General features: G+C 68.0%; 58 protein-coding genes and 3 tRNA genes (2 of these 61 cut by a window edge). 31 read left to right on the top strand and 30 right to left on the bottom strand.

From position 1 onward, the window contains the following. The 6 genes in view from ABD708_RS03005 to ABD708_RS02980 are tightly spaced (at most 32 nt apart) and all read left to right on the top strand, a layout consistent with a single transcriptional unit that may run on beyond the window. Positions 1–443, top strand: the 3' portion of a protein-coding gene (locus ABD708_RS03005) for a transketolase (protein ID WP_344751796.1). Its footprint begins 460 nt before the window's first position; only the last 443 of its 903 coding nucleotides appear in the window; its start codon lies beyond the left edge, outside the window; its stop codon occupies positions 441–443. Then, entirely contained in the window at positions 440–1,399 is a 960-nt protein-coding gene (locus ABD708_RS03000; protein WP_344751795.1) for a transketolase family protein, read from the top strand. Before ABD708_RS03005 ends, ABD708_RS03000 begins: the two co-directional genes overlap by 4 nt. Beyond that, entirely contained in the window at positions 1,396–2,892 is a 1,497-nt protein-coding gene (locus ABD708_RS02995; RefSeq protein ID WP_344751794.1) for an FGGY family carbohydrate kinase, read from the top strand. The genes ABD708_RS03000 and ABD708_RS02995 overlap by 4 nt, the downstream gene beginning before the upstream one ends. Then, entirely contained in the window at positions 2,889–3,869 is a 981-nt protein-coding gene (locus ABD708_RS02990) for a sugar phosphate isomerase/epimerase family protein (protein WP_344751793.1), read from the top strand. The genes ABD708_RS02995 and ABD708_RS02990 overlap by 4 nt, the downstream gene beginning before the upstream one ends. A gap of 32 nt (positions 3,870–3,901) precedes the next feature. Beyond that, on the top strand, positions 3,902–4,939 hold the full coding sequence (locus ABD708_RS02985) for a sugar-binding transcriptional regulator (protein WP_344751792.1): 1,038 nt from the start codon (positions 3,902–3,904) through the stop codon (positions 4,937–4,939). Beyond that, positions 4,936–5,397: a 6,7-dimethyl-8-ribityllumazine synthase gene (locus ABD708_RS02980; RefSeq protein WP_344751791.1), complete on the top strand. Its 462-nt coding sequence runs from the start codon at positions 4,936–4,938 to the stop codon at positions 5,395–5,397. The genes ABD708_RS02985 and ABD708_RS02980 overlap by 4 nt, the downstream gene beginning before the upstream one ends. A 55-nt stretch (positions 5,398–5,452) precedes the next feature. Here the strand turns inward: ABD708_RS02980 and ABD708_RS02975 are convergent, their stop codons facing one another. Together ABD708_RS02975 and ABD708_RS02970 are read right to left on the bottom strand one after the other, a co-directional pair. Beyond that, complete coding sequence (locus ABD708_RS02975; protein ID WP_344751790.1) at positions 5,453–6,583, bottom strand: serine hydrolase domain-containing protein; 1,131 nt, start codon at positions 6,581–6,583, stop codon at positions 5,453–5,455. A 162-nt stretch (positions 6,584–6,745) separates the two neighbouring features. Then, positions 6,746–6,829: transfer RNA gene (locus ABD708_RS02970), tRNA-Leu, on the bottom strand. A 157-nt stretch (positions 6,830–6,986) separates the two neighbouring features. Here ABD708_RS02970 and ABD708_RS02965 point away from each other — a divergent pair. The 7 genes from ABD708_RS02965 to pknB are packed head-to-tail and all read left to right on the top strand — an operon-like array spanning position 6,987 to position 16,034. Next, a complete protein-coding gene (locus ABD708_RS02965; RefSeq protein ID WP_344751789.1) occupies positions 6,987–7,679 on the top strand; it encodes an FHA domain-containing protein in 693 nt (230 codons plus the stop codon). Further along, positions 7,676–8,356 (top strand): FHA domain-containing protein FhaB/FipA, encoded by a 681-nt coding sequence (locus ABD708_RS02960; protein ID WP_344751788.1) that lies wholly within the window; start codon positions 7,676–7,678, stop codon positions 8,354–8,356. Before ABD708_RS02965 ends, ABD708_RS02960 begins: the two co-directional genes overlap by 4 nt. 5 nt (positions 8,357–8,361) lie before the next feature. Then, positions 8,362–9,603 carry a PP2C family protein-serine/threonine phosphatase gene (locus ABD708_RS02955; RefSeq protein WP_344751787.1) on the top strand — a complete coding sequence of 414 codons (1,242 nt, stop codon included), beginning with the start codon at positions 8,362–8,364 and terminating at the stop codon, positions 9,601–9,603. Beyond that, positions 9,593–11,029, top strand: coding sequence for an FtsW/RodA/SpoVE family cell cycle protein (locus ABD708_RS02950; protein WP_425553235.1), 1,437 nt, complete (start codon positions 9,593–9,595; stop codon positions 11,027–11,029). Before ABD708_RS02955 ends, ABD708_RS02950 begins: the two co-directional genes overlap by 11 nt. Further along, complete coding sequence (locus ABD708_RS02945; protein WP_344751786.1) at positions 11,026–12,483, top strand: peptidoglycan D,D-transpeptidase FtsI family protein; 1,458 nt, start codon at positions 11,026–11,028, stop codon at positions 12,481–12,483. Before ABD708_RS02950 ends, ABD708_RS02945 begins: the two co-directional genes overlap by 4 nt. Beyond that, entirely contained in the window at positions 12,480–14,264 is a 1,785-nt protein-coding gene (locus ABD708_RS02940) for a protein kinase domain-containing protein (protein WP_344751785.1), read from the top strand. Before ABD708_RS02945 ends, ABD708_RS02940 begins: the two co-directional genes overlap by 4 nt. Positions 14,265–14,306: 42 nt before the next feature. Next, positions 14,307–16,034, top strand: a complete 1,728-nt coding sequence (gene pknB, locus ABD708_RS02935) for a Stk1 family PASTA domain-containing Ser/Thr kinase (RefSeq protein WP_344751784.1) — start codon at positions 14,307–14,309, stop codon at positions 16,032–16,034. A 34-nt stretch (positions 16,035–16,068) separates the two neighbouring features. Here pknB and ABD708_RS02930 read toward each other — a convergent pair whose 3' ends face one another. From ABD708_RS02930 to ABD708_RS02920, 3 genes are all read right to left on the bottom strand, one after another. Then, the gene (locus ABD708_RS02930; RefSeq protein WP_344751783.1) at positions 16,069–16,725 is read right to left on the bottom strand and encodes an anthranilate synthase component II; all 657 of its coding nucleotides are present in this window, start codon (positions 16,723–16,725) and stop codon (positions 16,069–16,071) included. Next, complete coding sequence (locus tag ABD708_RS02925; RefSeq protein WP_344751782.1) at positions 16,722–16,883, bottom strand: hypothetical protein; 162 nt, start codon at positions 16,881–16,883, stop codon at positions 16,722–16,724. Before ABD708_RS02925 ends, ABD708_RS02930 begins: the two co-directional genes overlap by 4 nt. Positions 16,884–16,950: 67 nt before the next feature. Continuing rightward, the gene (locus ABD708_RS02920; protein WP_344751781.1) at positions 16,951–17,736 is read right to left on the bottom strand and encodes a class E sortase; all 786 of its coding nucleotides are present in this window, start codon (positions 17,734–17,736) and stop codon (positions 16,951–16,953) included. A 41-nt stretch (positions 17,737–17,777) separates the two neighbouring features. Between ABD708_RS02920 and ABD708_RS02915 the strand changes: the two genes are divergently transcribed. Further along, entirely contained in the window at positions 17,778–18,020 is a 243-nt protein-coding gene (locus ABD708_RS02915) for a cell division protein CrgA (RefSeq protein WP_344751780.1), read from the top strand. 122 nt (positions 18,021–18,142) lie between these two features. On the opposite strand, the gene ABD708_RS02910 is transcribed toward ABD708_RS02915, so the two are convergent. Together ABD708_RS02910 and ABD708_RS02905 are read right to left on the bottom strand one after the other, a co-directional pair. Beyond that, the gene (locus tag ABD708_RS02910) at positions 18,143–19,018 is read right to left on the bottom strand and encodes a rhomboid family intramembrane serine protease (protein ID WP_344751779.1); all 876 of its coding nucleotides are present in this window, start codon (positions 19,016–19,018) and stop codon (positions 18,143–18,145) included. Positions 19,019–19,043: 25 nt separating this feature from the next. Further along, entirely contained in the window at positions 19,044–19,583 is a 540-nt protein-coding gene (locus tag ABD708_RS02905; RefSeq protein WP_344751778.1) for a peptidylprolyl isomerase, read from the bottom strand. Positions 19,584–19,698: 115 nt separating this feature from the next. On the opposite strand from ABD708_RS02905, the gene ABD708_RS02900 reads away from it, so the two are divergent. After that, a complete protein-coding gene (locus ABD708_RS02900; RefSeq protein WP_344751777.1) occupies positions 19,699–20,226 on the top strand; it encodes a hypothetical protein in 528 nt (175 codons plus the stop codon). A 59-nt stretch (positions 20,227–20,285) separates the two neighbouring features. Here ABD708_RS02900 and ABD708_RS02895 read toward each other — a convergent pair whose 3' ends face one another. Then, the gene (locus tag ABD708_RS02895) at positions 20,286–20,708 is read right to left on the bottom strand and encodes an NUDIX hydrolase (RefSeq protein WP_344751776.1); all 423 of its coding nucleotides are present in this window, start codon (positions 20,706–20,708) and stop codon (positions 20,286–20,288) included. Positions 20,709–20,740: 32 nt separating this feature from the next. Between ABD708_RS02895 and ABD708_RS02890 the strand changes: the two genes are divergently transcribed. Next, positions 20,741–21,667, top strand: a complete 927-nt coding sequence (locus ABD708_RS02890; protein ID WP_344751775.1) for an alpha/beta hydrolase fold domain-containing protein — start codon at positions 20,741–20,743, stop codon at positions 21,665–21,667. A 21-nt stretch (positions 21,668–21,688) separates the two neighbouring features. Here ABD708_RS02890 and ABD708_RS02885 read toward each other — a convergent pair whose 3' ends face one another. The 13 genes from ABD708_RS02885 to dnaA form a co-directional block, all read right to left on the bottom strand. Beyond that, positions 21,689–22,087: a PPOX class F420-dependent oxidoreductase gene (locus ABD708_RS02885; protein WP_344751774.1), complete on the bottom strand. Its 399-nt coding sequence runs from the start codon at positions 22,085–22,087 to the stop codon at positions 21,689–21,691. Positions 22,088–22,211: 124 nt separating this feature from the next. Beyond that, on the bottom strand, positions 22,212–22,676 hold the full coding sequence (locus ABD708_RS02880; protein ID WP_344751773.1) for a ferric reductase-like transmembrane domain-containing protein: 465 nt from the start codon (positions 22,674–22,676) through the stop codon (positions 22,212–22,214). Between the two features lie 8 nt (positions 22,677–22,684). Beyond that, on the bottom strand, positions 22,685–23,536 hold the full coding sequence (locus ABD708_RS02875; protein ID WP_344751772.1) for a ferric reductase-like transmembrane domain-containing protein: 852 nt from the start codon (positions 23,534–23,536) through the stop codon (positions 22,685–22,687). 239 nt (positions 23,537–23,775) lie between these two features. Further along, positions 23,776–23,848, bottom strand: a tRNA-Ala gene (locus tag ABD708_RS02870). 21 nt (positions 23,849–23,869) lie between these two features. Then, positions 23,870–23,943 (bottom strand) — tRNA-Ile (locus ABD708_RS02865). Between the two features lie 93 nt (positions 23,944–24,036). Beyond that, positions 24,037–24,447, bottom strand: coding sequence for a DUF3566 domain-containing protein (locus ABD708_RS02860; protein WP_344751771.1), 411 nt, complete (start codon positions 24,445–24,447; stop codon positions 24,037–24,039). After that, positions 24,437–27,028, bottom strand: a complete 2,592-nt coding sequence (gene gyrA, locus ABD708_RS02855; protein WP_344751770.1) for a DNA gyrase subunit A — start codon at positions 27,026–27,028, stop codon at positions 24,437–24,439. The genes ABD708_RS02860 and gyrA overlap by 11 nt, the downstream gene beginning before the upstream one ends. A gap of 31 nt (positions 27,029–27,059) precedes the next feature. Continuing rightward, positions 27,060–29,063, bottom strand: coding sequence for a DNA topoisomerase (ATP-hydrolyzing) subunit B (gyrB, locus tag ABD708_RS02850; RefSeq protein WP_344751769.1), 2,004 nt, complete (start codon positions 29,061–29,063; stop codon positions 27,060–27,062). A 122-nt stretch (positions 29,064–29,185) separates the two neighbouring features. Then, the gene (locus ABD708_RS02845) at positions 29,186–29,512 is read right to left on the bottom strand and encodes a DciA family protein (RefSeq protein WP_344751768.1); all 327 of its coding nucleotides are present in this window, start codon (positions 29,510–29,512) and stop codon (positions 29,186–29,188) included. Between the two features lie 161 nt (positions 29,513–29,673). Then, a complete protein-coding gene (recF, locus tag ABD708_RS02840; protein ID WP_344751767.1) occupies positions 29,674–30,858 on the bottom strand; it encodes a DNA replication/repair protein RecF in 1,185 nt (394 codons plus the stop codon). Between the two features lie 114 nt (positions 30,859–30,972). Next, positions 30,973–31,860 (bottom strand): phosphogluconate dehydrogenase (NAD(+)-dependent, decarboxylating), encoded by an 888-nt coding sequence (gene gnd / locus ABD708_RS02835; protein ID WP_344751766.1) that lies wholly within the window; start codon positions 31,858–31,860, stop codon positions 30,973–30,975. 22 nt (positions 31,861–31,882) lie between these two features. Beyond that, complete coding sequence (dnaN, locus tag ABD708_RS02830; protein WP_344751765.1) at positions 31,883–33,028, bottom strand: DNA polymerase III subunit beta; 1,146 nt, start codon at positions 33,026–33,028, stop codon at positions 31,883–31,885. Positions 33,029–33,474: 446 nt separating this feature from the next. Then, positions 33,475–34,917 (bottom strand): chromosomal replication initiator protein DnaA, encoded by a 1,443-nt coding sequence (dnaA, locus tag ABD708_RS02825; protein ID WP_344751764.1) that lies wholly within the window; start codon positions 34,915–34,917, stop codon positions 33,475–33,477. 379 nt (positions 34,918–35,296) lie between these two features. Here dnaA and rpmH point away from each other — a divergent pair, with 379 nt between their 5' ends. From rpmH to ABD708_RS02780, 9 genes are all read left to right on the top strand, one after another. Next, a complete protein-coding gene (rpmH, locus tag ABD708_RS02820; protein ID WP_120789077.1) occupies positions 35,297–35,434 on the top strand; it encodes a 50S ribosomal protein L34 in 138 nt (45 codons plus the stop codon). A 13-nt stretch (positions 35,435–35,447) separates the two neighbouring features. Then, positions 35,448–35,786 carry a ribonuclease P protein component gene (gene rnpA / locus ABD708_RS02815; protein WP_344751763.1) on the top strand — a complete coding sequence of 113 codons (339 nt, stop codon included), beginning with the start codon at positions 35,448–35,450 and terminating at the stop codon, positions 35,784–35,786. Further along, positions 35,783–36,154 carry a membrane protein insertion efficiency factor YidD gene (gene yidD / locus ABD708_RS02810; RefSeq protein ID WP_344751762.1) on the top strand — a complete coding sequence of 124 codons (372 nt, stop codon included), beginning with the start codon at positions 35,783–35,785 and terminating at the stop codon, positions 36,152–36,154. The genes rnpA and yidD overlap by 4 nt, the downstream gene beginning before the upstream one ends. A 10-nt stretch (positions 36,155–36,164) precedes the next feature. Continuing rightward, entirely contained in the window at positions 36,165–37,154 is a 990-nt protein-coding gene (yidC, locus tag ABD708_RS02805; RefSeq protein ID WP_344751761.1) for a membrane protein insertase YidC, read from the top strand. Between the two features lie 25 nt (positions 37,155–37,179). Further along, the gene (locus tag ABD708_RS02800; RefSeq protein ID WP_344751760.1) at positions 37,180–37,659 is read left to right on the top strand and encodes a Jag family protein; all 480 of its coding nucleotides are present in this window, start codon (positions 37,180–37,182) and stop codon (positions 37,657–37,659) included. 121 nt (positions 37,660–37,780) lie between these two features. After that, complete coding sequence (gene rsmG / locus ABD708_RS02795) at positions 37,781–38,404, top strand: 16S rRNA (guanine(527)-N(7))-methyltransferase RsmG (protein ID WP_344751759.1); 624 nt, start codon at positions 37,781–37,783, stop codon at positions 38,402–38,404. Between the two features lie 46 nt (positions 38,405–38,450). Next, on the top strand, positions 38,451–39,347 hold the full coding sequence (locus ABD708_RS02790) for a ParA family protein (protein ID WP_425553234.1): 897 nt from the start codon (positions 38,451–38,453) through the stop codon (positions 39,345–39,347). Next, a complete protein-coding gene (locus tag ABD708_RS02785; RefSeq protein ID WP_344751758.1) occupies positions 39,347–40,306 on the top strand; it encodes a ParB/RepB/Spo0J family partition protein in 960 nt (319 codons plus the stop codon). Before ABD708_RS02790 ends, ABD708_RS02785 begins: the two co-directional genes overlap by 1 nt. Positions 40,307–40,325: 19 nt before the next feature. Continuing rightward, on the top strand, positions 40,326–40,652 hold the full coding sequence (locus tag ABD708_RS02780) for a DUF952 domain-containing protein (protein ID WP_344751757.1): 327 nt from the start codon (positions 40,326–40,328) through the stop codon (positions 40,650–40,652). On the opposite strand, the gene ABD708_RS02775 is transcribed toward ABD708_RS02780, so the two are convergent. The 6 genes from ABD708_RS02775 to ABD708_RS02750 form a co-directional block, all read right to left on the bottom strand. After that, positions 40,642–41,619, bottom strand: coding sequence for a D-alanine--D-alanine ligase family protein (locus ABD708_RS02775; RefSeq protein WP_344751756.1), 978 nt, complete (start codon positions 41,617–41,619; stop codon positions 40,642–40,644). The genes ABD708_RS02780 and ABD708_RS02775 overlap by 11 nt on opposite strands. Positions 41,620–41,634: 15 nt before the next feature. Further along, a complete protein-coding gene (locus ABD708_RS02770) occupies positions 41,635–42,948 on the bottom strand; it encodes an aminotransferase-like domain-containing protein (protein WP_344751755.1) in 1,314 nt (437 codons plus the stop codon). A gap of 155 nt (positions 42,949–43,103) precedes the next feature. Next, on the bottom strand, positions 43,104–43,430 hold the full coding sequence (gene trxA, locus ABD708_RS02765) for a thioredoxin (RefSeq protein ID WP_344751754.1): 327 nt from the start codon (positions 43,428–43,430) through the stop codon (positions 43,104–43,106). Positions 43,431–43,452: 22 nt separating this feature from the next. Further along, the gene (trxB, locus tag ABD708_RS02760) at positions 43,453–44,442 is read right to left on the bottom strand and encodes a thioredoxin-disulfide reductase (RefSeq protein ID WP_344751753.1); all 990 of its coding nucleotides are present in this window, start codon (positions 44,440–44,442) and stop codon (positions 43,453–43,455) included. A 76-nt stretch (positions 44,443–44,518) separates the two neighbouring features. Beyond that, positions 44,519–46,129 (bottom strand): murein biosynthesis integral membrane protein MurJ, encoded by a 1,611-nt coding sequence (murJ, locus tag ABD708_RS02755; RefSeq protein WP_344751752.1) that lies wholly within the window; start codon positions 46,127–46,129, stop codon positions 44,519–44,521. Next, entirely contained in the window at positions 46,122–48,302 is a 2,181-nt protein-coding gene (locus ABD708_RS02750; protein ID WP_344751751.1) for a DUF6049 family protein, read from the bottom strand. The genes murJ and ABD708_RS02750 overlap by 8 nt, the downstream gene beginning before the upstream one ends. A 146-nt stretch (positions 48,303–48,448) precedes the next feature. On the opposite strand from ABD708_RS02750, the gene ABD708_RS02745 reads away from it, so the two are divergent. After that, complete coding sequence (locus ABD708_RS02745; RefSeq protein ID WP_344751750.1) at positions 48,449–49,876, top strand: CCA tRNA nucleotidyltransferase; 1,428 nt, start codon at positions 48,449–48,451, stop codon at positions 49,874–49,876. Here ABD708_RS02745 and ABD708_RS02740 read toward each other — a convergent pair. From ABD708_RS02740 to ABD708_RS02730, 3 genes are read right to left on the bottom strand one after another with little or no spacing between them, the layout of a single operon-like run. Continuing rightward, on the bottom strand, positions 49,848–50,618 hold the full coding sequence (locus tag ABD708_RS02740; RefSeq protein ID WP_344751749.1) for a PIG-L family deacetylase: 771 nt from the start codon (positions 50,616–50,618) through the stop codon (positions 49,848–49,850). The two genes, ABD708_RS02745 and ABD708_RS02740, sit on opposite strands and share 29 nt — an antisense overlap. Continuing rightward, positions 50,618–51,445, bottom strand: a complete 828-nt coding sequence (locus ABD708_RS02735) for an aldo/keto reductase (RefSeq protein ID WP_344751748.1) — start codon at positions 51,443–51,445, stop codon at positions 50,618–50,620. The genes ABD708_RS02740 and ABD708_RS02735 overlap by 1 nt, the downstream gene beginning before the upstream one ends. 9 nt (positions 51,446–51,454) lie before the next feature. Beyond that, positions 51,455–52,627, bottom strand: a complete 1,173-nt coding sequence (locus tag ABD708_RS02730; protein WP_344751747.1) for a glycosyltransferase — start codon at positions 52,625–52,627, stop codon at positions 51,455–51,457. Positions 52,628–52,753: 126 nt separating this feature from the next. On the opposite strand from ABD708_RS02730, the gene rpsF reads away from it, so the two are divergent. From rpsF to dnaB, 5 genes are all read left to right on the top strand, one after another. Next, positions 52,754–53,134 carry a 30S ribosomal protein S6 gene (gene rpsF, locus ABD708_RS02725; protein WP_344751746.1) on the top strand — a complete coding sequence of 127 codons (381 nt, stop codon included), beginning with the start codon at positions 52,754–52,756 and terminating at the stop codon, positions 53,132–53,134. Between the two features lie 4 nt (positions 53,135–53,138). Further along, positions 53,139–53,657, top strand: a complete 519-nt coding sequence (locus tag ABD708_RS02720) for a single-stranded DNA-binding protein (protein WP_344751745.1) — start codon at positions 53,139–53,141, stop codon at positions 53,655–53,657. Positions 53,658–53,686: 29 nt separating this feature from the next. After that, positions 53,687–53,950 (top strand): 30S ribosomal protein S18, encoded by a 264-nt coding sequence (gene rpsR / locus ABD708_RS02715; protein WP_120789059.1) that lies wholly within the window; start codon positions 53,687–53,689, stop codon positions 53,948–53,950. 11 nt (positions 53,951–53,961) lie between these two features. Then, positions 53,962–54,414 (top strand): 50S ribosomal protein L9, encoded by a 453-nt coding sequence (rplI, locus tag ABD708_RS02710; protein WP_344751744.1) that lies wholly within the window; start codon positions 53,962–53,964, stop codon positions 54,412–54,414. Positions 54,415–54,867: 453 nt separating this feature from the next. Beyond that, on the top strand, positions 54,868–55,956 hold the 5' portion of the coding sequence (gene dnaB, locus ABD708_RS02705; RefSeq protein ID WP_425553233.1) for a replicative DNA helicase. The gene runs 300 nt beyond the window's last position; only the first 1,089 of its 1,389 coding nucleotides appear in the window; it begins with the start codon at positions 54,868–54,870; the stop codon falls past the right edge of the window.

Raw genomic sequence — 55,956 nt, 5'->3', positions numbered from 1 at the left:
CCGTCGCCGTCGGCGCCGCGATCGGAGCGAAGCTGAAGGGCGAGAGCGGGCGCGTCATCGTGGTGACGGGCGACGGCGAACTGCAAGAGGGCTCGAACTGGGAGGCGTTCATGACGGCCGCGCAGTACGGCCTCGACAACCTCACGGTGGTCGTCGACCGCAACCGCCTGCAGCAGGGCGCCCGCACCGAGGAGACCAACCACCTCGACCCCCTCGATGACAAGTTCGCCGCCTTCGGGTGGAACGTCGAACAGATCGACGGCCACCACTACGGCCAGCTCGCCGATGCGCTCACGCGCCCGTCCGGCGGCGGCCGCCCGCATGCGGTCATCGCGAACACCGTCAAGGGCAAAGGCGTGTCCTTCATCGAGGACCGCGTCGAGTGGCACCACAAGGTGCCGAGCGCCGAGCAAGTGAAACAGGCACTGGAGGAGCTGGTATGACGACCGAAGCCGTGGCCGTGTCGAGCGAGGTCTACGACAACCGCGTCGCCTTCGCCGACGAGCTCATCGAGCTCGCCGAGCACGACGATCGCGTCGTCGCCGTCTGCAACGATTCCGTCGGCTCGAGCAACCTCGTCGGATTCCGCGACCGGTTCCCCGATCGGCTCATCAACGTCGGCATCGCCGAGCAGGACATGGTGGGCGTCGGCGCGGGTCTCGCGAACGCGGGGATGATCCCGTTCGTGTGCGGCGCCGCGCCGTTCCTGACGGGCCGCTCGCTCGAGCAGATCAAAGCGGACGTGGCGTACAGCCAGCTGCCGGTGATCCTGTGCGGCATGAGCCCGGGGGTCGCATATGGCGAGCTGGGCCCCACGCACCACTCGATCGAGGACCTGTCGTGGCTACGGGCTCTGCCCGGTCTCGACATCGTGATCCCGGCCGACCGCGCACAGACGCGGCAGGCGGTACGCCAGGCGGTCGAGCACCCCCGCCCGACCTTCATCCGCGTCGGCCGCTTCAAAGTGCCGGATCTGCCGCAACAGGTGCTCGAGCGCGGCCGCTTCCAGACGATGCGCGACGGTGTGGACGTCACCATCATCGCCGCCGGCACCGCCGTCTCCCGCGCCCTCGCGGCAGCCGAGCGGCTGGAGGGCGACGGGTTCAGCGCCCGCGTGCTGAACGCCGCCTACCTGAACCCGCTCGACGAGGCCGCGATCGCGGCGGCGGCGAACGAGACCCGCGCGATCGTCACCGCCGAAGAGGCGAATGTCTCCGGCGGCCTCGGCGCGGCCGTCGCCCGCATCGTTCTCGAGCAGCCGGCCCCGGCCCGCGTGCCGGTGGAGATGCTGGGATTCCGCGACTTCGCTCCCACCGGATCCGCCGGCTTCCTCCTGGAGCTCGCCGAGCTGACCGAGGCCGGCATCGCCCGCGCCGCACTGAACGCACTCCAGCGATGACCGCACGCGGCGCCGTGGTCGCCATCGACCAGGGAACGAGCTCGAGCAAGGGCGTCGCCGTGGCCGAGAACGGCACGGTGCTCGCTCGAGCGCGCGCGGATCTCGGGCAGCGCACCCCCCGGCCCGGGTGGGTTGAGCAGGACCCCGAGGCCATCCTCGACGGCGTGCGGCAGGTTCTCGCCGAGGTGAGCGCGCAGGCCGGCGTCGCGATCGCGGCGGTCGGGCTGAGCACTCAGCGGGAGTCCGCGATGGCCTGGGATACCACGACGGGCGCGCCGCTGTCTGCGGTGATCGGCTGGCAGGACCGCCGCACCGCGGAGGCCGCCGTCCGGCTCGGCGAGGATGCGGAACGCCTCGTGCGCGGCCGATCCGGCCTGCCGCTTGACCCGATGTTCTCCGCGCTCAAGTTCGCGTGGATCCTCGACGACATCGACCCGGACCGCACGCAGGCGCGAGCCGGCCGGGTGACACTCGGGACCGTGGACGCCTGGCTCGCCTTCCGCCTCGCCGGCGTGCGCCGCATCGAGCGCGGCAATGCGAGTCGCACCCAGCTCGCCGATGTGCGCAGCGGCGAGTGGAGCGACGAGCTGCTCGAGCTGTTCGATGTGCCCCGTGCGGCGCTTCCCGACATCGTCGCGTCCGACGCGCCGGGTGCGACCATCCCGGCCGACGGCGCCGCCACGCTGCCGCTGGCCGGCGTGCTCGGCGACTCGCATGCCGCACTCTTCGGCCATGGCTGTCGCGCACCGGGCGCGGTCAAGGCGACGTACGGCACCGGCTCCAGTGTGATGGGACTGTCGGATGCCGCGATCTCGGGTGTCGCCGAGACGATCGCCTGGGACATCCGCGGCTCCATCGCGCACGCGTTCGAGGGGAACATCCTCGCCACGGGCGCTGCCGTGGTGTGGCTCGCCGAGCTGCTCGGCCTCCGGCCCGAGGAGCTCGCCGATCTCGCTCGCGACGCCGACGACGGGGCTGTCGACCTCGTGCCCGCATTCGCGGGGCTCGCCGCACCGTGGTGGGATCCCGGCGCGGTCGGCACGATCAGCGGCCTCACCCTCGGCACCACTCGGGCTCAGCTGGCGCGTGCCGCGCTGGAATCCGTCGCCCTGCAGATCGAGGATGTGCTGTCCGCCGTCGAGGCGGCCGGGGCGGCGCGAATCAGCAAGATCCACGTCGACGGCGGCCCGAGCGACAACGACTGGCTGATGCAGCGCCAGGCCGAGCTGAGCGGCCGCACCGTCGTTCGCCCGGCCGACAGCGCCCGCTCGGTGCTCGGCGCCGCCTGGCTCGCCGGCGCCGCCCGGGGCGTCTGGGACTACGACACCGCACCCTGGCAGGAGAGCGCGACCGAGTTCGGCCCGCAAGACGACGACGGGCGGCGCGCGGCGCGGCGGCGGCGGTGGCACGACGCGGTCGCGCGGGCACGGCTTCGTCCGGGCGCAAGCGCGCCCTCGGCATCCACCCAGACAGAAAGGACCATCGAACGATGAGCACCCAGCGATACGGCGCCGGCATCTGGCACTTCGCGACCTATGTCGACCGCTATGCGACCGACGGCTACGGCGACCCGCGCACGATCCTCGACGCGATCGAGTTGGCCGGCCAGGTGGGCGACATCTCCGTCGTGGACCTCAACTACCCCTTCTTCGGCGGCGACTTCAGCAACGAGCAAGTGGGCGACGCGCTCGCGAAGCAGGGCCTCGGCGTCATCGGGATCACCCCCGAGATCTACACCCGCACCTTCGCGAAGGGCTCCTTCACCAATCCGGACCCCGGCGTGCGCCGGCTGGCGCACGAACTCGTGACCGAGGCGGCGAGAGTCGTCCGGCACTTCGGGGCGGACTACGTGAAGCTGTGGCCGGGGCAGGACGGCTGGGACTACCCGTTCCAGGTCGATCACGGGGCCCTGTGGAAGCTCTCCCTCGACGGAGTGGGGCAGCTCGCGGAGGAGAACCCGGATCTCAAGTTCGTCATCGAGTACAAGCCGCGCGAGCCCCGCGTCCACATGAGTTTCGACTCGGTGGCGCGGACGCTGCTCGGCATCGAGCGAATCGGGCTCCCCAATGTGGGAATCCTGCTCGACTTCGGGCACGCGCTTTTCGGCGGTGAGAGCCCGGCCGACTCTGCCCAGCTGGCCATCGACTACGGGCGGCTGTTCGGCATGGACGTCAACGACAACCTCCGATCGTGGGACGACGACATGGTCGCGGGCACCGTCCACCCCATCGAGCTCTTCGAGTTCTTCGTGACCCTGCGCCGCAACGGGTGGGAGGGCGTCTGGCAGCTCGACCAGTTCCCGTTCCGCGAGGACAGCGTCGTGGCCGCGCGATCCGCCATCGACTTCCTCAAGCGCGTCGAGCGCGGGCTCGATCGCCTCGATCTGTCGGCCCTGGCCGCGGCGCAGGACCGGCAGGATGCCATGGCGGCGCTCGCCCTGGCGCAGCGGGCGCTGTTCGGCGGAGAGTGAAAGGGGCCGTCAGACGTCGCTATGGTTTCAGCATGAGTCGCGCCGAGTCCGCTAGGAAGCCGGCCGCGTTCGCCGACGATCGCCTGTCTCTCGTGACCAAGGTCGCCAAGCTCTACCACGAGTCGCACCTGCGCCAGCCGGAGATCTCCGAACGGCTCAACCTCTCGCAATCACGCGTCTCGCGACTCCTGAAGCAGGCCGTCGACGAGGGCATCGTGCGCACCGTCGTCGTCTCGCCGGAGGGGCTCTACAGCGACCTCGAGCAGGCGCTGGCCGATCGTTATGGCCTGATCGACGTCGCCGTCGCGGACGTGCTGGTGCAGGATGAGCCGTCGTTGCTGGCCGCTCTCGGGGCGACTGCGGCCGCCTATCTGCAGGACACGCTGAACGAGCACGAGCGTCTCGGGATCTCCTCGTGGTCAGCGAGTCTTCTCGCAACCGTGAACTCGATGTCCCCGCCGGCGACCGTGAGGCTCGCGAGCGAGGTGGTCCAGGTCCTCGGAGGGGTCGGTCGGCCCGACGTACAGGTGCAGGCCACCCATCTCACCGATCAGCTCGCCCGGGTCACCGGCGGCGTGCCCAAGTTCTTCCCCGCGCCGGGCATCGTGGGCTCCTCCGCGGCGCGGAGCGTGCTGATGGACGACCGTTACCTGGGCTCCCTCTCCACGGAGTGGGTGAATCTGACGACGGTGCTCGCGGGTATCGGCGCACTGTTGCCATCGCCCCTGCTCGCCTCGTCGGGCAACGCCGTCGACTCGAGCGAGACGGCCTTCCTCGAAGGGGCCGGAGCCGTCGGCGACGTCTGCCTGCGCTTCTTCGATGAGCGCGGCGATCCGGTGGCCACAGAATTGGACGACCGCATCCTCGGCATCAGCCGAGAGGCACTGCTGGGCGTTCCCCGGCGCATCGGAGTGGCTGGCGGCGAACGGAAGTACGCCGCCATCCGAGGAGCGGTCCTCGGCGGCTGGGTCAACATCCTGGTCACCGATAAGGACACGGCGGTGAAGCTCTTGGAAGAACCAGCTGACGAGCAGGACCCTGAGGCCCGCGCAGAGGGGAGCACGACATGACCACAGTTTTGACCCGGGTCGCGATCGTCGCGGCACAGTGGCATCACGAGATCGTCGACGAGGCGGTCGCCGAGTTCGTCGATCGGCTGACCGGCTCAGGCGAGTTCACCGTCGATGTGTACCGCGTACCCGGTGCGTTCGAGATCCCGTTCCACGTGAAGCGCCTCGCCGCACGCGGCGGCTACGCGGCCATCGCGGCATCCGCCCTCGTCGTCGACGGTGGCATCTACCGGCACGAATACGTGGCAGGAGCCGTGATCGACGCGCTGATGCGCGTGCAGCTCGAGAGCGACGTTCCCGTCTTCTCAGGCGTCCTCACGCCGCACCAGTTCCACGAGCATGCCGAGCACCTCGCGTACTTCCGACGCCACCTGCGCGTCAAAGGCGGGGAGCTGGCGGATGCCGTGACAGCCACGCTCGCGAGCCTGAACACCATCTCGCAGGAGCCCCCCGCGTGATGCCGACGCAGGCCTGACGGGTGAGCGCGCTCTGATACGTGCCGATCGCCGCGGACTACCAGACGATCTCACCGATGCGGCGCGCGATCTCGATCGCGCGCGGATCGCCACCGCCCGGCCAGGGGCCGCGGGCGACGGTGTAGCCGAAGGCGACGCCGGTGTCAGGGTCCACACACGCCACGGCGCCGAACGCGCCGTCGTGCCCGAAGCTGTGAGGTCCGCCCCAGCTGAACTGCTTGCTCGGCTTCTGGAAGACGATGGCGTGCGCGCGATCGCGCTGATCGAGCACCTCGTCATAGCCCCGGACCTGCTGCTGCCCCACCGTCGCGACCATCTCGGGACTGAGCAGCGGCGCTCGCCCGTCAAGTCCTGTGACGCTTGCCGCCAGAACGGCGGCCACACCGCGCGCCGAGGCGATGGCAGAACCGGCAGCGTGACCGAAGCGCCATAGTCGCGCGTCGTTCATGTTCAGGTCCCCGCCAGGCTTGGGCGCGAACAGCCACGACTGCGTCGCATGGAAGGGCCGCGCCCCGCTTTGACCCACAGGAGGGATGAGCGGCAGATGGTCCACGCGCCGGTGTTCGAGCTCCGCCGGCAGGCCGAGGTAGAAGTCGGCGCCGAGCGGCCTGCGGATCTCGCTCTCGTAGAACTCCTGAAGCGTTTTCCCGGTGACGCGGAAGATCAGCTCAGAGGCGAGGTTCGCGATCGTGATCGCGTGATAGCCGAAGGCAGAGCCCGGGCGCCAGAGCGGAACGGTCGCTGCCAGCCGCTCCGCGGCGCGATGATCATCGAGCAGCTCGTCCCAACTCAACCGAGGCACGGCCTCGGGAAGCCCGGCTTGATGTGACAGGAGCTGCCGCACCGTGACGTCGGCCTTTCCCGCCTGGGCGAACTCCGGCCAATACGACGCCACGGTGGCATTCAGATCAAGCTGCCCGCGCTCCACCAGCAGCGCGATGGAGACCCCGATGGTGTTCTTGGACACCGACATCGGCACGATCAGCGACTCGGAGCCCAGGTGCGGGCCACCCCACGCGTCGAGGACGAGGTTCCCCCCGACATACGCCGCGATCTGGAACGAGAAGTCCGGATCGGCCGCAAGATAGCCGTCCAACTTCTCGACAATGTCGGCCAGGCGATCATCGGCCCGCCCGCGGGCCACCCCGGTCAGCTCTGAAATGGTCACAATCCTCCTCGACTGATTGTGAATAACCAATCATTGCTGAAAATAAATGTCAAACCTTGCATGCGCCCACCCACGCCCGGCACCAAGCCTCGTACACGAAAAAGGCCGGGCCTCCGATATCGGAGGCCCGGCCTTCAACGATGTCCTGGGACATCACACTCGTGCGCGAGGGGGGAGTTGAACCCCCACGCCCTCACGGGCACACGGACCTGAACCGTGCGCGTCTGCCTATTCCGCCACTCGCGCAGTGTTGCCGCTCTTGTGGAACGTCAACCTCACGAAGATAACACGGGGCCGCTGGGAGTTCCTATTCGGGCGCCCCGTCAGAGACGAAGGGCGAACCTCGCCCTCTAGGATGCAACGAAGACCGGACAGACAGCACTGACCCGACCGGAGAGAGAACGTGGGCTTCCTGGACAACATCGAGAAGGGGCTGGAGCGCGCCGTCAACGGCGCCTTCGCACGCACCTTCCGGTCCGGCCTGCAACCGGTCGAGCTCACGAGCGCGCTGCGCCGCGAGATGGACACCAAGGCGGCGGTGGTCGCCCGCGACCGCATCCTCACCCCGAACTCGTTCACGCTGCGGCTCTCGCCCGCCGACTACAAGCGCATGCGCGGCATGGGCGACACGCTCACCGACGAGCTGACGAGCTTCGTGACGAAGCACGCGAAGTCGCAGCGCTATCAGTTCGCCGGCGCGGTGTCGATCGATCTCGCGAGCGACGACCAGCTCACGACGGGCGTGCTCGAGATCGAATCCGGCAACGTCAAGCAGGACGTCTCGTGGACCCCGGTCGTCGACGTCAACGGCGCGCGCCATCAGCTGCGGCACGCCCGCACGGTCATCGGCCGGGGCAGCGAGGCCGACATCACGGTGGATGACGACGGCATCAGCCGCCGCCATCTCGAGATCGCGTGGGACGGCACCCGCGGCGAGGCCCGCGACCTCGGCTCGACGAACGGCACCAAGCTCAACGGCGAGCCCCTCGGCCGCGCGGTGCTCGAGCCGGGCGACCTCATCACGGCCGGCCGCACCCGCATCGTCTTTAACGTGGTGCCGCGCGCCGAGGTGCACCGGGCGGGTGGTCGCGCGTGAACCCGAGCTCCCTCACCCTGCTGCTGCTGCGCATCGCGTTCCTCATCATCCTGTGGGTGTTCGTCTTCGTGATCGTCTACGCCCTGCGCGGCGACCTCTTCGGCACCAGGGCGAAGAAGCTGCCGGATGCCGCAGCGAGCGCCCAGGCATCCCATGCCCCCTCCACCCCGCCCGCGGCCGCCGCACCCGCTTCGCCGCCTGCCTCGACGCCCGGGGCCGCGTTCCCGGCCGCCCCTCAACCGCCGCCCGCTGCCGCCGCACCGGAGGAACTCGGCCACGGCGACGAGAGCCCCCTCGCGGGCCTCGCCATCGACCGCACCGGTTCGGTGCCCGTGGTGCCGGGCGGCAACGGCGCGAACGGCAAGCGCAGCCACGCGACCGTCTTCAACGCGTCGAAGCTCGTCATCACGGGCGGCCCGCGCACCGGCGTGGAGTACGAGCTCACAGCTGAGCCGCTCACCATCGGCCGCTCGAGCGAGTCGGGCCTCGTGATCCGCGACGACTACACGAGCACCCACCACGCCCGCCTGATGCTGTGGAACAACGAGTGGATGCTGCAGGACCTTGACTCCACGAACGGCACCTTCCTCGACGGCGAGCGCGTGACCGCACCCACGCAGGTGCCGCTCGACACGCCGATCAAGGTCGGCATGACGACCTTCGAGCTGCGGCGGTGACCCTGGTGGCGTCCAACACACGGGGCGCCGCGGTCAGCAACGTCGGCCGGGTGCGCAGCAACAACCAGGACTCGGGCTACGCGGGCCACGACCTGTTCCTGGTCGCCGACGGCATGGGCGGCCATGCGGGCGGCGATGTCGCGAGCGCGATCGCGACCAATCACATCAAGAAGGTCGACCGCGAGTACGACGATCCAGAGGTCGCTCGCGAAGCGCTCAAGGCGGCGTTGCTCGAGGCGAACGCCGCGCTCGCAGACACCGTCTACGACCATCCGGAGCTCACCGGCATGGGCACGACCGTCAGCGCGTTCATCCGCGTCGGCGACTACGTCGCGCTCGCGCACATCGGCGACAGCCGCATCTACCTCTGGCGCGACGGCGAGCTGAGCCAGATCTCCACCGACCACACCTTCGTGCAGCGGCTCGTCGACACCGGCCGCATCACGGAAGAAGAGGCAGCGGTGCATCCGCGGCGCAGCGTGCTCATGCGCGTGCTCGGCGACGTCGACGCGAACCCCGACGTGGACTCCTGGATCCTCGAGACCAAACCAGGGGACCGGTGGATGCTGTGCAGCGACGGCCTCTCGGGCGTGGTCAAGCCCGAGCTGATGGCGCGCATCCTCGCGAGCCCCGCCTCGCCCAAGACCGTCGCCGACCGGCTGCTCAAGGCGAGCCTCGACGGCGGCGCCCCCGACAACGTCACCGTCATCGTCGTCGACATCGACCGCGGCGACCAGCCCCACGAGCCGGTTACGGTGGGCTCGGCCGCCGCGCCGATCTCGCACGTCACCGAGCCGTCGCGCCCGCGCCCCGCGCGCCTGCCGCTGCCCTCCCTGCTGCTGCACCCGACCCGCCCGGTGCAGGTGCCGACGCACTTCGAGCCGCAGACCGAGGACTACCTCGGCGAGCTCATCGAAGAGGACGAGCGCCGGCACCGCCGCCGCCGCGCGTTCTGGATCAGCTTCGCCGTCATCGCCGCGCTCGTGCTCGCGCTCATCGGCGTCGTCGGCTACCGCTGGACCCAGACGCACTACTTCGTCGGCATCGCGCCGGACGGCAACGTCGCGATCTTCCAGGGCGTGCAGCAGTCGATCGGCCCGTGGCACCTCTCGCACATCTATCGCGAGACCCAGATCTCGGCCGACGACCTCACGCAGTTCGAGCGCCAGCAGCTGCGTCAGACCACCAGCCCGGCCGGCCTCCCCGAGGCCGAGCGCATCGTGAGGCAGCTGAGCAATGGCGGCTGAGTCCAACGCGGCCCCCGCCCGCAGCGCGGCCCCGCGCACCGGCTTCGTCACGACGATGACGAGCGTGGTGCCGCGCATCCGGATGCCCCGCCGGCTGCGCAACCTCGAGCTAGGCCTCCTCGTGTTCGCCTTCGCGATCGTCGTCGCGGCCGAGGTGCTGGTGCAGCTCGGCGCCAACGGGCGCATCGATGGCTCGCTCGCCTTCTTCGGCATCGCGCTCGGGGTGCTCGTCTTCGGCGTGCATGTCGCGCTGCGCGTCACGGCGCCCGACGCCGACCCGTTCATCCTGCCGATCGCGACGCTGCTCAACGGCATCGGCATCGCGATGATCTACCGCATCGACATCCACTACGGCAGGAGCGGCTGGGATGCGGCATCCGTTCGCCAGATCGTGTGGGCGGCGTTCGCGATCATCTGCGCGCTCGCCGTGCTCGTCTTCGTGCGCAATCATCGCGCCCTGCAGCGCTACACCTATCTCAGCGGTCTGATCTCCGTCGTGCTCGTCTTCATTCCGCTGCTGCCTGTCATCGGCACGGCGAACGAGTCGGCGAAGGTGTGGATCCAGCTCGGCCCGCTCAACTTCCAGCCCGGCGAGATCGCGAAGATCACGCTGGCGATCTTCTTCGCCGGCTACCTCGTGCAGCGCCGCGACTCGCTCGCCGCCGTCGGCACGCGCATTCTCGGCGTGACCTTCCCGCGCGTGCGCGACCTCGGCCCCATCGCGGTGCTGTGGGTGCTCACCCTGCTCGTCATCCTCTTCGAGCGCGACCTCGGCACCGGCCTGCTCTACTTCGGCCTGTTCGTCGCGATGATCTACGTCGCGACGGGGCGCACCAGCTGGGCGCTGCTCGGCATCGTCGCTCTGGTCGGCGGGGCGTGGGCGGTCGACGGCCTGTCGAGCGCGATCCCGAAGCTCGGCTACGTGCACGGCCGCTTCGAGAACTGGCTGCACCCGTTCGCGAACGCCCAGTTCGGATCGTCGGGGGGCAGCTACCAGCTCGTGCAGGGCCTGTTCGGCCTGGCCCACGGCGGCCTCGTCGGCACCGGTCTCGGGCAGGGCCAGCCGTACATCACACCCGTCGCCGACAGCGATTACATCTTCGCAAGCCTCGGCGAGGAACTCGGCCTGATCGGCGTCTTCGCGCTGCTGGCGCTGTACATGATCTTCGTCGCCCGCGCCTTCCGCATCGGCTTCGCCAGCGAGGACGACTTCGGCAAGCTGCTCGCCATCGGCCTCGGCTTCGTCGTCGCGCTGCAGACCTTCGTCGTGATCGGCGGCATCACCCGCGTCATCCCCGTGACCGGCCTCACCGCCCCCTTCCTCGCGGCGGGCGGCTCGTCGCTCGTCGCCAACTGGATCATCGTGGCGCTGCTCCTGCGCCTGTCCGACACGGTCCGCAACCAGCCGAGAGCGGTGTCCTCATGAATCGCGAGCTCAGACGCCTCAGCCTCGTCGTGCTGCTGATGTTCATCGCCCTGTTCGTGGCGTCGAGCACCATCCAGGTCGGCTTCGCCGACCAGCTCAACGCCGACAGTCGCAACACCCGCGCCGTCAACGACGCCTACAACGTGCAGCGCGGCTCGATCATCGTGGGCGGCAAGCCGATCGTGCAGTCGACCCCGACCTCCGATCGCTTCAAGTGGCAGCGCACCTACAGCGAGGGCCCGCTGTACTCGGCGGTCACCGGCTACCTCGCCGTCAACGGCTCGGCGACGGGCATCGAGGGCGCCATGAACCAGCAGCTCTCCGGCACCTCGAACGCGGACTTCTTCACCAGGGTGAAGAACGTCATCACCGGCAAGCACCCGCAGGGAAACTCGGTCGAACTCACCATCGACCCCGTCGCGCAGCGGGCGGCATACGAGGCCCTCGGCAACAAGCAGGGCGCGGTCGTCGTCGAGGAGCCCAGCACGGGGAAGATCCTGGCTCTCGTGTCGACCCCGTCGTTCGACCCGAACCAGCTCGCGGTGCACGACAACGCGACGTACCTGGCGAATTACAACAGACTGAAGGATGCCGAGGGCGACCCCCTCGTCAACAAGGCGATCACCGACCTGAACCCCCCGGGGTCCACCTTCAAGCCGGTCGTCAGCTCGGCCGCCTTCGAGACGGGCAAGTTCACGCCCAACAGCGAGCTGCCGAACCCCTCGGGCCTGCAGCTGCCGGGCAGCTCTCTCGTGATCCACAACGACACGGGCGCGGCGTGCCAGGGCGACAATGGCGGCAACGTCTCGATCCTCAACGCGCAGGTGTGGAGCTGCAACATCCCGTTCGCGCAGCTCGGGGCGAAGCTCGGCAGCTCGACCATCAAGAGTCAGGCGGAGGCGTTCGGCTTCAACCATGAGTTCTCGATCCCCATGCCGGTCTCCGTGAGCAAGTACCCGGGCTACGACGACCAGGCCGAGCTGATGCAGAGCGCGTTCGGGCAGCAGAGCGACCTGGCGACCGCGCTGCAGATCTGCATGGATTCCGCAGGCATCGCCAACGACGGGGTCGTCATGCAGCCGAACCTCGTGCAGTCGGTCATCACACCCGACCTCGACCGTCAGCAGGAGTTCCAGAAGCAGGAGTTCGGGCGCGCGACCAGCGCCCAGACGGCGCAGACCGTTACGCAGATGATGGTGAAGGGCGTCGATCAGGGCACCGGAACCAATGCGAAGATAAGTGGGGTCAGTGTGGCGGGCAAGACCGGCACGGCGCAGAACGGCGACAACCAGCCTTACACGCTCTGGTTCACCGGCTTCGCCCCTGCTGACGATCCGAAGTTCGCCGTCGCGGTGGTCGTCGAGGACGGCGGCGGGCTCGGTCAGAGCGGCAGCGGCAATTCCGTTGCGGCTCCGATCGCACGACAGGTACTTGAGGCGGTGCTGAACAAATGAGACCTTCCACGGGGCTCACTTTCGGTGGGCGATACCAGCTGCAGTCGAGGATCGCCATCGGCGGCATGGGCGAGGTCTGGCAGGCCACCGACCAGGTGATCGGCCGCACCGTGGCCATCAAGATCCTCAAGGACGAGTACCTCGGCGACCCGGCCTTCCTCGAGCGCTTCCGCACCGAGGCGCGGCATGCGGCGCTCGTCAACCACGAGGGCATCGCCAACGTCTTCGACTACGGCGAGGAGGACGGCAGCGCCTTCCTCGTGATGGAGCTCGTGCCGGGCGAAGCGCTCTCGTCGATCCTCGAGCGCGAAGGCCACCTCTCCGCCGATCGCACCCTCGACATCGTCGCCCAGACGGCTTCAGCGCTGCAGGCCGCGCACGCGGCCGGTCTTGTGCACCGTGACATCAAGCCGGGCAACCTGCTGATCACGCCGGAGGGCCGGGTCAAGATCACCGACTTCGGCATCGCCCGCGTCGCCGACCAGGTGCCGCTCACCGCGACCGGCCAGGTCATGGGCACCGTGCAGTACCTCTCGCCCGAGCAGGCGAGCGGCCACCCGGCATCCCCCGCCACCGATATCTACTCGCTCGGCATCGTCGCCTACGAGTGCGTGGCCGGCCGCCGGCCGTTCACCGGCGAGTCGCAGGTCGCGATCGCGATGGCGCAGATCAACGAGGCGCCGCCGGAGCTGCCGACCACGGTGCCCGAGCCGGTGCGCAACCTCATCATGGCGTCGATCGCCAAGAACCCCAGCGACCGCCCGGCCTCGGCTGCGCACCTCGCCCGCGCCGCCCAGTCGCTGCGCCGCGGCGACGTCGCGAGCGCGGCCGCTGCCGTACCGGCGGTGCTGGGGGGAACGCCGCTCACCATGGCGACGCAGCTGATGCCGACCGGCACCGGCGCACCCACCTCGGCGACGACCGTCTACCCGACCGCCGAAGCGCTCGCGACCTCGGCCACCCCGACCGCCCGTGCGGAGGCCGCCCGCCAGACCAAGAAGCGCAGCCCGTGGACGATCCCGTTGATCGTGCTCATCGTGCTGCTCGTCGGAGCCCTGGTCTGGTCGCTGATCAACTTCCTCGGCGGCGGGAACTCGAGCGCGCCGCAGACCACGCACACGACCACCCACGAGACGCCGCACAACACGCCGACGGAGACGAGCCCGCCGCCCACGGCCGACAGCGGCTACATCGACCCGAACGACTACGTGGGCCTCACGCAGGACGCGGCGACGCAGAAGCTGCACTCGCTGGGCTGGGCGAACGTGACCGCCGACACCTCGAAGCACGCGACCGATGCCGACACCGTCGGCCAGGTCTACGACATCGACCCGACGCAGCAGGTACCGCACGACCTGCAGATCACCCTGTACGTCTACGGCGCGCTGGTGCAGCCCAGCCCTCCGGCCGCCGCGCCCACCGTGCAGAGCATGTCGCCGAGCGGCCCGCCGGCCACCCCGGGCACGCAGGTGACCTTCGCGTTCGGCAACGACTCGTGCCCGTCCGGCCAGACGCTCACCGGCCGCCGCCTGTACGTGAACGGCACGCAGGTGCAGCAGGTCGACGGCTCGACGCCGACCGCGCAGTGGACCGCGTCGAGCAGCAATGCCGGCTCATCGGTCACGGTCACCTACGCGATCCAGTGCGCGGGCGCGAACTGGTCGGGTCAGTCGCCCGCACTCTCCGTGCCGGTCGCCGCAGCATCGACGCCGACCTCGTCTCCGACGCCGACTTCCAACGGTGAAGGCGACGGCACCAACGGCACGGCCCCGACCGATTGAGTTCAGCAGGACCCCACCTTACGGTTGCTAACCTGTCGCCCAATGAGCACTGAGGAACTCGCGGTCACACCCGACACCCGTCGGGTGATCGCCGGGCGCTACCAGGTCGGCGAGCTGCTCGGCCGCGGCGGCATGTCCGACGTGTTCAAGGGCATCGACAGCCGCCTCGGCCGCACCGTCGCGATCAAGCTGCTCAAGCCCCAGCTCGCGACGGATCCGGCGTTCCGCACCCGCTTCCGGCAGGAGGCGCAGGCCGCGGCCCGCATGGCCCACCCCACTATCGTCCGGGTGTTCGACGCCGGCGAAGACACCGTGCGCGAGGCGAACGGCACCGAGGTGCAGGCGCCCTTCATCATCATGGAGTTCGTCGACGGCGCTCCGCTCGACGAGCTCGTGGCCCGCGGCCAGATCGACCCCGTCCACGCGATCCGCATCGCCGACGGCATCCTCACCGCCCTCGAGTACTCGCACCGCGCGGGGGTCGTGCACCGCGACATCAAGCCGGCGAACGTAATGATCACCCGCCAGGGCCAGGTGAAGGTGATGGACTTCGGCATCGCCCGCGCCATCACCGAGACCTCGGCATCGCTGTCTCAGACCACGGCGATCCTGGGCACGGCCAACTACTTCTCCCCGGAGCAGGCGAAGGGCGAGCAGGTGGATGCCCGCACCGACCTCTACTCGACCGGGGTCGTGCTCTTCGAGATGCTCACCGGCCGCCCGCCCTTCTCGGGTGAGACGCCGGTCGCCGTGGCCTACCAGCACATCAGCGAGATCCCCGCGAAGCCGTCGAGCATCAACCCGCGGGTCTCCCCCGCGCTCGATGCCGTGCTGCGGAAGGCACTGCAGAAGGACCGCTTCGAGCGCTACCAGACGGCGGCCGAGTTCCGTGCAGATCTCGAGACCGCGGCGCAGGGCAAGGTGCCGCGTGCCCCCAGGCATCCGGACCGCTCCGATGCGCTGTTCGGGCCGCCGCCCGCGCAGGTGTCGAAGGCCGAGGCGACCATCCGCCAGCTGGCCGATGACACCGCTCAACCCCGCACGCAGAGCCGGCCCCCGGCGCTGTGGATCATCGCCGGGGTCATCCTCGTCATGTCCGTCCTCTCGGGGCTGCTCATCTGGGTGTTCGAGCACAATCCGAGCGAGGTGATCAGCGCATCGTCGGCCACGGTGCCGTCCGTCGAGAACGACAGCCTCGCCCAGGCGCAGCAGGCGATCAAGGAGGCGCACCTCAAGATCGTGGTCGAATACGAGGCCTCGGCCGACGTGCCCAAGGGCGCCGTCACGCGCACCGACCCGGCCGCCGGCTTCGTCACGACCCGCAACACCCAAGTGACCGTGTGGGTCTCCTCTGGGGCGCCGACGATCCAGGTCCCGAACGTGGTCGATATGAACGACAAAGACGCACAGAAGAAGCTCACCGATCTCGGCTTCAAGATCGGCTATGTCCATCAGCAGGACGATCAGAGCAAGCCCGCCGGCACGGTGCTCTCGACCGACCCGGCCGCCAACACGGCCGCTCACAAGGGCGACACGATCAACCTCACCGAGTCGAACGGGCTCGTGCAGGTCCCCGACGTCACCAGGCAGCCGATCCAGCAGGCGCAGACCGCGCTCACCGCGCTCGGGCTCAATGTGCAGCCGCCCCAGTCAGACCCCAGCTGCCCCGTGCAGCCGGGCACGCCCGTGTCGAAGCAGTCGATCGTCGGCGATCAGCCGCAGGGCGCGTCGATCACGATCTACTACTGCCTCGGCAGCGCGAACGGCTGACCCCGGCCGGCCGTGGACGGCGGCCGCGCGAAGCCTAGGAGGCCTTGAGCAGCGGGTCGAGCCCGGCGGCCCGCTCCCGCGCCCCGATGAGTCCCGCCGCCTCGAGCCAGTTCCCCAGCATGCGGTAGCCGTCTTCCGTCAGCACGGATTCCGGGTGGAACTGCACACCCCAGATCGGCGCGCTCACGTGCCGCAGGCCCATGATCACCCCGCCGTGCGTCTGCTCGGTGGCCTGGGTACGGGCCGTCACGACGAGCTCGGGCGGCACTGTTCCGTCGACGACGGCGAGCGAGTGGTAGCGGGTGGCCGTGAACGGCTGCCGCACCCCGGCCCAGAACGGGTCGTCGTCGTGCGCGACGAGCGAGGTCTTGCCGTGCATCAGCTCTTCCGCATTGGTGACGATCGCCCCGAAGGCCTCGGCGATGGCCTGGTGCCCGAGGCACACCCCGAGCAGCGGCGTTCCCGCCTCAAGCGCAGCGCGCACCATCGCGATCGACACCCCCGCGTCGGCGGGTGTTCCCGGCCCCGGTGAGACGAGCACGGCGTCGAAGCCAGCGAGCTCGGCCGCAGCATCCGCCTCATCGAACACGTCGTTGCGCACGACCACCGTCTCGGCGCCGAGCTCCTGCAGGTACCCGTTCAGCGTGTAGACGAAGCTGTCGTAGTTGTCGATGACGAGCACGCGGGTCACGTGCCCACCGTACCCTGCTGGTTCTTGTTCAGAACGCCGTCGATGAGCGGGAAGACCCACTCGAAGAGCACGAACAGCACCGCGGCGAGCAGCGCCAGCACGATGATGAGGCGCAGCCACCACGGGCCGGGCAGAACACGCCAGAGCGCGGCATACATCAGTACCCCTCTCGCGGCGCCGGTCCCCGCCCGGCGCCGCCCGTGAATCGCCGTACACGCCGCCGATTCACTGGCCCACCTCCGAGGCGATGGCGGCAGGTGGCGTCTTCGAGAACGACTCGAGCACGGCATACGAGATGAGCCGCTCGACGGTGTGATACGGCGGGTTGCAGGTCGTCATGGTGAGCAGGCGATCGGATGCCTGCACGCCCTGCTGCTTCGGAACGGGGTCGAGCACCGCCACCTCGTTCGGCTGCACGTACTGGTAGTTGCGGAACGCGTAGGTGTAGAAGCCGTCCTTGGTCTGCACGTAGATCTTGTCGCCGAGGCGCAGGTTCTGCATGTGCAGGAAGGAGCTGCCGTAGCCCGTGTCGTGCGCGGCCACCGCGAAGTTGCCGACCGCGCCGGGCATGCCCGTGTCGGCATAGTGGCCGATGCCCGCCTGCGAGCTGTTCAGCACATCGAGCCCGGTGCCTTCGCGGATGGTCCGCTTCCAATCGATGCCGAACCGCGGCACGTACATCACCGCGATCGTCTGCCGGTTCGCCGGCTGGCTTTCCACAGGGATGTCAGCGCGAGGACCGACGGATGCCCCACCCTCGGCGGCGCCGCTCGGGCTCGGCGAGCCGCCCGTCGCGGGCCCCGACTGCTCGAGCCACTGTTTGCCGAGCTGCGCCGCCGCGCCGTTCTGCTGGCCGTTCAGCACCCAGCTGTTGAAGAAGTTCTGCCAGCCGATGAAGAGCAGCACCAGCACTCCGGCGGTGAGCAGAAGCTCGCCGGCGACGCCGAGGAACGAGATGCGAACCCGCGGCTTCGCGGGCGTCGTCGCGCTCTCGGGGTTCGGTCGGCTCACGCGGGTGAGTCTAGTCAGCTTGCCTTGTAAACTCAGGGGCTATGGCCTCAAAGACCCGTAGCAAGCTCACGCCCGAAGAGCGCGCTGCCGCACGCGAACACGCGGGGAACCCCGTCTGGTACAAGCCCCTGATGATCGGATTCATGATCGTCGGCCTGCTCTGGATCATCGTGTTCTACCTGAGCGGTGCGGCACTGCCGATCCCTGGCCTGAACTCGTGGAACATCCTGATCGGCTTCGCGATCGCCTTCGTCGGCTTCCTCATGACGACGAGGTGGAAGTAGCCCCCGGAGTCCTCCACACCTTCCGCACACTGGGGATAATTACACGGCTGTAATTATCCCCAGTGTTATTAAGACTGTGGATAACCGTGATGTTCTCCACAGCTGTGGAGAGGCTCCCCCCGTCAGCTGCGGAAGATCGCCGGGTAGACGCCGACCCCGACCACAACTATCGCGAGCACGATCAGCAACCCGATCTGCAGCGGCAACTGCGAGCGCCTGCGCGTCTCCGTGAGCACGAGACCGGCGAGCAGTCCGCCGACGAGGCCGCCCACGTGCGCCTGCCAGGCGATATTGCCGCCGAAGATCGGGAAGAACCCGATCGCCAGGTTGATCACGATGAGCACGATCAACTGCCTGATCGGGCCGCCGAGCTTGCGCTGCACGACGACGAGCGCGCCGAACATGCCGAAGATGGCGCCCGAGGCGCCGACCGCACCTGTGTACGGCGCGAGCAGCAGCATGCCGACTGACCCTGCCACACCGCTGATCAGGAAGAGGGCGAGATAGCGCCACTTCCCGATCATCGGCTCGAGGATCTGGCCGAAGATCCACAGCGTGTACATGTTCAGGGCGATGTGCAGCAGCCCCCCGTGCGCGAAGACGCTTGTCAGCAACCGCCACGGCTCGAAGGAGTAGTTGCCGAAGGTGCCTGTCGGGTACGAGTAGACCCCGGCGTACAACAGTGCATTCGTGATGTGCGAGCCGACACCGGGGATCGATTGCAGGATGTACACGAAGATGCACACGGCCATGAGCACGTAGGTCATCACGGGCTGGCCGCTGCGGCTCAGGAATCCGATTCTCCTGATCGCCTCAGGCCGCGTGCGCGGTGCGCTCGCCCGTGCCTCGCGCATGCACTCCGGGCAGATCACGCCCACGGGCGCCGGCGTCTGGCACTCACCGCAGATGGTGCGGCCGCAGCGCTGGCAGACGACGAAGCTCTGCCGGTTCGGGTGCCGGTAGCAGACGTTGGAGTCCGCCTGGGCGCCGTAGCTCATGCGGACTCCTCAGTCGACCCGTGCGTCAGACGTTCGCGATGTCGATCGACTCGATGACGACATCGTCGAGCGGGCGGTCGCGGCCGTCGGTCGGCACGGCGGCGATCTTGTCGACGACCGCGCGCGACGCGTCGTCGGCGACCTCGCCGAAGATGGTGTGCTTGCCGGTCAGCCACGTGGTCGGGTCGGTGGTGATGAAGAACTGCGAGCCGTTCGTGCCGCGGCCCATCTGCTTGCCGGCGTTCGCCATGGCGAGCAGGTACGGCTTGGTGAAGGCGAGCTCGGGGTGGATCTCGTCGTCGAACTGGTAGCCGGGGCCGCCGGTGCCGGTGCCGAGCGGGTCGCCGCCCTGGATCATGAAGTTCGGGATGACGCGGTGGAACACCACGCCCTTGTAGAGCGGCTCGTTCGAGCGCTCGCCGGTGGCCGGGTTCGCCCACTCCTGCTCGCCGGTCGAGAGGCCGATGAAGTTCTTCACGGTCTTCGGCGCGTGGTTGCCGAACAGGTTGACGAGGATGTCGCCGTAATTGGTGTGAATGGTGGCCACGGCGGTGTGAATCGACATGCGTGCAATTCTTCCACAGCGTGTGTCAATGCCCTGGTGGTGTCCTGGGGGGCAGGTGGCAAGATGGGTTGAAGTTTCGCGCACCCCGTAACCAACCCCGTGGGAGGTAAGCCCGGTGAGTACGTCTCTTTCGCTTTCGAAGAAGCGCCTCAAGGAACTCGACAAGCTCAAGGCGGAGGCGCAGCAGTTGCTCGCGCATCAGCAGGAGGTGCTCGCGCACGCCGGCGCCGTCGCGCAGCAGGCGGGCACGCAGGCTCAGCATCTCACCCGTGAGCAGCTCTACCCGCGGGTGCGCGAGGGCTACAACAGCTACGTCGTCCCCGCCGCCGAGAAAGCGGGCGATGTCGTGAACCGCACCCTCGTCCCGGCCATCGGCACCGCGCTCGGCACCGCACTCTCGGTCGCCGACGTCGCGAACGACACCCGTGTCAAGGCCGCGGTCAAGCGCCTCAAGGACACCACGGGCAAGGTCGTCGGCAAGGCGCCCGCGCCTACCAAGAAGAAGGGCGCCGGCATCGGCACCTACATCGGCATCGCGATCGGCGTCGCCGCGCTCGCGGGCGTCGCCTACGCCGTGTGGCAGACCTTCCGCACCGACGACGAGCTCTGGGTCGCCGACGAGCCGGACTCGCCCGCCGAATAGCCCCGCCCCCGCTGGTCGAGTAGCCCGCGAAGCGGGCGTATCGAGACCCCTCGGTCTCCCTATAGCTCGATCCCGGCGAATCTCAGTCCGACCTCGACGAGGCCGACGCGCTTCAGCGTCGTGACCTCGCCGAGGTCGAACCATGCCGCCTCGTCCGTCGATCCGTCGAGCTCATTGGTGAGCTCGCCGCCGACGACGCGGGCGCGGTAGACGATGCGCAGCGCCTGCAGCGGCTCGGTCGCGCCGTGGAAGCGGTGCTCGGCCGGCACGAGGTGCGAGTCGATGCCGAGCAGCTCGCCGAGCTCGGCGTGGTACCCGGTCTCTTCGAAGACCTCGCGCACCGCGGCATCCGCCGGGTCCTCATAGGGGTCGAGCCCGCCGCCCGGCAGGGTCCAACCGCTGCTGCCGTTCTCATTCCAGTGGGAGAGCAGCAGCTTGCCGTCGTCGACGATGATGCAGTACGCAGCGACCCGAAGTGCCATGTCCCGAGCCTAACTGCGGCTACTGTGCGGACATGACGGATGCCTTCACCGCCCGCCCCTCCCCGCTCCTGCGCGTCACGGCCGCCGCCGTGCGACTCCTGCGCAGCAAGCGCATCATGGTGTCCGAGCCGCGGTCGCACGCCGACATCGAGGCGTCGATCGGCAAGCCCTTCGCGACGCCCCCGCGCTCGTCGGCACGACGGCTCCTGATCTCGCAGGATCGCCTGGGGCCGCTGCGCACGACGGTGATCGAGCCGCGCGGCATCCCGCTCTCCGCCCGCCCGCTCGTCTACGTGCATGGCGGCGCCTATGTGCACCAGTTCGAGACGGCGCACTGGTGGCTGACGGACGCCCTCACACGCGATCTGCGCGTGCGCATCTTCGCCGTGGACTACACGCTCGCCCCGACCGGCACTGCGGCGCGCGGCGTCGCCGATGTCGCAGCAGCGATCACGGCGCTGACAGAGCGCGAGGGCATCACGCCGATCGTCGCCGGGGATTCCGCGGGCGGCGGTCTCGCGCTGGCCGTCGCGGCGCGGCTGCACGACACCCCGTCCGCACCGGCGCATCTCGCCCTGTTCGCCCCGTGGCTCGACGCCGGCCTGCGCAACCCGGAGGCGCAGGCACTCGAACGCCGCGACCCCAGCCTCGCCGTGCCCGGCCTGCGCATCGCCGGGCGGCTGTGGGCGAGCGAGCTCGGCATCGACCACCCCGACGTGAGCCCGCTGTTCGCCGACCCGGCGGGCCTGCCGCCCACCTCGCTCGTCGTGGGCACGCGCGACATCCTCTATCCGGATGCGCGCGACTTCGCGGCATCCGCCCGCTCCGCCGGTGTCGACGTGGCGACGTTCACCGCGTCCGACGCGTTCCACGTCTTCCCGGCAGCCACCTGGTTGCCCGAGTCGATCAGCGCGCGGGTGTGGCTGAAGCAGCGCCTCGCCGCCGCCCTGCGCGGGTGAGCAGGGCAGGCGGGCTGTTCGCTACTGCGTCGTGTAGCGCTCGATCGACATCACGAGGATGACCCGATCGGCGCTGTCCGGCGGCGGCGTCTGGTCTGCGTTGCCGTACCGCTTGCCGAGATGCACATAGAACTCGCCGCTCGGGTCGGGCACGACCTCGACCAGCTTCCCGCGCACCTCGAGGTAGTTGAACGGGTTCTCGGGGTTCATCACGGCGAAGCTCATCGCCGGGTTGTGCTGCAGGTTGCGGAACTTCTGCCGCTTGGTCGTGTGCGTGAACCGCAGCGTCTCACCGTCGAAGTCGAACCACATCGGGTTCACCTGCACGGTGTCGTCCGGGCGGATCGTGCCGAGGAATCCGTAATTCGGCTCCTCGAGCAGGTGGATGAGATGGGCAGGGATGACGTCGGCTGCGCTCATGCTCTCATTCAATCAACGGATGCCTCACGCCCGCACCCACGCGAAGGCGAGGCTGGCCAGCACGAGCACCGAGCCCATGGCGATGACGAGCCGGGTGACCCATTTCTGCCGCACGTCGCTCCTCTCAGACCATGTCGAATCGTTCGCTGCTGATGCGGGCTGGGGGAACGCCGACCTCGACGAGGGCGTCCTCCATGGCATCCATCATCTGGGTCGGTCCGCAGATCAGGTACTCGTAGCGCCGGAACTGCGCGGGCAGCCGCCGGCGGAGCAGCTCGGCGCTGATTCGACCGGCCTCGCCGGTCCATGACGGGTCGGGCCGGCCGAGCACGTGCACCAGCGTCAGGTTCGGCAGCGCAGCTTCGAGCTCGGCGAGCTGCTCGCGCAGCACGATCTCGTCCCAGCTCGGGCTGCCGTAGAAGAGCGTCACAGGGCGCACGTCGCCACGCTCCCTCATCGTCGCGAGCATGCTGACGAACGGGGTGACGCCGACACCGCCGGCGATGAACACATAGCCGGGCGCCTGCCGCCGGTCCATCGAGAAGACCCCGTGCGGACCGTCGACGTACACCCGCGTTCCGGGCTTCACGGTCGGGATCAGCCGGGTGAAATCACCCGCCGCCTTGATCGTGATGCTGATCGCGCCGCCCGAGGGTGTGTCGGCGGCGGACGAGAACGAGAACGGATGCTGTGTGACGCTGAACGGCGAGCGCCCGACCGCGATCCACCCGAATTGCCCGGATCGAAGCTGAACCCCACGTGCCCGACCGGCTTGACGACCAGGGTGCTCGCGTTGCCGAGTTCCGGCCGCACCTCGACGACGCGCCAGGGCCGCCGATAGCGCGCAAGCGGGCTGATCACGCGGATCCACAGCAGCAGGAAGACCAGCCCGCCGATGTAGGCGTCGTACACGACGTGGCGCACGACGCCCACGACGTAGAAGCCGACGAGGCTCGCGTGCAGCAGGGCGAACAGCACGACGGCGACGGCGAGCAGGCCGTGGGTGATGTGCCACACCTCGTAGCTCACCCGCAGCCGCTGCCGCCACAGCGAGAGCACGACCAAGGCGAGCAGGGCGATCACGCTCGTGAACGCGAACCGGGCGCGCCACGGCGCCGTCGCGAGGTCGAGCAGCGGCAGGTACTTCGGATCGGCGAAGAACAGGATGATCGGATGCGCGAGCGCGAACCCCAGCCCGAAGAAGGTGATCTGCACGTGGTATTTCAGCAGCGCATCGATGCCGAACGGAGCCGCCACCGTCTGGAACCGGGCGATGAGCGCGAACTGCAGGGCGAGCACCGAGAGCCCGACGAAGCCCAGGGCCACGGAGAACTCGACGAGGAACGCGCGCCCCGGCGGGTTGTCCTGCCCGACGACCAGCAGCAGCGGCGCGAGGCAGAACGCGAGATAGAGGAAGATCCAGACCAGCCCGCTCAGCAGGTTCCTCACACCGGGACCCCCTCCCATCTGCACGGACGCTCTCACCCTAGCTTTCGCGGGCGTAGTCGAGCACGACCACGCCCGTGCTGGTGCGCACCAGCTCCACCGCGGACGAGGGGGCCGGAAGGGTGTCTTGCGAACAACGAGAAGTGCTGGGATGTCGCCCGCCTCGAATCGAGACGACATCGCCGCACTGTTCGACGCCTGCCGAGAAAGCAAAACGCCCGACCAGCAGGCCGGGCGTCGAGTGGAGCCTAGGAGATTCGAACTCCTGACATCCTGCTTGCAAAGCAGGCGCTCTACCAACTGAGCTAAGGCCCCCGAAGGAGAAATAAAAACGAGTGGGGCTACCAGGACTTGAACCTGGGACCTCTTCATTATCAGTGAAGCGCTCTAACCGCCTGAGCTATAGCCCCGTGAAACGGACCTGTTAGAGATTACCGGACGATTGCTGCTGCGGCGAAATCGTGCCGGGAGAACCCTGGGACAGGCATCCGCCCGAACGGAAATCAGTTGTTGGTGAAGCCCACCAGCAGGCCCCCGGTGATCTTCACCGACAGGTTGTAGAGCAGCGCGATGACCGCTCCGAGCGCGGTCACGACGATCAGGTCGAGGATGCCGACGATGATCGAGAAGCTCATCACATTGCCGAGCCCGACCGCGTCGAGCAGACCGCTCGAGCTCTGGCCGCCGATCGAGGAGAACAGTTCTGCGACCTGCTTGAACACGCCGGTCTGCGTCAGCACGGTCCACAGCAGGAATGTGGCGACGATGCCGATGATCGCGATCGCGAGGCCGGCGAGGAACGACACCTTCACGGCCGACCAGAAGTCGACGTAGACCAGCTTGAGGCGGACCTGCTTCGACGTGGGGCGCTTGGCCGTCTTGCGGGCGAGTCGCTCGGCGACGCTACTGCTCATCTGTCGGTTCACCCTCCGCCGGGCCCGTCTCTACGGGCTCTGTCGTTTCGGTAAGTACTGCCTCTTCGGTACCCTCGCTCGCCTCACTCACCACGTCGTCACCGGCGAGCTTCCGCTCGACGTTGCGCGCCAGGGCGATGATGCGGTCGTCATCCGCGAAGCGGGCGAAGACGACGCCCATAGTATCCCGGCCCTTTGCGGGAACCTCTGAGACGGCCGTACGCACGACCTTGCCGCTCTGCAGCACGACGAGCACCTCGTCGTCCTCGTCGACGATGAGTGCGCCGGCGAGGTCGCCGCGGTCCTCGACGAGTTTGGCGACCTTGATGCCGAGGCCGCCGCGGCCCTGCAGCCGGTACTGGTCGACCGAGGTGCGCTTGGCGTAGCCGCCTTCTGTCACCGCGAAGACGAAGCCGGAGTCGCTGACGACGGATGCCGCGAGCAGGCTGTCGCCGTCACGGAAGCTCATGCCCTTGACGCCGCTCGTCGAGCGGCCCATGGGTCGCAGCGCGTCGTCGGTCGCGGTGAAGCGGAGCGACATGCCCTTGCGTGAGACCAGCAGCACGTCATCCGTGTTCTCCACGAGCAGCGCCGAGATCAGCTCGTCGCCCTCGCGCAGCTTGATGGCGATGATGCCGCCGGTGCGGTTGGTGTCGTATTCCTCGAGCGGCGTCTTCTTGACGAGGCCGTCGCGGGTCGCGAGCACGAGGTGCGTTGCGACCTGGTAGTCGCGGATGTCGAGGATCGCCGCGATCTGCTCGTCGGGCTGCATCGCGAGCAGGTTCGCGACGTGCTGGCCCTTCGCGTCGCGCCCACCCTCCGGCACCTCGTACGCCTTGGCGCGGTACACCCTGCCCAGGTTCGTGAAGAACAGCAGCCAGTGGTGCGTCGTCGTGACGAAGAAGTGGTCGACGATGTCCTCGCCGCGCAGTTGCGCGCCGCGCACGCCCTTGCCCCCGCGGTGCTGGGAGCGGTAGTTGTCGCTGCGGGTGCGCTTGATGTAGCCGCCGCGCGTGACGGTGATGACCATCTCCTCTTCGGGGATCAGATCCTCGATCGACATGTCGCCGTCGTAGCCGAGCAGGATGTCGGTGCGGCGCTCGTCGCCGAACTTGTCGACGATCTCGGTGAGCTCGTCGCTGACGATCGAGCGCTGACGCTCGGGCGACGCGATGATCTCCTTGTACTCGGCGATCTCGCGCTCGAGGGCCTCGAGGTCGTCGATGATCTTCTGCCGCTCGAGGGCGGCCAGACGGCGCAGCTGCATCGCGAGGATGGCGTTGGCCTGCAGCTCGTCGATGTCGAGCAGTCGGATCAGGCCGGTGCGGGCCTCGTCGACGTCCGGCGAGCGGCGGATCAGCGCGATGACCTCGTCGAGCGCGTCGAGCGCCTTGACCAGACCGCGCTGGATGTGCGCCTTCTCCTCCGCCTGGCGCAGCCGGAACTGCGTGCGGCGGACGATGACCTCGATCTGGTGGTCGATCCACGCGGTGAGGAAGCCGTCGAGCGAGAGCGTGCGGGGCACGTCGTCGACGATGGCGAGCATGTTCGCGCCGAAGTTCTCCTGCAGCTGGGTGTGCTTGTACAGATTGTTGAGCACGACCTTCGCGACGGCGTCGCGCTTCAGCGTGATGACGAGGCGCTGGCCTGTGCGGCCCGATGTCTCATCGTTGATGTCGGCGATGCCGGCGAGCTTGCCGTCTTTGACGAGCTCGGCGATCTTGATCGCGAGGTTGTCGGGGTTGACCTGGTACGGCAGCTCGGTGACGACGAGAGCCGTGCGGCCGTTGATCTCCTCGACATTGACGACGGCGCGCATCGTGATCGAGCCGCGGCCCGTGCGGTAGGCATCGTGGATGCCCTTGGTGCCGAGGATCTGGGCGCCGGTCGGGAAGTCGGGGCCCTTGATGCGCTGCATCGCGGCCTCAAGCAGCTCCTCGCGGGTGGCCTCGGGGTGGGCGAGCGCCCACAGCGCGGCATCCGCCACCTCGCGCAGATTGTGCGGCGGGATGTTGGTCGCCATGCCGACCGCGATGCCTACCGAGCCGTTGACCAGCAGGTTCGGGAAACGGGCGGGCAGAACCATCGGCTCCTGCGTGGAGCCATCGTAGTTGGGCTGGAAGTCGACCGTGTCCTGGTCGATGTCGCGCACCATCTCGAGCGCGAGCGGCGCCATCTTCGTCTCGGTGTACCGCGGCGCGGCGGCGCCGTCATTGCCGGGCGAGCCGAAGTTGCCCTGGCCGAGCGCGAGCGGGTAGCGCAGCGCCCATGGCTGCACGAGGCGCACGAGGGTGTCGTAGATCGCCGAGTCGCCGTGCGGGTGGTACTGCCCCATGACGTCGCCGACGACGCGCGCGCACTTCGAGAACGGGCGATCGGGGCGGTAGCCCCCGTCATACATCGCGTAGATCACGCGGCGGTGCACCGGCTTCAGGCCGTCACGCACCTCAGGCAGCGCACGGCCGACGATGACGGCCATGGCGTAGTCGAGGTACGACCGCTGCATCTCCAGCTGCAGGTCGACCTGGTCGATCTTGCCGTGGATGTTCGTCTCGTCGGTACCGGGGGTCTCGTCAGACATGTCTTCTTCTCTTTACGGATGCCGGCAGGTTCTAGACGTCGAGGAAGCGGACGTTCTTGGCGTTCTTCTGAATGAAGTGGCGCCGAGAGTCGACGTCGTCGCCCATCAGGGTCGCGAACACCTCATCGGCTGCGGCCGCGTCCTCCATCGTGACCTGCCGCAGGGTGCGGGTCTCGGGGTTCATGGTCGTGTCCCAGAGCTCCTCGAAGTTCATCTCGCCGAGGCCCTTATAGCGCTGGATGCCGTTCTCCTTCGGCAGCCGGTGCCCCGCGGCCTGCCCGGCGGCGACGAGCGCGTCACGCTCGACATCCGAGTAGACGTAGTCGTGCTCGGCGTTCGTCCACTTGAGGCGGTAGAGCGGCGGCTGCGCGAGGTAGACGTAGCCGAGCTCGATGAGCGGCCGCATGTAGCGGAAGATCAGCGTCAGCAGCAGGGTTGTGATGTGCTGGCCGTCGACGTCGGCATCCGCCATCAGCACGATCTTGTGGTACCGCACCTTCTCGGGCTTGAACTCCTCGCCGAGGCCGGCGCCGAACGCGGTGATCATCGCCTGGATCTCGGCGTTGGCGAGCGCGCGGTCGAGGCGCGCCTTCTCGACGTTCAGGATCTTGCCGCGCAGCGGCAGGATCGCCTGGGTCATCGGATTCCGGCCCTGAGTCGCGGACCCGCCGGCCGAGTCGCCCTCGACGAGGAAGATCTCGCAGATCGTGGGGTCCTTCGACTGGCAGTCCTTGAGTTTGCCCGGCATGCCGCCGCCCTCGAGCAGACCCTTGCGGCGGGCGGTCTCGCGCGCCTTGCGGGCGGCCATGCGCGCGGTCGCCGCTTGGATGCCCTTGCGGATGATGTCGCGCGCCGCGTTCGGATTGCGCTCGAACCAGTCGCCGAGCTGGTCGCCGACGACCTTTTGCACGTAGGACTTCGCCTCGGTGTTGCCGAGCTTGGTCTTCGTCTGGCCTTCGAACTGCGGCTCGGCGAGCTTCACCGAGATGACCGCAGTGAGGCCCTCGCGCACGTCCTCGCCGGAGAGGTTGTCGTCCTTCTCCTTGAGGATGCCCTTCTCGCGGGCGTAGCGGTTCACGAGCGTGGTGAGCGCCGCACGGAAGCCCTCTTCGTGCGTGCCGCCCTCATGCGTGTTGATCGTGTTGGCGTAGGTGTGCACGCTCTCGCTGTACGCGGTCGTCCACTGCATGGCGACCTCGAGCGCGATCTTGCGCTCGGTGTCCTCCGACTCGAAGTGGATGATCTCGTCGTTGACGATGTCGTTCTTCTTGATCGAGTTGAGGTACTCGACGTAGTCCTCGAGGCCGCGCTCGTAGTGGAATACGTCGACACGCGCCTCGATCGGCTCGCCCTCGTCGTCGGTCTTCTCGAGCGTGCGCTCGTCGTGCAGCTCGATCGTGAGCCCCTTGTTGAGGAACGCATACTGCTGGAAGCGCGAGCGCAGTGTCTCGTAGTCGAACTCGACGGTCTCGAAGATCTTCTCGCTCGGCCAGAACGTGATGGTGGTGCCGGTCTCGTCGGTCTCCGCCCCCTCGGCGAGCGGCGCCTGCGGGTGTCCGTCGTGATAGCTCTGGGTCCAGACGTGGCCCTGGCGCTTGACCTCGACGTCCAGGCGGCTCGAGAGCGCGTTCACGACCGAGGAGCCCACGCCGTGCAGGCCGCCGGAGACCGCGTAGCCGCCGCCGCCGAACTTGCCGCCGGCATGCAGCACCGTGAGCACGAGCTCGACGGTGGAGATACCCTCGGGCTGGTGGATGTCGACGGGGATGCCGCGCGCGTTGTCGATGACCTGCACGCCGCCGTCCTCGAGCAGCGTCACGATCACCCGGTCGCCGGAGCCGGCAAGGTACTCGTCCACCGCGTTGTCGACGATCTCCCACACGAGGTGGTGCAGACCGCGGGGTCCGGTCGAGCCGATGTACATGCCCGGACGCTTCCGGACCGCCTCGAGGCCTTCGAGCACCTGGATCTGGTTCGCGCCGTAGCTCTCATCCTTCGAGCCTGCGCCGGCCCCTGTCGTCGGTTCGGTCGTCATGTGAAATTGCGCTCCTGACCCCAGCAAACTTGACATTCCATCTTATCAGGAGGGGGTGTGTTTCCCGGGGCTCTGCGCCGTTCTGACGCGTTTTTTACACGCGCGACATGAGATTTGCCGTCTCAGCCGTAAGTATCGCGAGGACCGCGCCATTGCGCGGACCTGCGACCATATTTCCAGCTCGGTACGTCCGGTCCGTTGAAGCGGATCGATTGGATGCCTGCCCGCGGGTACCTCTGAGCGATTGCAGTCAGCAACTCGACGCGCATGAGGCGCAGCTGCGTCGCCCAGGCGGTCGAGTCGCATTGGACGGTCAGCACGCCGTCTTCGATGCCGAGCGGCTGCGACCTCGCCGCGGTGTCCTCGCCGACCAGCTCGGCCCATGCTCCGATCAGCTCGGCCTTGTCGAGCTCGGAGTCCCAGCCGAGCTCGGTCGTGAGCGCATCCATCACGGATCCGAGCCCGCGCGGGTCTCGCCCAGCACCGAACGGCTCAGACCCGGGTTCTCCACCGTCGTGTCCCCGGCGGCTCTTCTGCGCGCGCGGCGTCGGCCCACCGAACAGCTTTTTGAGACGGAGATAGACGGCGGACGCCTCGCTGGTCGGCTCGCTCACTCCGCCACCACCTCTCCCGCGCGGATCTTGACGAGGCGCGCGCCGAGTTCCTCCGGGACGTCCTCGAGCACCGCGGCCGTGATCAGCACCTGCTCGAAGTCGCCGATCGCGCCGGCGAGCGCGCGTCGCCGAGCCGAGTCCAGCTCGGCGAAGACGTCGTCGAGCACCAGCACCGGGTCGCCGATGGCGGATTCCGCGCGCAGCAGTTGCGCCGACGCGAGCCGCAGCCCGAGCGCGAACGACCATGACTCGCCATGACTCGCGTACCCCTTGGCGGGCAGCTCGTTGAGCTCGAAGAGCAGGTCGTCGCGATGCGGCCCCACGAGGGTGAGCCCTCGCTCGAGCTCCTTCCGCCGCACTCCCGCGAGTGCCGCCCGGAACGCCTCCGCTGTCGCACCACTGCCAAGCTCTGAAGAGGCGCCTTCGGTGCCGCCTCGAAGGGTCGGCCCCCCGGCATCCGTCTCCTCCTCATCGCCGGCTGCGCCATAAATACTGAGCCGCTGCGAGATCTTCGGATGCTGGTCGACGCCGGCCACAGCCCGGTACGCCGCGCGCAACGGCTCGGCGAGCTCGACGACGAGCGCCTCGCGCCGGTCGATGAGCTCGCTACCGAGCTCGATGAGCCGCTCGTCCCAGATCTCCAGGGTCGAGAGCTGCGACTCCTTGATGCGCTGGGCCCGTGCCGATTTCAGCAGGGAATTGCGCTGGGTGACGATGCGCGCGTAGTCCGCCTGCACGCCGGCGAGCCGGGGTGAGCGCTGCACGAGAAGCTCGTCGATGAAGCGCCGCCGCGTCGACGGTTCTCCGCGGACGAGCGCCAGGTCCTCTGGTGCGAACAGCACGCTCGAGAAATACCGCGGCAGCTCGCGGGTGCGCACCGCCGACCGGTTCACCTGCGCGCGGTTCGCAGAGCCGCGATTGAGCTGCACCTCGACGAGCAGTTCACGATCGACGTGACGAAGCAGGGCACGGATGACGGCGGCATCCGCCCCCGCCCTGATCATCGCTGAATCGACCGAGGTCCGGTGCGAGCCGAGCGTCGCGAGATACCCGAGCGACTCGACGAGGTTGGTCTTGCCCTGACCGTTCGGGCCGACGAACACGGTGACGCCCGGCTCGAGCTCGAGCTCGGCATCGCGGTAGTTGCGGAAGTCGCTCAAAGAGAGGCGTTTCACGTGCAACGCTGCAGCCTCCCCCGACGCCGAAGGTTGAGGAGCCGCCGAAGGCGGCGTCTCGAAACCCTCGGCGAACTGGTTTCGAGACGCGCTGCGCGCTCCTCAACCAGCGGTCATGAGCTAGTCGACGGCCTTCACGGCGTGGCCGCCGAACTGGTTGCGCAGTGCGGCGACGGCCTTCATCGCCGGCGAGTCCTCCTGGCGGGAGACGAAGCGGGCGAAGATCGACGCCGAGATCGTGGGCAGCGGCACCGCGTTGTTGATGCCCTCTTCGACCGTCCACCGGCCCTCGCCGGAATCCTGCACATAGCCCTCGATGTTCTGGAACTCGGGGTCCGCCTCGAGGGCGCGCACCAGCAGCTCGAGCAGCCAGGAGCGCACAACCGTGCCGCGCTGCCATGCTTTGAAGGTGCCGGTGACGTCCTTGATGATGTCCTTGCGGGTGTCGAGCAGCTCGTAGCCCTCTGCGTACGCCTGCATCAGCGCATACTCGATGCCGTTGTGCACCATCTTGGCGTAGTGGCCGGCGCCGACCTCGCCCACGTGCACGAAGCCTTCCTCGCGCGGACCCTCGGGGCGCAGCGCGTCGAAGACGGGCATGACGCGCTCGACCTGGGCCTCGGAGCCGCCCACCATCAGGCCGTAGCCGTTCTCGAGACCCCAGACGCCGCCGGAGACGCCGGCGTCCATGTAGTCGATGCCCTTGGCGGCGAGCTGTTCGGAGTGACGGAAGTCGTCCGTGAACTTCGAATTGCCACCGTCGATGATGAGGTCGCCCTTCTCGAGCAGTCCCTCCAGATCGTTGACCACGGCGTCCGTGATCTTGCCGGCCGGCACCATGATCCACACGGTGCGCGGGGCGGGAAGCGCCTTGACGAGGTCGGCGAGGGTAGCGACGTCAGAGACCGCGGGGTTGGTGTCGTAGCCGGTGACCTCGACGCCGTTCTTCTCGAGGCGGGCGCGCATGTTGTTGCCCATCTTGCCGAGACCAACGAGACCGATGTGCATGAGTGGTCCTTCTTCTTGTCGACTACCGCAGCAGAAGATTCGGCTGCAGCAGGTACTTGTACGTGTCGCTCCCGGCCTGTTCCCTGCTGGTCTGGCTCGTGATGAGCACCGGACCGGGCTTGTTGGGGTTCTCGGTCTTGGTGAACGAGATGCGCACGAATTCCGAGTGCACCGAGCTCAGACCGTCCAGCAGGAACTGGGGCTTGAGCGAGACGACAGTGTCCTGCCCAGTCAGGAGGGCGTCGATGCTCTCCGAGGCCTGCGCCTGTTCGGAGCCGATGGCTTCGAGCGTCAGGCCCTCTGACGTGAAGGTGTAGCGCAGTGCGGCTTCGCGCTCGAGGACGATCTGCACACGGCGGGTCGCCTCGATCAGCTCGGCGGTGTTGAGCACTGCATAGTTGTCGACGGATTCCGGGAAGAGCCGCTTCACCGGGGGGAAGTTCCCCTTGATCAACAGCGAGGTCACCGTCTTCTTCTCAGCGGTGAACGCGATCAGCTCGCGCTCGTCGTTGTTCTGGATGGCCACCGATATGTTGCCGGCGTGGCCGAGGGTCTTGCCGATCTCCTGCAGGGTACGGGCGGGAACGAGCGCACTCGCCTGCTCGACGCCGCCAGCCGAGCCGTCCCAATCGATCTCGCGAACGGCCACGCGATAGCGGTCTGTCGCGACGAGGCTGAGCGCGTTCTCGGCGATCTCGAGCTGGACGCCGGTGATGACCGGGGTCACATCGTCGCGCGACGCGGCCACGCCGACCTGGGCGACCGCTTCGGCGAACGCATCCGCCGGTACCACGCCGCTGAACTGCTCGATCTGCGGCAGAGTCGGGTATTCCTCGACGGGCATCGACAGCAGTGTGAAGTGCGACGAGCCGCAGCTGACGGCGATCTTGCCCTCATCGGTCGAGAACTGCACGGGCGCGTTGGGCAGGCGGGAGACGATGTCGGCGAGCAGGCGCCCCGAGACCAGGATGGTGCCCGGCTCGGAGACCTCTGCGTCGATCTCGGTCTGCGACGAGACCTCGTAGTCGAACGAGGAGAGCGAGATTCCGGAGTCGGTCGTGCGGATCAGGATGCCGGAGAGGATCGGCAGCGTCGTGCGCTGCGGCAGGAGTTTGACAGCGAAAGAGACGGCATCGCTCAGAACGTCGCGATTGGCCTGAAATCGCAAAACACACCCCTGGAAAGTCGGCGGACGGAAGTCGTCACCATGCTAGCGCCGCGATCGGAGCGCGCAGACAAGCGTGTGATTCGATCGGCCCGACTGTGGAGGTTGGGGAATCGCTGTCTTACAAGAATCTCGGTTAACGGTCTTAACGGATGTGGAGAGTGTGGATAACTCGGTGCACGCCAGTCGTGGCACCGGAACTACATTCCTGTCAGTTGTGAGCGGGGTGTGGTGAGGCGGCGATCCGCGCAATGACAAGGGAGTCGCTGAAAACCTGTCATTCACACGAATCGGGCGGTCCCCCACATCCGGCGGGCGGTTATGCCTTAACACTCCACAAGTTATCCACAGTGTGAAAAGGCGCGGCAGAACGGATGCAAACGCAAGTCCTCACTGCGGGGGACAGCAGCGCCCGGCGACTGGGGAGCGCGCAGCGCTCCTCGAAGCCGTCAGCGGCGGGTTTGCTTGATGCGGCTGGTCAGCTCGGTGACCTGGTTGTAGATCGAGCGGCGCTCCTTCATGAGCTCGCTGATCTTCTTGTTCGCGTACATCACGGTGGTGTGGTCGCGGTTGCCGAACAGCTGGCCGATCTTCGGCAGCGAGAGATTGGTGAGCTCACGGCAGAGGTACATCGCGATCTGCCGCGCGGTCGCGATCGCCTGTGAGCGCGAGGAGCCGTAGAGGTCGTCGACCGACAGCTTGAAGTAGTCGGCCGTCGCGGTGATGATGTCGACCGGCGCGATGATGTTGTCGTCGTCGAGCGTGATGAGGTCTTTGAGCACCGTCTGCACGAGCGTCATGTCGACGGGTGTGCGATTGAGGCTCGCGAACGCGGTCACGCGGATGAGCGTGCCCTCGAGCTCGCGAATGTTGCTCGACACCTTCGTCGCCATGAACTCGAGGATGTCGTCGGGCACCATGACCTTCTCGCTCTGCGCCTTCTTGCGCAGGATCGCGATGCGGGTCTCGAGGTCGGGAGCCTGCACGTCGGTGATGAGACCCCACTCGAAGCGCGAGCGCATGCGGTCCTCGAAGCCGGTGAGCATCTTCGGCGGCAGATCGGAGGTGATCACGACCTGCTTGTTGTGGTCGTGCAGTGTATTGAAGGTGTGGAAGAACGCCTCCTGCGTCTCCACCGCGCGCTGCAGGAACTGGATGTCGTCGATCAGCAGGATGTCGATGTTGCGGTAACGCGCTTGGAAGCTCGCCCCGCGGTTGTTCTGGATCGAGTTGATGAAGTCGTTCGTGAACTCTTCGGAGCTGACATAGCGCACGCGGATGCCCGGATAGAGGCTCATCGCGTAGTGGCCGATCGAGTGCAGCAGGTGGGTCTTCCCCAGCCCGGAGTCGCCGTAGATGAAGAGCGGGTTGTAGGCCTTGGCGGGCGCTTCTGCGACGGCGACGGCGGCCGCGTGGGCGAAGCGGTTGGACTGGCCGATGACGAAGTTGTCGAAGCTGTACTTGGGGTTGAGGCGCGTGTCCGTGGCGCGGGGGGCGACGGTGACTTCGGCGGATGCCTGTGGCGGCGGCGCCACGGCGGTCGGGGTTTCCGCGTAGCTGCTCATGCTCGGTGCCTCGGGCTGAGGGGTCTCGGTCGCGGTCTGCAGCAGTTCCTGCTCGATATCCGGGTTCACGACGATCGCGAAGGTGGAGACCTGCAGTTCGGAGTCGAGGCCGCCGATGGCCGAGAGCAGAGGCAGCCGGCTGCGCTGCTCGATCATGCCTCTGGTGAACTCGTTGGGCACCTCGAGATAGAAGGTGCCGGCCATGATGCCCTTAGGTTCGACCAGGTTGAGGAAGCCGAGGAGCTGCGGCGTGACACGCTCGTCCTTCTCCAAGGTGGTGAGGATGGATCCCCACGCCTTGTCGAGCGCAGCGTCGCCGTCAGTCATGTGAGTCCCCGCGTTCCCCTGTAGTTATGCACAGCGTTATCCACCTCAGCGTCGCAAGAAAACGCGGGGCCCGTCGGGCTGACCGGACGGGCCTGGGGATAACTGTGAGTGCCACGGTAGTGAACCTGGAGCCTGTGGACAAATCCCCAACGGGGCATAGAACGGGCAGGTGTCGGCGTGTCTTGTGTGGCGGTTCGGGAATGTGTCGCCAGAATGGTTCGCTTGTTCTGGCTGAGAGTGCCGCCCTCGGTTTGAACTACACGTCTCGGCCCCGTACAGTTAATTGGTTGACTGCAGCCGGTCATTCGGCTGCTCCCTTTCCTTGAGGCCTTCGTCGAGATTCGACGTCGTGGCCGCTGCATCGATCGAGAGACGAACCATGACGAAGCGTACCTTCCAGCCGAACAACCGCCGCCGCGCCAAGGTGCACGGCTTCCGCCTGCGCATGCGCACCCGCGCCGGCCGCGCCATCCTCGCGGCTCGCCGCCGCAAGGGTCGCAGCGAGCTCTCCGCGTAGCACCTCGCTCGCGGTGCTCGCCAAGGCCAACCGCATCGTCCGGGCGAACGACTACAGGGCGGTGGTGCGGCGCGGGACCAGGTTCCCCGCACCCCATACCCTCACGTACGTGCGCATCACCCCGGGTGACTCGGCCAAGCGCTTCGGCTTCATCGTGGGCAAGACGGTCGGCTCGGCGCCGGTCAGGAACACCGTGCGACGCAGACTGAAGGCAGCAGCCTTCGAACTGCTCGACGAGGTTCCGGCCGGCGCCGATGTCGTGATCAGGGCCTTGCCAGCCTCCGCGCAGGCACCCTGGTCTACTCTCCATCACGAGATCTCCCAAGCCATCCATAGGGCAGGAACCCGATGACCACCGCGCACGCATCCGGCATCGCGCGCCCCGCCGCCGCGTCAGCGCTGCGCGTCGTCCGCTTCCTGCTTCTCCTCCCCCGCAACATCGTGGTTGCGTTCCTGAGTGCGTATCGCGCGGTGATCTCGCCGCTCTACGGCGATGTCTGCCGGTACTACCCGTCCTGCTCGGCCTATGCGCTCGGCGCGGTGCAGCAGCACGGCGTCGCGAAGGGCGGCTTCCTCGCCGCTCGACGTGTGGCACGCTGCCACCCGTGGGCTGAGGGCGGCGTCGACGAGGTGCCGGAGTCGCATACCCATCACTTCCACGTGACACGTTTCGGCTTCGTGGTCGACGAGCACGCGAACCCCGGCCAAGGAAAGGGCTGATCCCAACGAGATGAACCTCGAATCCCTCTATCTGACCGTTCTCTGGCCGATCCGCTGGCTCGTCGAGCTCGTCCTGGTTGCCTGGCACTGGATTTTCTCTCATGTCGGAATGGATCCGAATAGCGGCCTGACCTGGGTTTTGTCTATCGTCGGACTCGTCGTCGTCGTCCGTGCCGCTCTGATCCCCGTTTTCGTGCGGCAGATCAAGAATCAGCGCAAGATGCTCGAGGTCGCGCCCCAGATCAAGAAGATCCAGGACAAGTACAAGGGCAAGCGCGACCAGCTCTCTCGCGAGGCGATGAGCCGCGAGATGATGGCGTTCTACAAGGAGTCGGGCACCAATCCCCTCTCCTCCTGCCTTCCGCTCATCATCCAGATCCCGATCTTCGGTGGTCTGTTCGCGGTGCTGAACAATGCGCAGAACGGCCACGACGGCATCGGTGCGCTTAACCCGGCGCTCTCGCACTCCTTCGGCAACGCCTCGCTGTTCGGCTTCGCGCCGCTGCACGACAGCTTCCAGAGCGCGATGAACCACGCGGGCGGGCCGGTCGTGCCCGTCATGATCGTCGCGGCGATCATGGTCGCACTGATGGTCGCGTCGCAGTTCTACACGCAGCTGCAGATCATGTCGAAGAACATCTCTGACGAGACGAAGAACAGCCCGCAGTTCCGCCAGCAGCGCACGTTGATGTACTTCCTGCCGTTCATCTTCCTGTTCTCGGGCTTCGCCTTCCCGCTGGGCGTCATGTTCTACTGGCTCACCACCAACATCTGGACGATGGTGCAGCAGTTCCTCGTCATCCGCTCGATGCCCACGCCTGGTAGTGAGGCAGCCCGCGCCCGGGAGGAGCGCCTCGCGAAGAAGCGCGAGGCGATGATCGCGGCTGGCAAGCTGCAGGTCGCCGAGCCCGCCGTCGAGGGTGGCGAGGCCGTGGTGACCCGCGTCAACACCCAGCGTCAGCAGCCGGTGAGCAACAAGCGCAAGAAGAAGCGCCGTTAGGTCTACGAACACGAAGATGGATGCCATGAGCGAGACCACTACCCCGGACACCCCCGTCGTCGATGAGGGTGATCTGGCTGCCGACTACATCGAGGAGTTGCTCGACATCGCCGATCTCGACGGAGATCTCGAGATCGATGTGCGCAACGGCCGCACCTATCTCACGGTGACGGCGAGCGAGGGCGGGAACCTCGGCCGCTTGTCCCAGCAGGATGTGGTGCGCTCCCTTCAGGAGCTGACCCGTCTCGCGGTACAGAACCAGACGGGGGAATTCTCGCGCTTGATCCTCGACATCGGCGGCTCACGCGACGCTCGTCAGCAGGAACTCACCGCGCTCGTCGACGGCGCGGTTGCACGCCTCGAGGGCGGCGCTTCCAAGGCGGCACTGCCTCCCATGTCGTCGTATGAGCGCAAGCTCGTCCACGACCTCGTCGCCGAGCGCGGCTTCGTCTCAGAGTCGCACGGTGAGGGTGCAGAGCGTCATACGGTTATCTCGCGCGCCTGAGTGCGCGAGAGGGTTTCACGTGAAACACGAGTGCCTCGCGATCGCAGATCGCCCGGCGTCCGGCGCGCGACAACTCACAGGGTTGTCGCTCTGAGCGCCGAACGCACATGAAACGGATGCCATGACAAACGTAGAGCCGGAGCCCGCTGTTGCCGCCGAGCTCTTCGGCGACCGCATCGAGCTGGCCCGGAAGTTCGCTGACGCGCTCGCGCACCACGGCGAGGAGCGCGGGCTCATCGGACCTCTTGAGCTGCCTCGCCTGTGGACGCGGCACATCGTGAACTGCGCGCTCGCCGCTCCGCTGCTGCGGCCGGGCCGCGTCGGCGACGTCGGGAGTGGCGGGGGCCTGCCCGGTCTGGTGCTCGCGATCGCCCGCCCGGACGTCGACTTCACGCTGATCGAGCCGATGGAGCGTCGGGTCACGTGGCTGAATGAGCAGGTCGCAGCTCTCGGGCTCGGCAACGTGGAGGTGCTTCGTGCACGCGCGGAAGAGGCGCCGCGTTACACCTTCGACCAGGTGACAGCTCGTGCGGTGAGCGCCCTCCGCAAACTCGTGCCGATCACTGCGCCGCTCCTTCGACTGGGCGGCGAGCTCGTGCTGCTCAAGGGTGCGGGAGCGCAGGCGGAGATCGATGCGGCGGCGAAGGAGCTGCGCAAGCACCGGGTGCACGATGTCGAGGTGCTCGTGCTCGGCGAGGGCCTCCTCGCAGAAGTGACCCGGGTGATCCGGGCTACAGTGAACTAGACCTCCTCCACGCCGACCGTCGAACCGAGAAGGACAGCCGTTTCACGTGAAACACCCTGAGCAGGACCCGTCCGATGTCGCCGCTCCCCCGTTGCTGCGGGAGCTGACCGACATGACGCGGCGACGCAACATCGCCGAGCAGCAGGTCCTGCCTCTGCCGTCTCGTACCCGCATCTTCACGATCTCGAATCAGAAGGGCGGCGTGGGGAAGACGACGACTGTCGTCAACCTCGCCTCGGCCCTCGCGAAGTACGGCGCGCGAGTGCTCGTGATCGACCTGGATCCACAGGGGAACGCATCGACCGCGGTCGGCGTCGAGCACCGTGAGGGCACCCCGAGCGTCTATGACGTCGTCGTCGGTGAGACGCCCATGGAAGATGTCGTGCAGCAGAGCCCCGAGTCCGAGAGCCTGTTCTGCGTTCCCGCGACCATCGACCTCGCCGGTGCGGAGATCGAGCTCGTGTCGATGGTCGCGCGCGAGCAGCGGCTGGGTCGTGCTCTGCAGGAATATCTGGAGCGCGCCGATTTCGACTACGTCTTCATCGACTGCCCGCCCTCGCTCGGCCTGCTGACGATCAACGCCTTCGTCGCAGCAAACGAGGTCCTGATCCCGATCCAGTGCGAGTATTACGCACTTGAGGGTCTCAGCCAGCTGCTCAAGAACATCAAGCTCATCGAGAAGCACCTCAACCCGAAGCTGAAGCTCTCAACGATCCTGCTCACCATGTATGACTCGCGCACGAACCTGGCACACCAGGTCGCCGCCGACGTCCGCGAGCACTTCCCCAAGGAGACGCTGGAGGCGGTCATCCCGCGGTCCGTCCGCATCTCCGAGGCCCCCAGCTACGGTCAGAGCGTCATCGCCTACGACTACGGATCGTCCGGGTCGCTCGCGTACCTCGAAGCCGCCGTCGAAATCGCACGAAGAGGAGTACCACGGTAATGGCGAAGCGCACAGGTCTCGGTCGAGGCATCGGTGCCCTCATCCCGTCCGCGCCCACCGAGCCGGGGGCGCGCCCGGCCGACGTCTTCTTCTCCTCGACGAATGCGGCGCCTACGGTGACGATCGATGAGAATGCCGATGAGCTGCTAGCCGTTCCCGGAGCTCGTCTCGCGAGCCTCTCCCCCGCCGATATCGTCCCGAACGCGAACCAGCCGCGCACCGAGTTCGACCAGGAACTGCTCGACGAGCTAATCGCCTCGATCCGCGAAGTCGGGGTGCTGCAGCCCATCGTCGTGCGTCCCCACCAGACCGACGAGGGCAAGTACGAGCTGATCATGGGCGAGCGTCGCCTGCGCGCTACCAAGGCGCTCGGGCTCGACGCCATTCCGGCGGTCATCAAGGACACGCAGGACGAGCACATGCTGCGCGACGCGCTGCTCGAGAACCTGCATCGTGCGCAGCTGAACCCGCTCGAAGAGGCGTCCGCGTATCAGCAGTTGCTTTCCGATTTCGGAATCACGCAGGAAGAGCTCGCCGGGCGCATCGGCCGATCGCGCCCGCAGATCTCGAACACGCTGCGCCTGCTGAAGCTGCCTGCCCCCGTGCAGTCGAAGGTCGCCGCCGGCGTGCTCTCGGCAGGCCACGCGCGGGCCATCCTCGCGGCTGGCGATGTCGAGGCGATGGTCCGCCTCGCGGACAAGATCGTCAACGAGGACCTCTCGGTGCGCCAAGCGGAAGCGGCCGTCAGCAAGACCGCGAAACCTGAGCGCACCAAGCCGACCGCGGGGCGGCACAAAGGTCACCTCGATGAACTCGCTGAGCGCCTCGGCGACCGGCTCAACACGCGCGTCAAGATCGGCCTGTCGTCGCGCAAGGGTCAGATCACGATCGACTTCGCGACCATTCAGGACCTGAACCGGATCCTCGCCGAGCTCGGCGAGACCGGTTATGCGGGGTAATTACACCGATGTGTTTCACGTGAAACGCGAGATCCGCGAGTTGCTCCACTTGGCCCATCGCTCCGACTGGGATGCGGCGCGCGTGGATGGCATCTATCGAACCCTGACGCGTGGCGCGACGTTCGCCGAAGCGGGGTTCGTGCACGCGTCCTATGCCGATCAGCTGGCACGCGTCGCGGAGTTCGTCTATTCGGATGACGGGGGCGAGCTGTGTGTCCTGGTGCTCGACGCGGATGCGATCCGTGCTGCGGGCGTCCGTGTGATCGACGAGGACGGCGGCGATGGCGAGCTCTTTCCGCACATCTATGGAGCGTTGCGTGCGGAGTGGGTGACGGCTACCGACTGAGCAAGGCCTGGTCGAAGTCCTTGATCGCCTGTTCGGCGAGACCGACGTAGACGGCACCCAGGTCGAAACCGGCCGCCTGAATGGCGAGCGGGACGAGCGAGGTCTCCGTGAGTCCGGGCAGAACGTTCGCCTCGAGGAACCACGGGGTGCCCTCAGCGTCGATGATGAGGTCGACACGGGAGATGTGGCGGAGTCCGAGCGCATTGTGGGCCGCGACCGCAGTCCGCGCTGCGCGCTCGGCGACCTCCGCGGCGAGTCGCGCCGGCGTGAAGAAGTGGGTCTCGCCGGCGTTGTAGCGCGCCTCGAACGAGTAGACGCCCTGATTCGGCGCGATCTCGACGGCCGGAAGTGCCTGTGGACCGTCGCCGAGGTCGAGCACCGTGACCGCGACCTCGGTGCCGACGACCTTGCGCTCCAGCAGTGCGACGTCGGCGTAGGTATATGCGGTGACCATCGCACGCGGCAGGTCACTCTCGTCGTCGACGATCGTGACGCCCTGCGCGCTGCCCCCCTGCGAGGGCTTCACCACGAGCGGGGCGCCGAGGAAGTCGCGCAGCGTGCTCAGCACGGCGTTCGCGCCGAGCTCGCGGAAGGTCTCGCGCGGCAGCGTGACGGACTGCGGGGTGGGCACGCCTGCGCGCGCGACGACGGTCTTCGCGATGGGCTTGAGCCAGGCGACGCGGGCAGGTTCGGGCTCTGCGCCGACATACGGCACACCGGACGCCGCGAGCAGTGCGCGCAGCGCGCCGTTCTCGCCGCTCGCGCCGTGCAGCGCGGGCCATACGACGTCAGGGCGCTCCTCGCGCAGATAGGCGAGCAGCTCGGCATCCGGTTCGCGCATCGTGACGCGGTGCCCGTGGGACTGCAAGCCGTCCGCGACCCGGCGGCCGCTGCGCAGCGACACATCGCGCTCATGTGAGATGCCGCCGGCGAGCACCAGAACGTTGAGCCGTTCGAAATCATTCATGATCAGGACTTCTTCCTAGCGAAGGTCGCTGGGCGGGAAGGCGCCGCGACCCATCCTGAGCTGGCTCAGCTCCCCTGTGCCTGCGAAGGTCTCGAGCAGGTCGAGCTCGCCGCCGATGACATTGGCGAGACGGCGGATGCCGACGCGGATCTGGTCGGGCGTCGGGTAGCAGAACGACAGCCGGATGTTCTGCCGCCCGTTCCCGTCGGCATAGAAGGCGGTGCCCGGCGTGTAGGCGACGAGCTCCTTCACGGCGCGGGGCAGCATCGCCTTCGAGTCGAGGCTCTCGGGCAGGGTGAGCCAGACGTAGAAGCCGCCGTTGGGGTTGGTCCAGGACAGCTCGGGCAGGTGCTCCTGCAGGGCCGCGAGCATCGTCTCTTTGCGCTCGCGGTAGACGCCGCGGAAGGTGTCGATCTGTCCGCGCCAGTCGGCCTGCGAGAGGTACTCCGAGACGACCAGCTGTGTGAACGACGACGGCGACAGCACGGCGGCCTCGTTCGCGAGGATCAGCTTCTCGCGGATGGCGTGCGGCGCGAGCGCCCAGCCCAGGCGGAACCCGGGCGCGAGCGTCTTGGAGAAGGTGCCGAGATAGACGACGCCCTCCTCTTCGATCGAGCGCATGGCCGCGGGCGGGCGGTCGCCGAAGTAGAGCAGGCCGTAGGGGTTGTCCTCGAGCACGAGGATGCCCTCGCTCTTGCAGATCTCGAGGATCTCGAGCCGCCGCTCCCAGGTGAGCGTCACACCCGCCGGGTTGTGGAAGGTCGGGATCGTGTAGAGGAACTTGATGCGGCGGCCGACGGTCTTGAGGCGCGCGATGTGCTCGCGCAGCGCACCGGGGATGAGGCCGTGCTCGTCCATGGGGACGTGGTCGACGTCGGCCTGGTAGGAGTTGAAGATCACCATCGCGGTGACGTAGCTCGGGCCCTCGGCAATGACGACGTCGCCCGGGTCGATGAAGAGCTTGCTGAACAGCTCGAGGGCGTGCTGTGAGCCGGTGGTGACGACGACGTCGTCGGCCGAGCCGCGGATGCCTTCGAGCGCCATCACCTCGAGGATCTGCTCGCGCAGCGCCGGGACGCCCTGGCCGGAGCCGTACTGCAGGGCCACCGGCCCGCGCTCGGCCATGACCTTGTCCATCGCGCCCGTCACGAGCTCCTGCGGAAGCGCGGAGACGTACGGCATGCCGCCGGCGAGCGAGACCACCTCAGGCCTGGACGCGACGGCGAAGAGGGCTCGGACCTCGCTGGCTGCCAGGCCGGCCGTGCGGGCGGCGTAGGAGTCGTACCAGGGGTCCAGGTTGTTGCCCTGCGCGGGCGAGCTCTCGGTCACGTGTGTGCGTCCAATCTTGACGATTCGACAATCGTAACCAGCGCGTACGTGAAGAATGGCCCCGTTCCACGCGGAACGGGGCCATTCATGCCTGATTGGCTATATGCCCGATCGTTTCGAGACAGCCGCTACGCGGCTTCCTCAACCATCGGGAACTACGCCAGGAAGTCGGCCAGGTCGTGCTCGAGAGCGGGCTTCGGCTTGGCGCCGATGACGGTCTTCTTGACCTCGCCGCCCTGGTAGACCTTCATCGCCGGGATCGACGTGATCTGGTACTTCGCCGCGGTGGCCGGGTTCTCGTCGACGTTGAGCTTCACGATCTCGATCTTGTCGGCGTGCTCGGCCGCGATCTGGTCGAGGATCGGCGAGACGGCGCGACAGGGGCCGCACCATTCCGCCCAGAAGTCGACCAGGACGGTCTTGTCGGAGTTCAGGACGTCGGCCTCGAACGAGGCGTCGGTCACAGCCTTTGCAGCGGACATTTCTCTTCTCCTTTAGGGGTGGCTAGTTTGCGGGCTCGAACACGGCATCGACGGATGCCGCGGCCTGGTCGAGCTCGGCGAGGTAGTGCTCGGCGTCGAGGGCGGCGACGGTGCCCGACGCCGCGGCGGTGACGGCCTGGCGGTACGTCGGGTCGATCACGTCGCCCGCGGCGAACACGCCGGGAACGTTGGTGCGCGACGACCGCCCGTCGACGGCGATCGTGCCCGCGGCGGTCAGCTCGAGCTGACCGTGGAACAGGTGCACGCGGGGGTCGTTGCCGATCGCGATGAACAGGCCGTCGAGCGCGAGCTCGCTCTCGGTGCCGTCGACGGTGTCCCGCAAGGTGACGCCGGTCACGGCATCCGTGCCCGAGATCGCCACGACCTCCTTGTTCCACGCGAACTCGATCTTCTCGTTCGCGAACGCGCGCTCCTGCATGATCTTGGAGGCGCGCAGGCTGTCCTTGCGGTGGATGACCGTCACCTTGTCGGCGAAGCGGGTGAGGAACGTCGCCTCCTCCATCGCGGAGTCGCCGCCGCCGACCACCGCGATGTTCTTCTGGCGGAAGAAGAAGCCATCGCAGGTGGCGCACCACGAGACGCCGTGGCCCGAGAGGCGCTCCTCGTCGTCGAGGCCGAGGCCGCGGTAGGCCGAGCCGGTCGCGACGATGACGGTGCGGGCCTCGTGGGTCTCGCCGGAGCCCAGCACCACGCGCTTGACGTCGCCGACGAGTTCGACGGCGACCACGTCGTCGTAGACCACCTCGGCGCCGAAGCGCTCGGCCTGCTCCTGCATCTTGATCATCAGATCGGGGCCCATGACGCCCTCGGGGAAGCCGGGGAAGTTCTCGACCTCTGTGGTCTTGGTGAGCTCGCCGCCCGCCTCGACGCTCGACGCGATGACGAGCGGGTTCAACTCCGCGCGAGCCGCGTAGATGGCCGAGGTGTAACCGGCCGGGCCGGACCCGATGATGATGACGTCGCGAACGCCGTTCTCAGTCAAGTCGTTCATAGATGCAGCATGCTCCCTGACGTTGCGAACCCGGCGTCAGCCGGGTCCTGGAAGGTAGAACACATAGTAGGTCGAGTTATTCCGCTCGCTGAGAACGCCCCACGCGGCGGCGCAGACGGCCCCAGGCATCCATCAATTCAGGAGTTCTGAACGCCCGCAGGACGAGAACGTATGCCGCGAGCATGACGACCCCGACGATGATCATCGCCACGATCGCGGTGAGCTTGCTCGCCGTGGCGAAGCCGGCATGGCCGCCGAGGTGGTCGACGCCGAAGAGCGTCAGATAGCCGAGGACGGTCGCGACGGCCGCCGCCACGAAGCCCTGGGCGATGGACTGGCCGACCGCGCGCAGCTCGAGCCCGTGCAGCCTGCGCCGCAGGAAGACCATCGACAGCACCGTCTGCACAGTGCCGGCGATCGAGACGGTGACGGCGATGCCGACGGCGCGGATGTCGACAGGCAGCGACAGGCACACGGTGAGGCCGATCACCACGAGCAGCGACTGGATCAGCGTGTACACGAAGGGCGAGCGGGTGTCGCCGAGGGAGTACAGCGCGCGCAGGCTCACGAAGCCGACGACGGAGGGGACAAGGCCGATCAGGAACCCGATCAGCACGAAGCCGTACGGAACGTAGTCGAGCGTGAACACGCGGGAGAACGAGAACGCGGTGACGATGAGCACGGCGGCGCTGATCGAGATCAGGAGGACGATCTGGCGCACGGCGGCCGAGTAGTCCCTGCGGAAGGCGCCGAAATCCTGGTCGCGGGCGTGCTCGGACATGCGGGTGAAGTACGCCGTCACCACCGAGACGGCGATGATCGAGTACGGCAGCATGAAGATCAGCCACGTGGTCGTGATGCCCTGCGGGCCGGCCTGGTGGGGGCCTGAGGCGCTGTTGGCGATGCGGGTCTGGTAGATGCCGGCGAGCTGCGAGCACAGCAGCATCGCGAAGGTCCAGCCGGCGGCCTTGCCGACGGTGCGCAGCTCCATTCCGCGCCACCGGAAGTCGAAGCGGAAGCGCAGTCCGACCCGCCGCCAGAATGCGAACAGGACGACCGCCTGCGCGACGATGCCGATCGTCGAGCCGCCCGCCAGGATGAAGATCTTCAAGGTCGGCCAGTCGCCGACCGTGCGCACCGGCAGCGGGCCGTACAGCACCAGGAACAGCGCGAGCGACGCGATCGAGATGATGTTGTTGAGCACCGGCGCCCATGTGAACGGGCCGAAGGAGTTGCGCGCGTTGAGCACCTCGCCGAGCAGCGAGTAGAGGCCATAGAAGAAAACTTGGGGCATCGACCAGAGCGCGAAGGCGACCGCGATGTCGAACACGCGCGGGTTGTGCACGCCGAGCAGCGACATCAACTGCGGCGAGAGCAGGGTCGCCGCGGTGGTGAGGAACGCGAACACGACCATGCCGAGGGTGACGAGCTTGTTGACGTAGGCCTGACCTCCGTCCCGGTGCTTGGCCGCGCGCACGAGCTGTGGGATGAGCACCGCGTTGAGCACGCCCTGGCTGATGATCGCGTAGATCGTGTTCGGTGCCTGATTGGCGGTCGCGAACGCGTCGGCGATGAGACCGGTGCCGCCGATGGCCTGCAGCAGCAGCCACTGCCTGCCGAAGCCCAGCACGCGCGAGACGAGCGTGCCGCTCGCAAGCAGCGCGGTCGCGCGGCCGATGCTAGCCACGCGGGCTCCCATCTGCGGGCTGGTCGGCGTCGGCATCCGTTCTCTCCTCATCGGAGTCGTCGTCGGCCTCGTCCTTCTCACGGCGGCGGCGCTGGATCGTGCGGAGCAGGCCGAAGCCGAAGAAGCCGACGACGATGATGCCGAAGACGACGGCGCCGATGCCCTCCCAATCGGCGTGCACGTCGATCTCGGCGCTGTGCGAGGCGCCGATGGCGACGCCGGTCTTGCTGTACAGCTGCAGGGCGAGGTGCACCGTGCCGTTGCTCAGCTGCGCCTTCACTGGCACCAGCACCTTCGCGCTGGACCCGGCGGCGATCGTCTTCACCGTGTCGGCGTCGACCTCGAGTCGCGCAGATGACGGGGTCGCGCGCAGCACGACGTCGACCGGGTGCGCGAGCTTGTTGGTGACCGTGATCGGGATCAGGGCCTGACGGGATGCCTGGCGGATCGAGCCGGGGGCGCTGATCTGCACCGCCGTGACCTCGCTGTGCATGGTGGCGAGCTGTTTGCTCACCGCGGCGGCCCAGTCGCCCGAGCCGACCCAGCCGACCGAGAACAGCTGCAGCAGCCGGGCGCGGACGTCACCCGTGAGCAGCTCGGGGGTGGAGAGCACGGTCGAGAACCTGGCGATGTTCACCTCATCGGGCGAGCCGCCGGTGCGGGGCTCCCCCGCCAGATCCAGCAGGGCGCGGGCGCGCTGCAGGCGGTCATCGGAGTTCTTGTGGTCGACGAGGGCGAGGCCCTCCGTCGGCTTCTGCGCGAGAGCCTGCCGCAGGGTGGCCGTTCGCGTGAACCGGGACGAGAGCGCGGTCGTCAGCGCGGTGGCGGCCCGGGCGTCGTCGGTCGGCCAGGTGCGCCCGAGAGAGGCGAGCACCACCGTGCCGGGCGCCGCGCTCTCCGCGGCGAGTGCGAGCTGCGCGTTGAGCTGTGCCGTCGCGACCGTCGATGTCGTGGGGTCCGACGCGGTGGCCGCCGCCTGGAGCGCAGAGCTGACGGCGTCGTCGACGACGAGTGCCGTCCCCCCGCTCGTCTTCAGTGCTGCCCCGGAAGTGGTCGTCAGCGTCGCGGCGTTGGTGTTCGCCGCCGACACGATCGTCGTCTTCAAACCGGCGGCGGCGAGCGCCGTGAGGTCGGAGGAGCCGACGGTTCCTGACGCCGGCCATGCGATGCCGCTCAGCTTGTAGGGGAAGCCGGTGAGGCTGGAGAGCGTCGGGAGCTGGGGGCCGTTGGTGGGTGACGGCGTCGGGGTGGGCGTCGGGTCGGGCGTGGTCGTGGTCGGCTCGCCGACGGTGAGCGAGCCGCTGAAATCACCCAGCGCGTAGCTGAAGTCGGTCGGTTGCAGCGGCGAGGCCACTCCGGCCTGGATCTGCAGCGCCGGATCGGCGTCGCCGTACTGCAGGGCGAAGCTGAGGTTCGGGAGGTCGGCGAGCGCAGTCAGCCACGCCTGCGCGGATGCCGGCGCGTGCTGTCCGAGCACGCGCACGGAGACGAGGAGCATCGGGTCGATGCCGATCGTGACGTCCGGGTTGCTCTGGGCGACGCTGAGCTCGCGCGTGAGCACGCCGTCCGGGCCTGTGTAGGTGGCGAGGTCCTGCGAGGAGATCAGACCGGTGGAATCGGGCGGGGCGGTGATCGGCATGACGGCGGCGACGCTGACCGTGGCGGGCGTCGCGCCGGGCACGATGAGAGTGCCCGTTCCTGTGTTCAGCGCGCCGTCGGGGGTCGTCACGCTGGCCGAGAGACCGAACACTCCGGGTGCGGTGTTCGGGAGGCCGACGGATGCCGCAGGAATCGTCAGTTGCGCGACGAGCTGCGTTCCCCCGGCTGGAACCGTCGTCGTGGCTGCCGTGCCCAGATGTCGCGAGGCCACCTGCCCCGGGTGCTGCTGGAATTCGGCGAGGGCGCCGGATGCTTTGATCGCCGCGGTGGTCACCGAGACGGCGACCTGGCCGCTCGCGACCGCCTCGGTGCTCGGGTTCGTGATCACGACCGACACCTGGAGGTCGCCGCCGTCGGGCACGATGCCGCCGTCGGCGGCATACACCTGGACGGACGGCTCGCCTGTGGCATCGCGATGTGCGGCGCTCGCCGGGGCCGACGGAGCCGTCACGACGGCCCCGGTCACGAGAACGGCTGCGGCGATGAAGAGGTTCAGAGGCGCGCGTCGACGCACGGCACCTCCTTATCCAGCATGCACGTCAGTTTATGGTCGCCATCAAGGTCATCCCTGTGACCCGGCGGGAACGGCGGCCTCGCCATGCGTGCCGGGCGGGGACCGGCGCGCCGACACGCGCTGCCCGCGCCGGTAGAATTCGTTGCATGCAGAGCGTGGCCGATTCCCTGGCGCGCCTGCGCACCCTCGCGGAGTCGCCCGTCGTGGCGAAGCTCGCGACGGCCTTCCAGCAGGCGGGCTTCGAGCTGGCCCTGGTCGGCGGCCCCGTGCGGGACGCACTGCTCGGCCGGGCGGTGAACGACCTCGACTTCACGTCGAGCGCGCGGCCCGACGACATCCTGCGCGTCGTGAAGCCCCTGGCCGAAGCCACGTGGGACGTCGGTCGTGCCTTCGGCACGATCGCCGCGCGCATCGACGGCGAGACCGTCGAGATCACCACGTACCGAGCTGACAGCTATGACGGCGAGACGAGGAAGCCGACCGTCGATTTCGGCGACGAGCTCGAGGGCGACCTGCTGCGGCGCGATTTCACCGTCAATGCGCTCGCCCTTCGGGTGCCGGAGATCAAGCTCGTCGACCCCTCCGGTGGCGTCGAGGACCTGATGGCCCGCGTGCTGCGGACGCCCGCCCCGGCATCCGTCTCCTTCGGCGACGACCCGCTGCGTATGCTGCGCGCGGCACGCTTCGCCGCTCAGCTCGGCTTCGAGGTCGCCCCCGAGACGATCGATGCCATGAGCGGCATGCGTCAGTCGATCTCGATCGTGAGCGCCGAGAGGATCCGCGACGAGCTCGTCAAGCTGCTGGCATCCGATACCCCCCGCCCCGGCCTCGAACTGCTCGTGCACACGGGGCTCGCCGAGCTCGTGCTGCCCGAGCTGCCGGCTCTGCAGCTTGAGATCGACGCGGAGCATCGCCACAAGGACGTCTACGAGCACTCGCTGACCGTGCTCGACCAGGCCATCGGGTACGAGCACTCGCGGCATCCGGGCGCGGCGCCCGATGTGACGCTGCGCCTCGCCGCGCTGCTGCACGACATCGGGAAGCCGGCGACGCGCCGCCTCGAGCCGGGCGGCGCCGTCAGCTTCTACAACCACGATCTCGTCGGGGCGCGGCTGGCCCGCAAGCGGCTGCGCGCGCTGCGCTTCGACAACGAGACGGTCGATGCCGTCGCGCGGCTGATCGAGCTGCACCTGCGGTTCTTCGGCTACACCGACGGCGAGTGGACGGATTCCGCGGTGCGGCGCTACGTGCGCGATGCGGGCGACCAGCTCGAGCGGCTGCACATCCTGACCCGCAGCGACGTCACCACTCGCAACAAACGGAAGGCCGACCGGCTCGGCTTCGCTTACGACGACCTCGAAGCGCGCATCGCCCAGCTCAAGGAGCAGGAGGAGATCGACGCGATCCGCCCCGATCTCAACGGCGACGAGGTCATGGCGCTGCTGGGGCTCACGCCGGGGCCCGAGGTCGGGCGGGCGATGAAGTTCCTCATGGAGCTGCGCCTCGACGAGGGGCCGCTCGGCGCAGAGGAGGCGACGCGGCGGCTCACCGCATGGTGGTCGACGCAGGGCTGAGCCGGTAGCGCTCGAGGGGCTCGAGCACGTGGTGCTGCCCGCCGGAGAGCACGTAGCCGTCGTCGGTCAGGGTCAGCTGGCTCACGTGGGCGGCGAGTGCGCGGCGCTTGGCTGCGAGATCGATGGGGATTTCGAGGGCATCGGATGCCTCGGCCGGCGCCGTCTCGACGAACCGGACACCCGCCCGCTCGGCCGCGGCCGCGGCGACGACGTGCGCCCACTCGTGGTCGGGATGCCCGTAGCCGCCGCCCGCGTCATAGCTCACGACGATGTCGGGGTGGAAGGCCGCCGCTGCCGCGATGCCGTCGTCGACGGCGGCGGCGCTGCCGGAGAACCTGCCGGCGGGGGCGTCCGGCGCTGCGGTCGCGCGCCCGTCGGCACCCCACGCCATGCCGGAGTCGAGGTAGCGGAAACCGGACTCCCGGTCGCGTGCTCGGGCGTCAGGGCCGCCGAGGAACACCGGCTCCTCTGCGCCGAGCGCGTACAGTGCCTGCGTCAGCTCGCCGACGCGGTGCTCCGCGAGCTCGGGCGTGCCCTCAAGGTGCTTCAGCGGGCCGGGCACCACCTCGCCGCGTTCGCCGCGGGTGCAGGTCACGACGCGGACCGTCACGCCGGCATCCGTCATCAGTGCGATCAAACCGCCGGTCGAGAGCGACTCGTCGTCGGGGTGCGCGTGAACGAACAGGACGCGCCGCACCCCGGCGAAGAGCGGCGGCAGCGCGCCTCGGGCCGGTCGCGGCACTAGAACACGTTCGGGTCGCCGCCTCGGCGTCCCGCCGCGCCTTGGTCAACGGCGGCGAGAGCCGCGAGCTCGATGTCGGTCAGCTCGAAGCCGAACACGTCGAGGTTCTCGGCCATGCGCTCGCGCCGGTTCGACTTCGGGATGACGATGTTGCCGGTCTGCAGCTGCCACCGCAGGATCGCCTGCGCAGGCGTCACGCCGTGCGCCTTCGCGACCTCGAGCAGCGCTGGCGCCGAGGAGATCTCGCCTCCGCCGAGCGGGTACCACGACTCGGTCGCGATGCCATGGGCGGCGTGGAACTCCTTCAGCTCGCGTTGCTGGAACTCGACGTGCAGCTCGATCTGGTTGACCGCGGGCGTGACGCCGGTCTCGCCGATGATCTGCTCAAGGTCCTCGAGGCGGTAGTTCGAGACGCCGATCGAGGTCGCGAGGCCCTCGCGCTGCAGTTCGATGAGGTCCTGCCAGGCCGAGAGCGCCGTGCCGAGCTTCGGCCGGGGCCAGTGGATCAGATAGAGGTCGACCCGGTCGAGGCCGAGTTCATCGAGGCTGTGGCGCAGCGCGTCGGCGGCGCTGCCCGAGCCGTTGTTGGGGAACTTGGTGGTGACGAACAGCTCGTCGCGCGGAATCCCGCTCTCCGCGATCGCGCGGCCGACGCCATCTTCGTTGCGGTACATCGCCGCCGTGTCGATGTGGCGGTAGCCGACCTCGAGCGCATCGGTGACGATGCGGGTCGTCTCGGCGGGGTCGACCCGGAAGACGCCGAAGCCGAGCTGCGGGATGGCCGTGCCGTCATTGAGCGTGAGCGAAGGAACGGAAGAAGAGGTCATGGTTCCAAACTAATCAGCCCCGGCGACGCGTTCGTAGAGGGTTGCGAGACGCGTCGCCGTGGCCTTCCACGCGTGGGCGCGCGCATGGGCGACGGATGCCTGCGCCATGCCCGCCCGACGCACCGGGTCCCGCAGCAGGCGCTCGATCGCCGCGGCCCAGACGCGCTCGTCGCGCCCTGGCACGAGAACCCCCGTCGCACCGGCGCGCACCGCGTCGACCAGCCCGGGTGCGGCGGCCGCCACAACCGGCACGCCGCACGCGGCGGCCTCGAGCGTCACCAGACCGTAGGTCTCCGAGTGGCTCGGCACCAGCGCCAGGGCGTGCTCCGCGAGTCGCGCCGCGAGTTCGGCGCGCGGCAGCGCCCCGATGAAGCTGACGTCGTCGCGCATGCCCCGCGTCTCGATCAGCCGATCGAGCTCGGCGCGATAGCGCTCGTTTCCTGCGCCGCTCACCTCGCCCGCGATGGACAGATGGGGGCGGATGCCCGGGGCCAGTCTGCTGACGGCACGGATTGCGAGGTCCTGCCCCTTGAGCGGCTGAATACGGCCGACGACCATGACGCCCGCGCGCGGCCCCGCAGTCGGCCGGAACACCTCGGTGTCGACCCCTGGCGGGATCACAGCGACCCGCTCAGGGCGCGCCCCGCAGGCCGCGACCACCGCGTCGCGCTCGCTGCGCGTCGAGGCGACGACCGCGTCGGAGCGGCAGGCGAGCACGCGCTCGGCGTCGAGGCGCAACTGAGGCTCCGGCACATCGCCCGGTGCCAGGCGCGCGTTCTTCACGACGGCGACCGTGTGCAGGCTGAGCACGTGCGCGGCTCCCGTGTCGCGTGCGACCGGCAGTGCGGCACGGCCCGAGAGCCAGTAGTGCGAGTGCAGCACGTCGAACGGCGGCAGTTCGCGAAGCATCCGCCCGAACTCCCCCGTGATCCGCGGCAGATCGCCCTTCGTGAGCGGTGCGGGCTCGCCCGCCGCCAGAAAGCGCACGCGCGCGCCGGAGTCGAGCGTCTCGACGCGGCCGAGATCGGCGACGGATGCCGCACGTGTCAGCACCTCGACGCGATGGCCGGCCCGCGCGAGCTCGTCCGCCAGCGCCCGCACGACGACGTTCATGCCGCCCGCATCGCCGCGCCCTGGGGTGTCGAGGGGCGAGGTGTGCAGCGATACCAGCCCGATTCGCACCCGCAACCCTCCGTCCGGTATCCTATTCAGGTTGTGGTGTGCGCCATTCGGCGCCGCCCACGATGCACATACCCTCCTGCTGCAGAAAGACTGCAGCCGTTCGAGTCCAGAGGAGGTGGGTTAGTCATGCATCAGTACGAGTTGATGGTCATCCTCGATCCCGAGATCGATGAGCGCACCGTTGCTCCCAGCCTTGACAAGTTCCTCAACGTCGTTCGTAACGACAACGGGACGATCGACAAGGTCGACGTCTGGGGCCGTCGCCGTCTCGCCTACGAGATCAAGAAGCGTGCAGAGGGCATCTACGCCGTCGTCGACTTCCACGCGACCCCCGAGGCCACGGCAGAGCTGGACCGCCAGCTGAAGCTGTCCGAGGCCGTGCTGCGCACCAAAGTCCTGCGCGCCGAAGAGGCCGTGGCCCGTGTCGCCAAGGTCGAGGCCGCGAAGGCCGAGAAGGCCGCAGCCAAGGCCGCCAAGGCTCCGGCCGCCGAGAAGGTCGGCGCCTAGTCTCATGGCCGGCGAGACCATCATCACCGTGGTCGGCAACCTGACCAGCGACCCCGAGCTGCGCTACACGCAGAACGGGCTGGCGGTCGCCAACTTCACCATCGCTTCCACGCCGCGCACCTTCGACCGCGCGAGCAACGAGTGGAAGGACGGTGAGGCGCTGTTCCTGCGCGCGAGCGTTTGGCGCGATTTCGCCGAGCACGTGGCCGGTTCACTGACCAAGGGTTCTCGGGTCATCGCTTCCGGGCGTCTCAAGCAGCGCAACTACCAGGACCGCGACGGCAACAACCGTGTTTCCATCGAGCTCGAGGTCGACGAGATCGGTCCTTCGCTGCGCTACGCGACCGCGTCGGTGACGCGGGCGCAGTCGTCGGGCGGCGCGCCCCGCGGCGGTTCGAACTACGGCGGCGGCAATGGCGGCGGCGGAGCGGAGGAGCCCTGGGCTCCTGCTGCCCCGGTCGACGCCCCGTCGAACGACCCGTGGTCGACGCCTGGCGGCTACAGCGACGACACGCCCTTCTAAACAACTTCTCTAACAACAAGGAATTCATCATGGCTGGAAAGTCGAGCGGCGATCGCCGCAAGCCGATCCGCAAGGGCAAGGACGGCAAGAACGCCGCCCCCGCGAAGTCCGTGACCGTCGGTGTCATCGACTACAAGGACGTCGCAACCCTGCGCAAGTTCATCTCTGAGCGCGGCAAGATCCGCGCCCGCCGCATCACCGGCGTGTCGGTTCAGGAGCAGCGTCTGATCGCCAAGGCGATCAAGAACGCCCGTGAGATGGCACTGCTCCCCTACGCCGGCGCCGGCCGCTAAGGAGGAAACCCATGTCGAAGGTCATCCTCACCCACGAAGTGTCCGGGCTCGGCTCGGCCGGTGACGTCGTCGAGGTCAAGAACGGCTACGCCCGCAACTACCTCGTCCCGCAGGGCTTCGCCACCCCGTGGACCCGCGGCGGCGAGAAGCAGGTCGAGGCCCTCAAGGCCGCCCGCGCCGCCCGCGAGCACGCGAGTATCGAAGAGGCCCAGGATCTCGCCGCCAAGCTCAAGGCCAACGCGGTGACGCTCACCGTCAAGGCTGGCGCAGAGGGCCGCCTGTTCGGCTCTGTGAAGCCCGCCGATGTCGCCGCCGCTGTCGAGGCCGCCGGCCTCGGTGCGGTCGACAAGCGCCGCGTCGAGCTCGTCGCCCCGATCAAGACCACGGGCACGCACGAGGCCATTGTGAAGCTGCGTGACGACATCGTCGCCACGATCACGCTGAAGGTGGTTGCGGCGAAGTAACCGCAAGGTGCACACTTGCCGATAGCGGCGGGGTTCCTCCCGTCGCTATCGGCATTTAATGGGCACATTTTCAACAGCCTTGTGCACAGGAGGCAGCCCGGAGTGCAAACCCTCGACCGGCACTCTAAACAACTTTCTACACACAGCCTGGGGAATGAGAAATCCCTGTTCAGGTGGAAGTTCTACGGCGTGTGGAGTTCACATTCCACAGTTTTCCACAGCGGCCGTCCACACCGTGCACGGCGTTTCGCACTTCTCGTCCCCAGGATTGTCCACAGGCCGTGTTGTCGCTCGGGCACTCCCTTCCCTAGGGTGGCGGAAGTCGCCGCAAGGCGGGCACGGGTCGGCTGCTGATGGGGGCGCCGATGCACCTCTTCGCGCCTCGATGTCAGTGGTCCCCGGCAAGGTGGGGGCCGCGTGGATCAGCGCGCGCATTCACCCGAAGGAGACGGCTTGTCGATCGCACACTTGGACGAGCACCGCGATGACCGTGGGAGCCGTGGCGGCGAGGTCGGCGCATACCCTGGGGCCCGCACGCCCCCGTATGACGAACTGGCCGAGCAGAGCACGCTCGGCGGCATGCTGCTCAGCAAGGACGCGGTGGCCGACGTCGTCGAGGTGGTGCGCGGGCGCGACTTCTATCTGCCGAAGCACGAGGTCATCTACGAGGCGGTGCTGCGGCTCTACTCGCACGGCGAGCCGACCGACGTGGTCGCCGTCACCGACGAGCTGATCAAGACCGGCGAGCTGCAGCGCGCCGGCGGCGTCGAGTACCTGCACACGCTGACGAGCGTGGTGCCGACCGCAGCCAACGCCGGCTTCTACGCGCAGATCGTCTCAGAGAAGGCCGTACTGCGCGGCCTCGTCACGGCGGGCGAGCGCATCGCGCAGTTCGGCTACGCGGCCGAGGGTGAGGTCACCGACCTGGTCAACCGCGCGCAGGCCGAGGTTTATGACCTCACGAACACGAACGACAGCGAAGACTATGTGCCGCTGAACATCGCCATCGACGCCGCGAGCGACGAGATCGACGCGGCGAGCCACAAAGACGGCACCATGACCGGCGTGCCCACCGGGTTCGCTGACCTCGACGAGCTCACCAACGGCCTGCACCCCGGCCAGATGATCGTCGTCGCCGCCCGCCCCGCGATGGGCAAGTCGACGCTCGCGCTCGACTTCGCGCGCAGCGCCGCAGTGAAGAACGACATGCCGACGGTGTTCTTCAGCCTCGAGATGGGGCGGGCCGAGATCGCCATGCGCCTGCTGTCGGCCGAGGGCTCCTTGCCGCTGCACGTGCTGCGCAAGGGCCGCCTCGAGCAGTCCGACTGGACGAAGCTCGCCTCGACCCGGGGCCGCATCAACGACGCCCCGCTCTACATCGACGACAGCCCGAACATGACGCTGGTCGAGATCCGCGCGAAGTGCCGCCGACTCAAGCAGCGCGTCGGCCTTAAGATGGTCGTCATCGACTACCTGCAGCTGATGACGAGCGGCAAGCGCGTCGAATCCCGTCAGCAGGAGGTCTCGGAGTTCTCCCGTGCG

Source organism: Gryllotalpicola koreensis (genome assembly GCF_039538185.1).
Taxonomy (GTDB): Bacteria; Actinomycetota; Actinomycetes; order Actinomycetales; family Microbacteriaceae; genus Gryllotalpicola; species Gryllotalpicola koreensis.
The sequence above is the reverse complement of the archived record's forward strand: the minus strand, read 5'-3'. Positions and strand labels throughout refer to the sequence as shown.

Excerpts from the sequence above, each read along its gene's own strand:
- ABD708_RS02980 (WP_344751791.1), top strand. The coding sequence starts at position 4,936 with ATGACCACAGTTTTGACCCGGGTCGCGATCGTCGCGGCACAGTGGCAT.
- ABD708_RS02885 (WP_344751774.1), bottom strand. The coding sequence starts at position 22,087 with ATGAGCGCAGCCGACGTCATCCCTGCCCATCTCATCCACCTGCTCGAG.
- ABD708_RS02775 (WP_344751756.1), bottom strand. The coding sequence starts at position 41,619 with ATGAATGATTTCGAACGGCTCAACGTTCTGGTGCTCGCCGGCGGCATC.
- rplI (WP_344751744.1), top strand. The coding sequence starts at position 53,962 with ATGTCGAAGGTCATCCTCACCCACGAAGTGTCCGGGCTCGGCTCGGCC.
- ABD708_RS02940 (WP_344751785.1), top strand. The coding sequence starts at position 12,480 with ATGAGACCTTCCACGGGGCTCACTTTCGGTGGGCGATACCAGCTGCAG.
- ABD708_RS02950 (WP_425553235.1), top strand. The coding sequence starts at position 9,593 with ATGGCGGCTGAGTCCAACGCGGCCCCCGCCCGCAGCGCGGCCCCGCGC.
- ABD708_RS02720 (WP_344751745.1), top strand. The coding sequence starts at position 53,139 with ATGGCCGGCGAGACCATCATCACCGTGGTCGGCAACCTGACCAGCGAC.
- dnaA (WP_344751764.1), bottom strand. The coding sequence starts at position 34,917 with ATGACTGACGGCGACGCTGCGCTCGACAAGGCGTGGGGATCCATCCTC.
- ABD708_RS02995 (WP_344751794.1), top strand. The coding sequence starts at position 1,396 with ATGACCGCACGCGGCGCCGTGGTCGCCATCGACCAGGGAACGAGCTCG.
- ABD708_RS02785 (WP_344751758.1), top strand. The coding sequence starts at position 39,347 with ATGGCGAAGCGCACAGGTCTCGGTCGAGGCATCGGTGCCCTCATCCCG.
- trxA (WP_344751754.1), bottom strand. The coding sequence starts at position 43,430 with ATGTCCGCTGCAAAGGCTGTGACCGACGCCTCGTTCGAGGCCGACGTC.
- rsmG (WP_344751759.1), top strand. The coding sequence starts at position 37,781 with ATGACAAACGTAGAGCCGGAGCCCGCTGTTGCCGCCGAGCTCTTCGGC.
- rpmH (WP_120789077.1), top strand. The coding sequence starts at position 35,297 with ATGACGAAGCGTACCTTCCAGCCGAACAACCGCCGCCGCGCCAAGGTG.
- ABD708_RS02845 (WP_344751768.1), bottom strand. The coding sequence starts at position 29,512 with ATGGATGCGCTCACGACCGAGCTCGGCTGGGACTCCGAGCTCGACAAG.
- ABD708_RS02800 (WP_344751760.1), top strand. The coding sequence starts at position 37,180 with ATGAGCGAGACCACTACCCCGGACACCCCCGTCGTCGATGAGGGTGAT.
- gnd (WP_344751766.1), bottom strand. The coding sequence starts at position 31,860 with ATGCACATCGGTCTCGTTGGTCTCGGCAAGATGGGCAACAACATGCGC.
- ABD708_RS02895 (WP_344751776.1), bottom strand. The coding sequence starts at position 20,708 with ATGGCACTTCGGGTCGCTGCGTACTGCATCATCGTCGACGACGGCAAG.
- trxB (WP_344751753.1), bottom strand. The coding sequence starts at position 44,442 with ATGAACGACTTGACTGAGAACGGCGTTCGCGACGTCATCATCATCGGG.
- ABD708_RS02905 (WP_344751778.1), bottom strand. The coding sequence starts at position 19,583 with ATGTCGATTCACACCGCCGTGGCCACCATTCACACCAATTACGGCGAC.
- ABD708_RS02860 (WP_344751771.1), bottom strand. The coding sequence starts at position 24,447 with ATGAGCAGTAGCGTCGCCGAGCGACTCGCCCGCAAGACGGCCAAGCGC.
- ABD708_RS02915 (WP_344751780.1), top strand. The coding sequence starts at position 17,778 with ATGGCCTCAAAGACCCGTAGCAAGCTCACGCCCGAAGAGCGCGCTGCC.
- ABD708_RS02735 (WP_344751748.1), bottom strand. The coding sequence starts at position 51,445 with ATGACCTCTTCTTCCGTTCCTTCGCTCACGCTCAATGACGGCACGGCC.
- ABD708_RS02990 (WP_344751793.1), top strand. The coding sequence starts at position 2,889 with ATGAGCACCCAGCGATACGGCGCCGGCATCTGGCACTTCGCGACCTAT.
- yidC (WP_344751761.1), top strand. The coding sequence starts at position 36,165 with ATGAACCTCGAATCCCTCTATCTGACCGTTCTCTGGCCGATCCGCTGG.
- ABD708_RS02745 (WP_344751750.1), top strand. The coding sequence starts at position 48,449 with ATGCAGAGCGTGGCCGATTCCCTGGCGCGCCTGCGCACCCTCGCGGAG.
- rpsR (WP_120789059.1), top strand. The coding sequence starts at position 53,687 with ATGGCTGGAAAGTCGAGCGGCGATCGCCGCAAGCCGATCCGCAAGGGC.
- ABD708_RS02945 (WP_344751786.1), top strand. The coding sequence starts at position 11,026 with ATGAATCGCGAGCTCAGACGCCTCAGCCTCGTCGTGCTGCTGATGTTC.
- rpsF (WP_344751746.1), top strand. The coding sequence starts at position 52,754 with ATGCATCAGTACGAGTTGATGGTCATCCTCGATCCCGAGATCGATGAG.
- ABD708_RS02925 (WP_344751782.1), bottom strand. The coding sequence starts at position 16,883 with ATGTATGCCGCGCTCTGGCGTGTTCTGCCCGGCCCGTGGTGGCTGCGC.
- ABD708_RS02890 (WP_344751775.1), top strand. The coding sequence starts at position 20,741 with ATGACGGATGCCTTCACCGCCCGCCCCTCCCCGCTCCTGCGCGTCACG.
- ABD708_RS02985 (WP_344751792.1), top strand. The coding sequence starts at position 3,902 with ATGAGTCGCGCCGAGTCCGCTAGGAAGCCGGCCGCGTTCGCCGACGAT.
- pknB (WP_344751784.1), top strand. The coding sequence starts at position 14,307 with ATGAGCACTGAGGAACTCGCGGTCACACCCGACACCCGTCGGGTGATC.
- ABD708_RS03000 (WP_344751795.1), top strand. The coding sequence starts at position 440 with ATGACGACCGAAGCCGTGGCCGTGTCGAGCGAGGTCTACGACAACCGC.
- ABD708_RS02910 (WP_344751779.1), bottom strand. The coding sequence starts at position 19,018 with ATGAGCTACGGCGCCCAGGCGGACTCCAACGTCTGCTACCGGCACCCG.
- gyrA (WP_344751770.1), bottom strand. The coding sequence starts at position 27,028 with ATGTCTGACGAGACCCCCGGTACCGACGAGACGAACATCCACGGCAAG.
- yidD (WP_344751762.1), top strand. The coding sequence starts at position 35,783 with ATGACCACCGCGCACGCATCCGGCATCGCGCGCCCCGCCGCCGCGTCA.
- gyrB (WP_344751769.1), bottom strand. The coding sequence starts at position 29,063 with ATGACGACCGAACCGACGACAGGGGCCGGCGCAGGCTCGAAGGATGAG.